This is a genomic window from Bradyrhizobium ottawaense, assembly GCF_002278135.3.
GTDB classification, from domain to species: domain Bacteria; phylum Pseudomonadota; class Alphaproteobacteria; order Rhizobiales; family Xanthobacteraceae; genus Bradyrhizobium; species Bradyrhizobium ottawaense.
Genome location: NZ_CP029425.2, coordinates 3539039 through 3594778 on the forward strand (window position 1 = coordinate 3539039; position 55740 = coordinate 3594778).

Annotated in this window: 59 protein-coding genes (1 of these 59 running past the window's edge); 53 read left to right on the forward strand and 6 right to left on the reverse strand. The window is 63.9% G+C overall.

Annotation, left to right across the window (positions count from 1 at the left end; all coding sequences use genetic code 11):
- The 12 genes from CIT37_RS16785 to CIT37_RS16840 form a co-directional block, all read left to right on the forward strand.
- Nucleotides 1-219: the 3' end of a class I SAM-dependent methyltransferase gene (locus tag CIT37_RS16785; protein WP_028141015.1), read on the forward strand. 1050 nt of this gene lie to the left of the window's left edge; only the last 219 of its 1269 coding nucleotides appear in the window; its start codon lies beyond the left edge, outside the window; it ends in the stop codon at nt 217-219.
- A gap of 365 nt (nt 220-584) precedes the next feature.
- Complete coding sequence (gene secE, locus CIT37_RS16790; protein ID WP_026202711.1) at nt 585-776, forward strand: preprotein translocase subunit SecE; 192 nt, start codon at nt 585-587, stop codon at nt 774-776.
- Entirely contained in the window at nt 776-1330 is a 555-nt protein-coding gene (nusG, locus tag CIT37_RS16795; protein WP_008136441.1) for a transcription termination/antitermination protein NusG, read from the forward strand. The genes secE and nusG overlap by 1 nt, the downstream gene beginning before the upstream one ends.
- Before the next feature lie 133 nt (nt 1331-1463).
- Nucleotides 1464-1892, forward strand: a complete 429-nt coding sequence (gene rplK, locus CIT37_RS16800) for a 50S ribosomal protein L11 (RefSeq protein WP_006611824.1) — start codon at nt 1464-1466, stop codon at nt 1890-1892.
- A 6-nt stretch (nt 1893-1898) separates the two neighbouring features.
- Entirely contained in the window at nt 1899-2591 is a 693-nt protein-coding gene (gene rplA, locus CIT37_RS16805; protein ID WP_014494487.1) for a 50S ribosomal protein L1, read from the forward strand.
- An 89-nt stretch (nt 2592-2680) separates the two neighbouring features.
- Nucleotides 2681-3634, forward strand: coding sequence for a 2-hydroxyacid dehydrogenase (locus tag CIT37_RS16810; RefSeq protein WP_095426224.1), 954 nt, complete (start codon nt 2681-2683; stop codon nt 3632-3634).
- Nucleotides 3635-4212: 578 nt separating this feature from the next.
- Nucleotides 4213-4731, forward strand: a complete 519-nt coding sequence (gene rplJ / locus CIT37_RS16815) for a 50S ribosomal protein L10 (protein ID WP_038950205.1) — start codon at nt 4213-4215, stop codon at nt 4729-4731.
- A 54-nt stretch (nt 4732-4785) separates the two neighbouring features.
- Nucleotides 4786-5163 carry a 50S ribosomal protein L7/L12 gene (gene rplL, locus CIT37_RS16820; RefSeq protein WP_018322255.1) on the forward strand — a complete coding sequence of 126 codons (378 nt, stop codon included), beginning with the start codon at nt 4786-4788 and terminating at the stop codon, nt 5161-5163.
- A 482-nt stretch (nt 5164-5645) separates the two neighbouring features.
- Entirely contained in the window at nt 5646-9764 is a 4119-nt protein-coding gene (gene rpoB, locus CIT37_RS16825; RefSeq protein WP_028141012.1) for a DNA-directed RNA polymerase subunit beta, read from the forward strand.
- Nucleotides 9765-9893: 129 nt separating this feature from the next.
- Nucleotides 9894-14090 carry a DNA-directed RNA polymerase subunit beta' gene (rpoC, locus tag CIT37_RS16830; RefSeq protein ID WP_028141011.1) on the forward strand — a complete coding sequence of 1399 codons (4197 nt, stop codon included), beginning with the start codon at nt 9894-9896 and terminating at the stop codon, nt 14088-14090.
- A gap of 191 nt (nt 14091-14281) precedes the next feature.
- Complete coding sequence (locus tag CIT37_RS16835) at nt 14282-16342, forward strand: FAD-dependent oxidoreductase (protein ID WP_092260223.1); 2061 nt, start codon at nt 14282-14284, stop codon at nt 16340-16342.
- 134 nt (nt 16343-16476) lie between these two features.
- Nucleotides 16477-18504, forward strand: a complete 2028-nt coding sequence (locus CIT37_RS16840) for an ABC transporter ATP-binding protein (RefSeq protein WP_095426225.1) — start codon at nt 16477-16479, stop codon at nt 18502-18504.
- On the opposite strand, the gene CIT37_RS16845 is transcribed toward CIT37_RS16840, so the two are convergent.
- Complete coding sequence (locus CIT37_RS16845) at nt 18426-19670, reverse strand: FAD-dependent oxidoreductase (protein ID WP_038950206.1); 1245 nt, start codon at nt 19668-19670, stop codon at nt 18426-18428. The genes CIT37_RS16840 and CIT37_RS16845 overlap by 79 nt on opposite strands.
- Before the next feature lie 688 nt (nt 19671-20358).
- Here CIT37_RS16845 and rpsL point away from each other — a divergent pair.
- The 33 genes from rpsL to CIT37_RS17010 all read left to right on the forward strand — a co-directional run bounded on the left by rpsL (nt 20359) and on the right by CIT37_RS17010 (nt 41507).
- The gene (rpsL, locus tag CIT37_RS16850) at nt 20359-20730 is read left to right on the forward strand and encodes a 30S ribosomal protein S12 (protein WP_007603006.1); all 372 of its coding nucleotides are present in this window, start codon (nt 20359-20361) and stop codon (nt 20728-20730) included.
- Nucleotides 20731-20745: 15 nt separating this feature from the next.
- On the forward strand, nt 20746-21216 hold the full coding sequence (rpsG, locus tag CIT37_RS16855) for a 30S ribosomal protein S7 (protein ID WP_018322260.1): 471 nt from the start codon (nt 20746-20748) through the stop codon (nt 21214-21216).
- A gap of 30 nt (nt 21217-21246) precedes the next feature.
- Complete coding sequence (fusA, locus tag CIT37_RS16860; protein ID WP_038950207.1) at nt 21247-23319, forward strand: elongation factor G; 2073 nt, start codon at nt 21247-21249, stop codon at nt 23317-23319.
- A 40-nt stretch (nt 23320-23359) separates the two neighbouring features.
- Nucleotides 23360-24550, forward strand: coding sequence for an elongation factor Tu (gene tuf / locus CIT37_RS16865; protein WP_008136415.1), 1191 nt, complete (start codon nt 23360-23362; stop codon nt 24548-24550).
- Between the two features lie 83 nt (nt 24551-24633).
- Entirely contained in the window at nt 24634-24942 is a 309-nt protein-coding gene (rpsJ, locus tag CIT37_RS16870) for a 30S ribosomal protein S10 (RefSeq protein ID WP_002712302.1), read from the forward strand.
- Nucleotides 24943-24994: 52 nt separating this feature from the next.
- Nucleotides 24995-25711, forward strand: a complete 717-nt coding sequence (gene rplC / locus CIT37_RS16875) for a 50S ribosomal protein L3 (protein WP_028141005.1) — start codon at nt 24995-24997, stop codon at nt 25709-25711.
- A gap of 1 nt (nt 25712) precedes the next feature.
- A complete protein-coding gene (gene rplD / locus CIT37_RS16880) occupies nt 25713-26333 on the forward strand; it encodes a 50S ribosomal protein L4 (protein WP_020508797.1) in 621 nt (206 codons plus the stop codon).
- On the forward strand, nt 26330-26632 hold the full coding sequence (locus CIT37_RS16885) for a 50S ribosomal protein L23 (RefSeq protein ID WP_018322264.1): 303 nt from the start codon (nt 26330-26332) through the stop codon (nt 26630-26632). The genes rplD and CIT37_RS16885 overlap by 4 nt, the downstream gene beginning before the upstream one ends.
- Nucleotides 26633-26644: 12 nt before the next feature.
- Nucleotides 26645-27478 (forward strand): 50S ribosomal protein L2, encoded by an 834-nt coding sequence (rplB, locus tag CIT37_RS16890; protein ID WP_018322265.1) that lies wholly within the window; start codon nt 26645-26647, stop codon nt 27476-27478.
- A gap of 12 nt (nt 27479-27490) precedes the next feature.
- Complete coding sequence (gene rpsS / locus CIT37_RS16895; protein WP_008136357.1) at nt 27491-27769, forward strand: 30S ribosomal protein S19; 279 nt, start codon at nt 27491-27493, stop codon at nt 27767-27769.
- A gap of 10 nt (nt 27770-27779) precedes the next feature.
- Nucleotides 27780-28166, forward strand: a complete 387-nt coding sequence (gene rplV / locus CIT37_RS16900) for a 50S ribosomal protein L22 (protein WP_008136353.1) — start codon at nt 27780-27782, stop codon at nt 28164-28166.
- 17 nt (nt 28167-28183) lie between these two features.
- Entirely contained in the window at nt 28184-28909 is a 726-nt protein-coding gene (rpsC, locus tag CIT37_RS16905; protein WP_014494500.1) for a 30S ribosomal protein S3, read from the forward strand.
- A 30-nt stretch (nt 28910-28939) separates the two neighbouring features.
- The gene (gene rplP, locus CIT37_RS16910; protein WP_008136349.1) at nt 28940-29353 is read left to right on the forward strand and encodes a 50S ribosomal protein L16; all 414 of its coding nucleotides are present in this window, start codon (nt 28940-28942) and stop codon (nt 29351-29353) included.
- A 5-nt stretch (nt 29354-29358) separates the two neighbouring features.
- Nucleotides 29359-29565, forward strand: coding sequence for a 50S ribosomal protein L29 (rpmC, locus tag CIT37_RS16915; RefSeq protein WP_026202715.1), 207 nt, complete (start codon nt 29359-29361; stop codon nt 29563-29565).
- A 13-nt stretch (nt 29566-29578) separates the two neighbouring features.
- Complete coding sequence (gene rpsQ, locus CIT37_RS16920; protein ID WP_007603028.1) at nt 29579-29827, forward strand: 30S ribosomal protein S17; 249 nt, start codon at nt 29579-29581, stop codon at nt 29825-29827.
- Between the two features lie 83 nt (nt 29828-29910).
- Nucleotides 29911-30279 carry a 50S ribosomal protein L14 gene (gene rplN / locus CIT37_RS16925; protein ID WP_007603030.1) on the forward strand — a complete coding sequence of 123 codons (369 nt, stop codon included), beginning with the start codon at nt 29911-29913 and terminating at the stop codon, nt 30277-30279.
- The gene (gene rplX / locus CIT37_RS16930) at nt 30279-30593 is read left to right on the forward strand and encodes a 50S ribosomal protein L24 (protein WP_007603031.1); all 315 of its coding nucleotides are present in this window, start codon (nt 30279-30281) and stop codon (nt 30591-30593) included. The genes rplN and rplX overlap by 1 nt, the downstream gene beginning before the upstream one ends.
- Nucleotides 30586-31143: a 50S ribosomal protein L5 gene (gene rplE, locus CIT37_RS16935; RefSeq protein WP_018322267.1), complete on the forward strand. Its 558-nt coding sequence runs from the start codon at nt 30586-30588 to the stop codon at nt 31141-31143. The genes rplX and rplE overlap by 8 nt, the downstream gene beginning before the upstream one ends.
- Before the next feature lie 46 nt (nt 31144-31189).
- Nucleotides 31190-31495 carry a 30S ribosomal protein S14 gene (gene rpsN / locus CIT37_RS16940; protein ID WP_018322268.1) on the forward strand — a complete coding sequence of 102 codons (306 nt, stop codon included), beginning with the start codon at nt 31190-31192 and terminating at the stop codon, nt 31493-31495.
- Nucleotides 31496-31509: 14 nt separating this feature from the next.
- A complete protein-coding gene (gene rpsH, locus CIT37_RS16945) occupies nt 31510-31908 on the forward strand; it encodes a 30S ribosomal protein S8 (RefSeq protein WP_018322269.1) in 399 nt (132 codons plus the stop codon).
- 16 nt (nt 31909-31924) lie between these two features.
- On the forward strand, nt 31925-32458 hold the full coding sequence (rplF, locus tag CIT37_RS16950; protein ID WP_028141004.1) for a 50S ribosomal protein L6: 534 nt from the start codon (nt 31925-31927) through the stop codon (nt 32456-32458).
- A gap of 11 nt (nt 32459-32469) precedes the next feature.
- On the forward strand, nt 32470-32832 hold the full coding sequence (gene rplR / locus CIT37_RS16955; RefSeq protein WP_007603036.1) for a 50S ribosomal protein L18: 363 nt from the start codon (nt 32470-32472) through the stop codon (nt 32830-32832).
- Nucleotides 32833-32876: 44 nt separating this feature from the next.
- The gene (rpsE, locus tag CIT37_RS16960) at nt 32877-33473 is read left to right on the forward strand and encodes a 30S ribosomal protein S5 (protein ID WP_018322271.1); all 597 of its coding nucleotides are present in this window, start codon (nt 32877-32879) and stop codon (nt 33471-33473) included.
- 23 nt (nt 33474-33496) lie between these two features.
- Complete coding sequence (gene rpmD, locus CIT37_RS16965; RefSeq protein ID WP_018322272.1) at nt 33497-33691, forward strand: 50S ribosomal protein L30; 195 nt, start codon at nt 33497-33499, stop codon at nt 33689-33691.
- A gap of 15 nt (nt 33692-33706) precedes the next feature.
- Nucleotides 33707-34192: a 50S ribosomal protein L15 gene (rplO, locus tag CIT37_RS16970; RefSeq protein ID WP_028141003.1), complete on the forward strand. Its 486-nt coding sequence runs from the start codon at nt 33707-33709 to the stop codon at nt 34190-34192.
- Between the two features lie 150 nt (nt 34193-34342).
- A complete protein-coding gene (gene secY / locus CIT37_RS16975; protein ID WP_028141002.1) occupies nt 34343-35674 on the forward strand; it encodes a preprotein translocase subunit SecY in 1332 nt (443 codons plus the stop codon).
- Entirely contained in the window at nt 35671-36882 is a 1212-nt protein-coding gene (locus CIT37_RS16980) for a preprotein translocase subunit SecY (RefSeq protein WP_095426226.1), read from the forward strand. Before secY ends, CIT37_RS16980 begins: the two co-directional genes overlap by 4 nt.
- The gene (locus tag CIT37_RS16985) at nt 36879-37769 is read left to right on the forward strand and encodes an adenylate kinase (RefSeq protein ID WP_028141000.1); all 891 of its coding nucleotides are present in this window, start codon (nt 36879-36881) and stop codon (nt 37767-37769) included. The genes CIT37_RS16980 and CIT37_RS16985 overlap by 4 nt, the downstream gene beginning before the upstream one ends.
- A 187-nt stretch (nt 37770-37956) precedes the next feature.
- On the forward strand, nt 37957-38325 hold the full coding sequence (gene rpsM, locus CIT37_RS16990) for a 30S ribosomal protein S13 (RefSeq protein ID WP_008549231.1): 369 nt from the start codon (nt 37957-37959) through the stop codon (nt 38323-38325).
- A 122-nt stretch (nt 38326-38447) separates the two neighbouring features.
- Entirely contained in the window at nt 38448-38837 is a 390-nt protein-coding gene (gene rpsK, locus CIT37_RS16995; RefSeq protein ID WP_007603045.1) for a 30S ribosomal protein S11, read from the forward strand.
- A gap of 112 nt (nt 38838-38949) precedes the next feature.
- The gene (locus CIT37_RS17000) at nt 38950-39981 is read left to right on the forward strand and encodes a DNA-directed RNA polymerase subunit alpha (protein ID WP_095426227.1); all 1032 of its coding nucleotides are present in this window, start codon (nt 38950-38952) and stop codon (nt 39979-39981) included.
- 120 nt (nt 39982-40101) lie between these two features.
- Entirely contained in the window at nt 40102-40518 is a 417-nt protein-coding gene (gene rplQ, locus CIT37_RS17005) for a 50S ribosomal protein L17 (protein WP_018322277.1), read from the forward strand.
- Nucleotides 40519-40718: 200 nt separating this feature from the next.
- Nucleotides 40719-41507 carry an SDR family NAD(P)-dependent oxidoreductase gene (locus CIT37_RS17010; protein ID WP_028140999.1) on the forward strand — a complete coding sequence of 263 codons (789 nt, stop codon included), beginning with the start codon at nt 40719-40721 and terminating at the stop codon, nt 41505-41507.
- 132 nt (nt 41508-41639) lie between these two features.
- On the opposite strand, the gene CIT37_RS17015 is transcribed toward CIT37_RS17010, so the two are convergent.
- Nucleotides 41640-42653 carry a zinc-binding alcohol dehydrogenase family protein gene (locus CIT37_RS17015; RefSeq protein WP_028140998.1) on the reverse strand — a complete coding sequence of 338 codons (1014 nt, stop codon included), beginning with the start codon at nt 42651-42653 and terminating at the stop codon, nt 41640-41642.
- A 134-nt stretch (nt 42654-42787) separates the two neighbouring features.
- Here CIT37_RS17015 and CIT37_RS17020 point away from each other — a divergent pair, with 134 nt between their 5' ends.
- Nucleotides 42788-43165: a winged helix-turn-helix transcriptional regulator gene (locus CIT37_RS17020; RefSeq protein WP_028140997.1), complete on the forward strand. Its 378-nt coding sequence runs from the start codon at nt 42788-42790 to the stop codon at nt 43163-43165.
- A 174-nt stretch (nt 43166-43339) separates the two neighbouring features.
- On the opposite strand, the gene CIT37_RS17025 is transcribed toward CIT37_RS17020, so the two are convergent.
- Nucleotides 43340-44953 (reverse strand): OprO/OprP family phosphate-selective porin, encoded by a 1614-nt coding sequence (locus tag CIT37_RS17025; protein ID WP_095426228.1) that lies wholly within the window; start codon nt 44951-44953, stop codon nt 43340-43342.
- Between the two features lie 312 nt (nt 44954-45265).
- On the opposite strand from CIT37_RS17025, the gene CIT37_RS17030 reads away from it, so the two are divergent.
- The 3 genes from CIT37_RS17030 to CIT37_RS17040 are packed head-to-tail and all read left to right on the forward strand — an operon-like array spanning nt 45266 to nt 49288.
- Nucleotides 45266-46672, forward strand: a complete 1407-nt coding sequence (locus CIT37_RS17030; RefSeq protein ID WP_028140995.1) for a DegQ family serine endoprotease — start codon at nt 45266-45268, stop codon at nt 46670-46672.
- Nucleotides 46669-48003: a replication-associated recombination protein A gene (locus tag CIT37_RS17035; protein WP_038950214.1), complete on the forward strand. Its 1335-nt coding sequence runs from the start codon at nt 46669-46671 to the stop codon at nt 48001-48003. Before CIT37_RS17030 ends, CIT37_RS17035 begins: the two co-directional genes overlap by 4 nt.
- Nucleotides 48004-48055: 52 nt before the next feature.
- Nucleotides 48056-49288: an RluA family pseudouridine synthase gene (locus CIT37_RS17040; protein WP_028140993.1), complete on the forward strand. Its 1233-nt coding sequence runs from the start codon at nt 48056-48058 to the stop codon at nt 49286-49288.
- A gap of 193 nt (nt 49289-49481) precedes the next feature.
- Here CIT37_RS17040 and CIT37_RS17045 read toward each other — a convergent pair whose 3' ends face one another.
- Nucleotides 49482-49928, reverse strand: a complete 447-nt coding sequence (locus tag CIT37_RS17045) for a hypothetical protein (RefSeq protein ID WP_095426229.1) — start codon at nt 49926-49928, stop codon at nt 49482-49484.
- A 74-nt stretch (nt 49929-50002) separates the two neighbouring features.
- On the opposite strand from CIT37_RS17045, the gene CIT37_RS17050 reads away from it, so the two are divergent.
- The 4 genes from CIT37_RS17050 to blaOXA all read left to right on the forward strand — a co-directional run bounded on the left by CIT37_RS17050 (nt 50003) and on the right by blaOXA (nt 53660).
- Nucleotides 50003-50797 (forward strand): ATP12 family chaperone protein, encoded by a 795-nt coding sequence (locus CIT37_RS17050; protein ID WP_038950216.1) that lies wholly within the window; start codon nt 50003-50005, stop codon nt 50795-50797.
- A gap of 57 nt (nt 50798-50854) precedes the next feature.
- Nucleotides 50855-52456, forward strand: coding sequence for a flagellar hook-length control protein FliK (gene fliK / locus CIT37_RS17055; RefSeq protein WP_161966420.1), 1602 nt, complete (start codon nt 50855-50857; stop codon nt 52454-52456).
- Nucleotides 52453-52716, forward strand: a complete 264-nt coding sequence (locus tag CIT37_RS17060; RefSeq protein ID WP_028140989.1) for an EscU/YscU/HrcU family type III secretion system export apparatus switch protein — start codon at nt 52453-52455, stop codon at nt 52714-52716. Before fliK ends, CIT37_RS17060 begins: the two co-directional genes overlap by 4 nt.
- Before the next feature lie 104 nt (nt 52717-52820).
- Nucleotides 52821-53660 (forward strand): class D beta-lactamase, encoded by an 840-nt coding sequence (blaOXA, locus tag CIT37_RS17065; RefSeq protein WP_028140988.1) that lies wholly within the window; start codon nt 52821-52823, stop codon nt 53658-53660.
- 154 nt (nt 53661-53814) lie between these two features.
- On the opposite strand, the gene CIT37_RS17070 is transcribed toward blaOXA, so the two are convergent.
- Together CIT37_RS17070 and CIT37_RS17075 are read right to left on the reverse strand one after the other, a co-directional pair.
- Nucleotides 53815-54819 carry a dienelactone hydrolase family protein gene (locus CIT37_RS17070; RefSeq protein ID WP_095426230.1) on the reverse strand — a complete coding sequence of 335 codons (1005 nt, stop codon included), beginning with the start codon at nt 54817-54819 and terminating at the stop codon, nt 53815-53817.
- Nucleotides 54820-55051: 232 nt separating this feature from the next.
- On the reverse strand, nt 55052-55645 hold the full coding sequence (locus CIT37_RS17075; RefSeq protein ID WP_161966421.1) for a hypothetical protein: 594 nt from the start codon (nt 55643-55645) through the stop codon (nt 55052-55054).
- Between the last annotated feature and the right edge of the window lie 95 nt (nt 55646-55740).

Consider the following 55740-nt stretch of genomic DNA (forward strand, 5'->3'; position numbering starts at 1 on the left):
GACGACGATCCCAAGAAGGGGAACGTGATGGCCGGCCCGGGTTACGACATCCCGATCCTGCCGCCTGCCGCCCTTTACGAGCGCAAGCCGGCGTTCGTCGTCGTCTTCGCCTGGCGTTATGTCGACCCGATCCGGGCCAAGCACGCCCGCTATTTCGCCGAAGGCGGAAAGTTCGTGGTGCCGCTGCCGGGCATTTCCATGGTCGAGCGGGCCGACTGACCGCGCAACGGCGCCGAGGCGGGCGCTCCGGGGGAGCGTCCGGAAGGAACCGGTCGGGCGCTGCGATTGCGCCCTGAAGGGTGGGTGGATAAGCCTTTGATCCGGCTGGGCTCTGCTCTAGCGCCCGGCAAGGTCGGCTGGTCCAGCGGGGCCCTCTATATCTTGACCTTTGGTCCTATCCGCAGTAGATACCCCGCACTCGCAGCCGGCCCGTTAGACGCGGATCTCCGGCGCGGCTTTGAAATCCCCGAACAATCGAGCCCGGTTTCCGGCTCATCCTTCGAGACAGAGGGCTGGGCCAACGGCGGCTGTTCGGATCCCTGAAATTCATTCGCGTCTGTCGACGGACGTTGGACATCAAAACGATGGCAGTCAGCCCTTTCAAGTTCTTGCAGGAAGTGCGCTCGGAGACCGCCAAGGTCACTTGGCCGACCCGCCGCGAGACCACGATCACCACCATCATGGTGTTCGTCATGGTCGCCGTGGCCTCGATCTTCTTCTTCGCCGCCGACCAGATCATCCGTGTCCTCATCACCTACCTTCTGGGCATTCACTGATGGCAACCGCAACCGCTCAACTGTCCGACAAGCGCTGGTACATCGTCCACGCCTACTCGAACTTCGAGAAGAAGGTCGCCGAATCGATCCGCGAGCAGGCCAAGCAGCGCGGGCTCGAGGAGCTGTTTGAGCTGGTGCTGGTTCCGACCGAGAAGGTCACGGAAGTGCGCCGCGGCCGCAAGATCGACGCCGAGCGCAAGTTCTTCCCCGGCTATGTGCTGGTGAAGATGAAGCTGACCGACGAAGCATTTCACCTCATCAAGAACACGCCGAAGGTCACGGGCTTCCTCGGCGCTGAAAACAAGCCGATGCCGATCTCGGAATCCGAGGCCATGCGCATCCTGCACCAGGTGCAGGAAGGCGTGGAACGGCCGAAGGCGTCGGTGTCGTTCGAGATCGGCGAGAACGTGCGCGTGGCCGATGGCCCGTTCGCCTCGTTCTCGGGTGTCGTCGAGGAAATCGACGAGGCGCGCTCGCGCGTGAAGGTCGCGGTGTCGATCTTCGGCCGTGCCACGCCGGTCGAATTGGAATTCGGTCAGGTCGAGAAGGTCTGACCGGGGAGCGCGTGAGACTTCGGTCTCGCGTTAGCAAGAGGCCGTGGGAGGGAGAGGGCGGTTGCCAGCCGCATCCGACCCAGACCACGAACCTGAAACCGCTGGCAGCCTGCCGGCACAACAGGAGTGATACATGGCAAAGAAAGTGACCGGATACCTGAAGCTTCAGGTCCCGGCCGGTGCGGCGAATCCTTCGCCCCCGATCGGTCCCGCGCTCGGTCAGCGCGGTCTCAACATCATGGAGTTCTGCAAGGCGTTCAACGCGCAGACCCAGAAGGAAGAGAAGAACACCCCGATTCCCGTCGTGATCACGATCTACGCCGATCGTTCGTTCACGTTCGAGATGAAGACGCCCCCGATGTCGTTCTTCCTCAAGCAGGCCGCCAAGATCCAGTCCGGCTCGAAGGCGCCGGGCCGCGACAAGGCCGGCAAGGTGACCAAGGCGCAGGTGCGCGAGATCGCCGAGAAGAAGATGAAGGATCTCAATTGCGATTCCATCGAATCGGCCATGAAGATGGTCGAGGGCTCTGCCCGTTCGATGGGCCTGGAAGTGGCGGGGTAAGCGGTCATGGCAATCGGAAAACGTTTGAACAAAGCCCGCGAAGGTGTTGACCGCGAAAAGCTTTATCCGCTCGCGGACGCCATCAAGATGGTCAAGGAACGCGCGAAAGCGAAGTTCGACGAGACCATCGAGGTCGCGATCAATCTCGGCGTCGATCCGCGTCACGCCGACCAGATGGTCCGCGGCGTCGTGACCCTGCCGAACGGCACTGGCCGTACGCTCCGCGTCGGCGTGTTCGCCCGCGGTGCCAAGGCCGATGAGGCCAAGGCTGCGGGTGCCGACGTCGTCGGCGCCGAGGACCTGGTCGAGAAGGTGCAGAACGGCTCGATCGATTTCGACCGCTGCATCGCCACCCCCGACATGATGCCGCTGGTCGGCCGTCTCGGTAAGGTGCTCGGCCCGCGCGGCCTGATGCCGAACCCGAAGATCGGCACCGTGACCATGGACGTCACCGGTGCGGTGAAGGGTGCCAAGGGCGGCTCGGTCGAGTTCCGCGTCGAGAAGGCCGGCATCCTGCAGGCCGGCGTCGGCAAGGCCTCGTTCTCCGAGGAGAAGCTGGTCGAGAACATCAAGGCTCTCGCCGATGCTGTCTCGAAGGCGAAGCCGGCCGGTTCCAAGGGCACCTACATCCAGCGCGTTGCGGTGTCCTCGACCATGGGCCCCGGCGTGAAGGTCGAGCCGGGCACCATTCTCGGCTAAGTCTGAAAATTGCATGAGGCGAGGGGCGGAATTGGGCAACCGATTCCGCCCCTCGTCGTTTGTGGCAGGGCTCACCGGAAACAAGAACAATGGCTGACAAGGTCCTGATCTATTCGCGCTTTCCCAAGACGATGATGGCGCGTTTCGCCGAGCGGTTCGAATTGCTCGACACCGGTGGCAAGCCCGCCGGGGAGGTGTTTTCGGCGGAGGAACTCAGCGGCATCCGCGCACTGCTCACCGCGGGCGGCTCGCCGCTCAGTGCGGAGGCGATGGACCTGTTTCCAAAGCTCGGCGTCATCGTCTGCTACGGCACCGGCTATGACGGTGTCGACCTGAAGGCGGCAGCCAGCCGCAACATCGCAGTCGGCCACAGCCCGGGCGCCAATGCGGCTTCGGTCGCCGACATCGCGATGACCCTGATGCTGGCGACGACCCGGCGGATCCTGGTCGCCGACCAATATGTCCGCAGCGGTGACTGGGCGGCGTCGAAGCAATCGCCGATGATGCGCCCGCAGGCGGGCATGCCCGGCCGCCGTATCGGCGTCTACGGCATGGGCGAGATCGGCCGCAAGATCGCGGCGCGCTGCGCCGCCTTCGAGAGCGAGGTCGGCTATTTCAGCCGGACCAGATACGATCTGCCCTATCAATATTTTCCGACGCTCGAGGCGCTCGCCGACTGGTGCAGCGTGCTGATGATCGCAGTGCGGGCAGGGGCCGAGACCCAGCATGCCGTCAACGCCGACATCCTGAAGCGGCTCGGGGCGGAGGGCTATGTCGTCAACATCTCCCGTGGCTCGGTGATCGACGAGAAGGCCATGGTCTCAGCGCTCACCGACAAGACCATCGCGGGTGCCGGCCTCGACGTCTTCGAGAAGGAACCGCACGCGCCCGACGCCCTGACCGCGCTCCCCAACGTCGTGTTCGCCCCCCATATCGGCGGCCACACCCTCGACTCGCACGTCGCCATGCAAGGCTGCGTCTTGGCCAATCTGACCGCGTTCTTCGAGGGCAGGCCGCTGCCTCATGAGGTCAAATCGGCCTGAGTCGGTCCTTATCGGCCCGGATCAAGCGCCCAGGGCAACGGATTGGAACTGGTGTGAATTTTGCTCTTGGCAAGCAGGCCCGGAGCGGTTAAAGAACCGCTTCCGGACGTGCCGGCCTCGGCTGGCGCGTTCGTGCACGCATTCCGAAAACCGAAGACAGGAGAAATTCCTTTTCAGGACGTCCGTGAGGATTTGCCCGAAAAGGAAGAAAAACCCGTCGGTTGGTGGAGTGCGGGCAGGGGTCGGGCGGTTCGCCGGCTGACCTTGTCCTGTCCAAGACTGCAGGCGCTCGCGGGAAGTTTCGACTTCTCAACGGCTTAATCGCATGGCCTGCATAGACGGGTGAAGACCGGATTTCACTTCGCCTTCCACCTTAAGGGTGGTTGCGAAACGGGTCTGGTTCGGACCTCGACACGCCGTGGGCTCTCAAGAGCTCCCGGAGGGCAGGCTTTGAATCGTCGTCTCGCCCGGCGCGTGTCCGATGGGTTTTGACCCGGAGGTTCAGGTTTTGGGTGGGGCGATGGGTGCAACCCGGCGGTCCCGCTTTCGCGATGACCGCCAACCGGAAAGAGCTTGCTGTGGAACGAGCGGCAAAAAAGGAAGCGGTCGAACAGCTCAACGGGGTCTTCAAGACCACGAGCGTCGCGGTCGTTGCTCAATATTCCGGCCTCACCGTCGCCCAGATGCAGAAGCTGCGCCAGCAGATGAAGCAGGCGGGCGCTGCGGTGAAGGTCTCGAAGAACCGTCTCGCCAAAATTGCTCTTGAAGGCACTGACGTCGTTGCCATCGGCCCCATGCTGAAGGGACCGACCGTGATCGCCACTTCGAACGATCCGGTAGCGGCGCCAAAGGTCGCCATCGAATTCGCCAAGGCGAACGAAAAGTTCGTCATCGTCGGCGGCTCGATGGGGAAGACCGTCCTGAATGTCGACGGCGTGAAGGCGCTTGCCTCGCTGCCGTCGCTTGATGAACTGCGCGCCAAGATCGTCGGCCTGCTTGTGGCCCCGGCGACCAAGATCGCTCAGCTCGCCAATGCGCCCGCGGGCAAGCTCGCGCGCGTCATCCAGGCTCATGCCTCAAAGGGCGAAGCGGCCTGACGCCCTTCGCAAAACTCAAACCCGAACCAGACTTACACGTAAGGAAACTGAACAATGGCTGACTTGCAGAAGATCGTTGACGACCTCTCGAGCCTCACCGTGCTCGAAGCCGCTGAACTGGCGAAGCTCCTCGAAGAAAAGTGGGGCGTTTCGGCTGCCGCGGCTGTCGCCGTGGCCGGCCCGGCTGGTGGTGGCGCTGCCGCCGCTCCGGCGGAAGAGAAGACCGAGTTCACGGTCGTTCTCGCCAGCGCCGGCGACAAGAAGATCGAGGTCATCAAGGAAGTCCGCGCCATCACCGGCCTGGGCCTGAAGGAAGCAAAGGATCTCGTCGAGGGCGCGCCGAAGCCTGTCAAGGAAGGCGTGAACAAGGACGAAGCCGACAAGATCAAGGTCCAGCTCGAGAAGGCTGGCGCGAAGGTCGAGCTCAAGTAAGCACCGCTTACTGGCGAGGTCTCGGGCGAGCGTAAGCTTGGTCCGAGATCCTGCTTGCCCCTCAAAAAGGAGCGAGCCTGATGCAAAAGGCGTGCGACGGAACGTCCCGACGTAGGCCGAACACGAAAAAGTGTGGGGATTTGAGGGTTCGCCCCTCGAATCTCCACTATTGTCGCCCCATATCGGTTCGGCAGCACGAAAGCGCGGTGGGCAGGGATAGCGGATTCCCTGTAAGCCGTTGGGAGAGCAAGCTATTTCGGGCTTTTGCAGTCCGTGAAACGATCGTTGTGACGGGCGGGCGCGCACCAGCGCCCCGCGCGTCGTTTTGCGTTTTGAAGGTCTGAAGAACAGATTCAGGACATTCCGGCCTGAAGCTGAGTCTCCGGCCCCCAAAGCGGGTTCGAAAAATTCAACCCGAGGAGCGGTGGCAGCCGCGTCTCGGACGGTTCGCCCAGAGCGGGCGACGAAAATGAGAGGCCACGATGGCGCAGCAGACATTCACCGGTCGCAAACGCGTTCGCAAGTTCTTCGGACACATCAAGGAAGTCGCCGAGATGCCGAACCTCATCGAGGTTCAGAAGGCGTCCTATGACCAGTTCCTGATGGTCGATGAACCCCAGGGTGGCCGTCTCGACGAGGGTCTGCAGGCGGTGTTCCGCTCGGTGTTTCCGATCTCCGATTTCTCGGGCACCTCGATGCTGGAATTCGTCCGCTACGAGTTCGAGCAGCCGAAATACGACGTCGACGAGTGCCGCCAGCGCGGCATGACCTTCGCGGCTCCCCTCAAGGTGACGCTGCGCCTCATCGTGTTCGATATCGACGAGGAAACCGGCGCGAAGTCGGTGAAGGACATCAAGGAGCAGGACGTCTACATGGGCGATATCCCGCTCATGACGATGAACGGCACCTTCATCGTCAACGGCACCGAGCGCGTCATCGTCTCGCAGATGCACCGCTCGCCCGGCGTGTTCTTCGATCACGACAAGGGCAAGACCCATTCCTCGGGCAAGCTGCTGTTCGCCGCCCGCGTCATCCCGTATCGCGGCTCCTGGCTCGACATCGAGTTCGACGCCAAGGACATCGTCTATGCGCGTATCGACCGCCGCCGCAAGATTCCGGTGACGTCGCTGATGTTCGCCCTCGGCCTCGACGGCGAGGCGATCCTGTCGACGTTCTACAAGAAGATCCTCTACAAGCGGACCAAGGAAGGCTGGCGCGTTCCGTTCGACGCCAATCGTTTCCGTGGCTACTCGACCATCAACGACCTGATCGATGCCGACACCGGCAAGGTCGTGCTCGAGGCCGGCAAGAAGCTCACCGTCCGTGCCGCCCGCCAGCTCCAGGAGAAGGGGCTGAAGGCGCTGCGCATGGCCGATGAGGAGCTGGTCGGCAACTACATCGCCGAGGACCTCGTCAACCCGAAGACCGGTGAGATCCACGCCGAAGCCGGTGAGGAAATCACCGACAAGTCGATGAAGGTGCTCAACGAGCACGGCTACAAGGAATTGCCGCTGCTCGACATCGACCACGTCAATGTCGGCGCCTACATCCGCAACACGCTCTCGGCCGACAAGAACATGACGCGTGAAGACGCGCTGTTCGACATCTACCGCGTGATGCGTCCGGGAGAGCCGCCGACGCTGGATTCGGCGCAGGCCATGTTCCAGTCGCTGTTCTTCGATGCCGAGCGCTACGACCTCTCCGCGGTCGGCCGCGTCAAGATGAACATGCGCCTCGACCTCGATGCGCCCGACACCCAGCGTACGCTGCGCAAGGAAGACATCCTCTCCGTCATCAAGACGCTGGTGGATCTGCGCGACGGCAAGGGCGAGATCGACGACATCGACCATCTCGGCAACCGCCGTGTGCGTTCGGTCGGCGAGCTCATGGAGAACCAGTACCGCATCGGCCTGCTGCGCATGGAGCGCGCGATCAAGGAGCGCATGTCCTCGGTCGACATCGACACGGTCATGCCGCAGGACCTGATCAACGCGAAGCCGGCGGCTGCCGCCGTGCGCGAGTTCTTCGGCTCCTCGCAGCTCTCGCAGTTCATGGACCAGACCAACCCGCTCAGCGAGATCACCCACAAGCGTCGTCTCTCGGCGCTTGGACCGGGTGGTCTGACCCGCGAGCGCGCCGGCTTCGAGGTGCGCGACGTGCATCCGACGCATTACGGCCGCATCTGCCCGATCGAGACGCCGGAAGGTCCGAACATCGGCCTGATCAACTCGCTCGCGACCTTCGCGCGCGTGAACAAGTACGGCTTCGTCGAGACGCCTTATCGCAAGGTCAAGGATGGCCGCGTCACCGACGAGGTCGTGTATCTCTCGGCGATGGAAGAGGGCCGCTACACGGTCGCGCAGGCCAACGTGCCGCTCGACCCGAAGGGCCGCTTCACCGAAGACCTCGTGGTCTGCCGTCATGCCGGCGAAGTCTTGCCGGTGACGCCCGACAAGGTCGACTACATGGACGTGTCGCCGAAGCAGCTCGTTTCGGTGGCCGCGGCGCTGATCCCGTTCCTCGAGAACGACGACGCCAACCGCGCGCTGATGGGCTCGAACATGCAGCGCCAGGCGGTGCCGCTGGTTCGCGCCGAGGCGCCGTTCGTCGGCACCGGCATGGAAGGCGTGGTTGCGCGTGACTCGGGCGCCGCGATCGCGGCGCGCCGTTCGGGCGTGATCGACCAGATCGACGCCACCCGCGTCGTCATCCGCGCCACGGAAGATCTCGATCCGACCAAGTCGGGCGTCGATATCTACCGTCTGATGAAGTACCAGCGCTCGAACCAGTCGACCTGCATCAACCAGCGTCCGCTGGTGAAGGTCGGCGACATCGTCAAGAAGGGCGACATCATCGCCGACGGTCCGTCGACCGATCTCGGTGAGCTCGCGCTCGGCCGCAACGTGCTCGTCGCGTTCATGCCGTGGAACGGCTACAACTTCGAAGACTCGATCCTGCTCTCCGAGCGGATCGTGAAGGAAGACGTCTTCACCTCGATCCACATCGAGGAATTCGAGGTGATGGCCCGCGACACCAAGCTCGGGCCCGAGGAAATCACCCGCGACATTCCGAACGTCTCGGAAGAAGCGCTGAAGAACCTCGACGAAGCCGGTATCGTCTACATCGGTGCGGAAGTCCGCGCCGGCGACATCCTGGTCGGCAAGATCACGCCGAAGGGCGAGAGCCCGATGACGCCGGAAGAGAAGCTCCTGCGCGCCATCTTCGGCGAGAAGGCTTCCGACGTTCGCGATACCTCGCTGCGCGTTCCTCCGGGCGTGCAGGGCACGATCGTGGAAGTGCGCGTGTTCAACCGTCACGGCGTCGACAAGGACGAGCGTGCGCTGGCGATCGAGCGGGAAGAGATCGAGCGTCTGGCCAAGGACCGCGACGACGAGCAGGCGATCCTGGACCGCAACGTCTACAACCGTCTTGCCGAGCTGCTCGAAGGGCGGCAGGGCATTGCCGGCCCGAAGGGCTTCAAGAAGGACACCAAGATCACCCGTGCGGTGCTCGAGGAGTACCCGAAGTCGCAGTGGTGGCTGTTCGCCTCGCCGAACGACAAGCTGATGGCCGAGATCGAGGCCATGCGGAAGCAGTACGACGAGTCGAAGAAGGGGCTGGAACAGCGCTTCCTCGACAAGGTCGAGAAGCTTCAGCGCGGTGACGAATTGCCGCCCGGCGTGATGAAGATGGTCAAGGTCTTCGTCGCGGTGAAGCGCAAGATCCAGCCCGGCGACAAGATGGCCGGCCGCCACGGCAACAAGGGCGTGGTGTCGAAGATCGTGCCGATCGAGGACATGCCGTTCCTCGAAGACGGTACGCACGCCGACATCGTGCTCAACCCGCTCGGCGTGCCTTCGCGCATGAACGTCGGACAGATCCTCGAGACCCATCTCGGCTGGGCCTGCGCCGGCCTCGGCAAGCGTATCGGCCAGACCGTCGATGCGTACCTGTCGAAGCAGGACATCAAGCCGCTGAAGGAGACCTTGAAGAAGGTCTACGGCGAGGACGAGACGATCAAGACGCTCAACGACAACGAGTTGATCGAGCTCGGCCATAACCTCAGCCGCGGTGTGCCGATCGCGACGCCGGTGTTCGACGGCGCCAAGGAAGCCGACATCGAGGAGATGCTGAAGCTTGCCGGTCTCGACGCTTCGGGTCAGTCGACCGTCTATGACGGCCGTACCGGCGATGCGTTCGATCGCAAGGTGACAGTGGGCTACATCTACATGCTCAAGCTGCACCATCTCGTGGACGACAAGATCCACGCGCGTTCGATCGGTCCGTACTCGCTCGTCACCCAGCAGCCGCTGGGCGGCAAGGCGCAGTTCGGTGGCCAGCGCTTCGGCGAAATGGAGGTGTGGGCGCTCGAGGCTTACGGCGCGGCGTACACGCTCCAGGAAATGCTGACGGTGAAGTCGGACGACGTCGCCGGCCGTACCAAGGTGTACGAGGCGATCGTGCGCGGCGACGACACGTTCGAGGCCGGTATTCCGGAATCGTTCAACGTGCTGGTCAAGGAAATGCGCTCGCTCGGCCTCAACGTCGACCTGCACAACTCCAAGGTTGGACCGGCGCCGACGTCGGAAGCGGCCGAGTAACACGACCTTTCATGCCCGGCCTTCACGGCCGGGCATTGGCGCCCCTCCCGATGCCTTGAGGGCAGGGCGCCCTGCTTGAGTGATTTTCGAATTTGCGGCCGGAGGCGACCGGCACGCGAGGAGAAGACGATGAACCAAGAAATTATGAATCTCTTCAACCCGACGACGCCGGCTCAGGTCTTCGACCAGATCCGGATCTCGATCGCGTCTCCAGAGAAGATTCTGTCCTGGTCCTACGGCGAGATCAAGAAGCCGGAGACCATCAACTACCGCACCTTCAAGCCCGAGCGCGACGGCCTGTTCTGCGCCCGCATCTTCGGGCCGATCAAGGATTACGAGTGCTTGTGCGGCAAGTACAAGCGCATGAAGTACAAGGGCATCATCTGCGAGAAGTGCTCGGTTGAGGTCACGCTGTCGCGCGTCCGGCGCGAGCGCATGGGCCATATCGAGCTCGCAGCCCCCGTCGCCCACATCTGGTTCCTGAAGTCGCTGCCCTCGCGCATCGGCCTGCTGCTCGACATGACGCTGAAGGATCTCGAGCGGATCCTCTACTTCGAATACTACGTCGTGCTCGAGCCGGGCCTCACCGCGCTGAAGGACCGCCAGCTGCTGTCGGAAGACGAGTATCTGAAGGCGCAGGACGAGTACGGCCAGGACAGCTTCACCGCCATGATCGGCGCGGAAGCGATCCGCGAGCTGCTCAAGGGCATGGACCTCGAGAAGCTCGAGGCGACCTTGCGCCTGGAGATGCAGGAGACCGACTCCGACATCAAGCACAAGAAGCTCGCCAAGCGCCTGAAGATCGTGGAAGCGTTCCGCCACTCCGGCAACAAGCCGGAATGGATGATCATGACCGTGGTCCCGGTGATTCCGCCGGATTTGCGTCCGCTGGTGCCGCTGGACGGCGGCCGCTTCGCGACGTCGGATCTGAACGACCTCTACCGCCGCGTCATCAACCGCAACAACCGCTTGAAGCGGCTGATGGAGCTCCGCGCGCCCGACATCATCATCCGCAACGAGAAGCGCATGCTTCAGGAAGCGGTCGATGCGCTGTTCGACAACGGCCGCCGCGGCCGCGTCATCACGGGCGCCAACAAGCGCCCGCTGAAGTCGCTCGCCGACATGCTCAAGGGCAAGCAGGGCCGCTTCCGTCAGAACCTTCTGGGCAAGCGTGTCGACTATTCGGGCCGTTCGGTGATCGTGGTCGGTCCCGAGCTGCGCCTGCATCAGTGCGGCCTGCCGAAGAAGATGGCGCTCGAGCTGTTCAAGCCGTTCATCTATTCGCGGCTCGACGCCAAGGGCCTGTCCACCACGGTGAAGCAGGCCAAGAAGCTGGTCGAGAAGGAGCGGCCCGAGGTCTGGGACATCCTGGATGAGGTCATCCGCGAGCATCCGGTGCTGCTCAACCGCGCACCGACGCTGCATCGTCTCGGCATCCAGGCGTTCGAGCCCGTGCTGATCGAGGGCAAGGCGATCCAGCTTCACCCGCTGGTCTGCTCCGCGTTCAATGCCGACTTCGACGGCGACCAGATGGCCGTGCACGTCCCGCTGTCGCTCGAAGCGCAGCTGGAAGCGCGCGTCCTGATGATGTCGACCAACAACATCCTGCACCCGGCGAACGGACAGCCGATCATCGTGCCGTCGCAGGACATCGTGCTCGGTCTCTACTACGTCTCGATCATGCGCGAAGGCCTGCCCGGCGAGGGCAAGGTGTTCGGCGAGATGGCCGAACTCGAGCACGCGCTGCACGCGAAGGTCATCCACCTCCACACCAAGATCAAGTACCGGTGGGAAGGCATCGACGAGACCGGCAAGATCTCGAAGCGCTGGATCGAGACCACCGCTGGCCGCGTCATGCTCGGCAATCTGCTGCCGAAGAACCCGCGCGTCCCGTACGAGATCATCAACAAGCTGATGACCAAGCGCGAGATCTCGGGCGTCATCGACCAGGTCTACCGCCACTGCGGCCAGAAGGAGACGGTGATCTTCTGCGACCGCATCATGGCGCTCGGCTTCTACAACGCGTTCAAGGCCGGCATCTCGTTCGGCAAGGACGACATGGTCGTGCCGCACTCCAAGTGGAAGATCGTCGACACCACCCGTACGCTGGCGAAGGATTTCGAGCAGCAGTACAACGACGGCCTGATCACCCATGGCGAGAAGTACAACAAGGTCGTCGACGCCTGGTCGAAGGCCACGGAAGAAATCGCCAAGGCGATGATGAAGGAGATCTCCTCCACCAAGAAGACGGCGAGTGGAGCGGATGCCGACATCAACTCGATCTACATGATGGCTCACTCCGGCGCCCGCGGTTCGCCGGCCCAGATGCGCCAGCTCGCCGGCATGCGCGGCCTGATGGCCAAGCCGTCGGGCGAGATCATCGAGACGCCGATCATCTCGAACTTCAAGGAAGGCCTTTCGGTTCTCGAGTACTTCAACTCGACCCACGGCGCCCGCAAGGGCCTCGCGGACACCGCGTTGAAGACCGCGAACTCGGGCTACCTGACCCGTCGTCTCGTCGACGTCGCGCAGGACTGCATCATCACGCAGAGCGACTGCGGCACCAAGCTCGGCATCAAGATGCGCGCCATCGTCGATGCCGGCACCGTGGTGGCTTCGCTCGGCTCGCGCATCCTCGGACGCACGGCCTGCGAAGATATCCGTGACAGCTCCGGCAAGGTGATCATCAAGCGCGATACGCTGATGGAAGAAAGCCATCTGGACGCCATCCAGCAGGGTGGTGTGCAGGAGGTGAAGATCCGCTCGGCGCTGACCTGCGAACTCGTCAACGGCATCTGCGGCAAGTGCTATGGCCGCGACCTCGCCCGCGGCACGCCGGTCAACCACGGCGAAGCGGTCGGCGTCATCGCGGCGCAGTCGATCGGCGAGCCGGGCACCCAGCTCACCATGCGCACCTTCCATATCGGTGGTGCGGCGCAGCTCAACGAGCAGTCGTTCGTCGAAGCCAACTTCGACGGCAAGATCGTGATCCGGAACAAGGCCATCGCCCGCAACAGCGAAGGCCACCTGGTCGCGATGGTGCGCAACATGGTGGTGGCGATCGTCGATGCCGACGGCACCGAGCGTGCGACGCACCGCGTTCAGTACGGTTCGCGCCTGCACGTCGACGAAGGCGACATGGTCAAGCGTGGCCAGCGCATCGTCGAGTGGGATCCCTACACCCGTCCGCTCCTCACCGAGGTCGAAGGTACCATCGGCTTCGAGGATCTGGTCGAGGGGCAGTCGATCTCGGAAACGCTCGACGAAGCCACCGGTATCGCCAAGCGCGTGGTCATCGACTGGCGCTCGACCCGCGGCGGCGCGGACCTGCGTCCGGCCATCGTGGTCAAGGGCAAGGACGGCAAGGTGCTCAAGCTCGCCCGTGGCGGCGATGCCCGCTACATGCTGTCGGTCGACGCCATTCTCTCGGTCGACGTCGGCGCCAAGGTCAATCCGGGCGATATCCTCGCCCGTGTCTCGACCGAAAGCGCCAAGACGCGTGACATCACCGGCGGTCTGCCGCGGGTGGCGGAACTGTTCGAGGCACGGCGTCCGAAGGATGCGGCGATCATTGCCGAAATCTCGGGCACCATCCGGTTCGGACGCGACTACAAGAACAAGCGTCGCATCTCGATCGAGCCGATGGACAAGACCGACGAGCCGCGCGAGTACCTGATCCCGAAGGGCAAGCACATCCACCTTCAGGACGGCGACGTCGTCGAAAAGGGCGACTTCATCGTGGAAGGCAACCCGGCGCCGCACGACATCCTGGCGGTCAAGGGCATCGAGGAACTCGCGGCCTACCTGGTCAACGAGATCCAGGAGGTCTACCGGCTCCAGGGCGTGCTCATCAACGACAAGCACATCGAGGTGATTGTCCGTCAGATGCTCCAGAAGGTGGAAGTCACCGACCAGGGCGACACGGACATGATCTCCGGCGAGCAGGTCGACAAGATCGAGTTCGACGCGCTGAACGAGAAGGCGAAGGAAGAGGGCAAGAAGATCGCTACGGGGACGCCGGTTCTGCTCGGCATCACCAAGGCGAGCCTCCAGACCCGCTCCTTCTTCTCGGCGGCCTCGTTCCAGGAGACCACCCGCGTCCTCACGGAAGCGGCGGTCAACGGCAAGGTCGATCCGCTCGAAGGCCTCAAGGAGAACGTCATCGTCGGCCGGCTAATTCCGGCAGGCACCGGCGCCTCCATGGCCAAGATTCGCGAAGTCGCCATGAAGCGCGACAAGCTGATCCTGGACGAGCGCGAGAAGCAGGCGGCGGTCGTGTCGCCCGCGCCGGAAGCGGAGCTTCCTGCGCTGCCGCCCGCGGAATGATCGTTCATCCGTAGGACTACCGAGGACAATGAAAAGGCCGGCGAAAGCCGGCCTTTTTGTTGCTTTGCTTGTCTGTTGCGATGCGAGATCAACCTTTGTTCATCTTTCCTTCAGCCGCAAAAGCGCTTCTGCTAGGAGAGTTTAGACCGGTGGTCCCGTGAAGGGGGCGGGCCGGAGACCACGGAACTCACATGCTTGATCTTGCAATCGTAGGCGGCGGCCCCGGCGGGCTGATGAGCGCTTGGTATCTGAAGCGCAAGCTCGGCGACCTCTGTCGCGTCACCATCTACGAGGCCTCCGATCGGCTCGGCGGCAAGATCGTCACCCGCAAATTCGATTCCGCGCCCGCGATGTACGAGGCCGGCGTTGCCGAGATCTACGACTACTCGATGACCGGGCCGGATCCGCTGCGCGAGCTGATCCAGCATTTCGGGCTGCAGACGATTCCGATGGATGCCGAGCAGGTGCAGTTCGGCGGCGAGCTTCTCGACGACGTGCCGGGCATGCGCCGCAAGTATGGCGCCAAGACCGCCGCGGCGATCGAGGCGTTCCGCAAGCGTTGTGCTGAGGCGATGTCACCGATCGAATATTACGAGGGCGTCGGCGCGCACGACAATGAGAATCCCTGGGCCTACAAGACCGCCGAGCAGGTGCTCGACGAGGAGGTCGAGGACGAAACCGCAAAGCGGTTCTTCAAGGTGATGGCACGCTCCGACATCGCCACCGAGAGCCACAACACCAACGGCCTCAACGCGCTCAAGAACTATCTGATGGATGTCGACGGCTATATCGGCCTCTATTCCATCCAGAACGGCAACGAGCAGTTGATCGAATGCCTGCAGTCGGAGGTCAACGCCGACATCCAGCTCAATCACCGCGTGCTAACCGTCGGCAAGGCGCCGACCGGCCGCTACCAGCTCAAGATGATGAACGGCAAGGGACCGGAGACGCGCGACTTCGATCTCGTGCTGGTCTGCCTGCCGCATTCCTGGCTCGCCACCATGGGGTGGGAAGGCGAACAGCTCCGCAAGTCGATGGTCAAGCACGTTTCTTACTTCGACCGTCCCGCGCACTATTTGCGCGTCTCGATCCTGTTCGACACGCCGTTCTGGGGCGAGAAGATTCCAGGCGCCTGGTTCATGTCGGAAGCCTTCGGCGGCTGCTGCGTCTACAACGAGGGTGCGCGCCACGACGTCGGCAAGCACGGCGTGTTGAACTGGCTGATTCCCGGCTCCGACGCGCTGGCCTTCGCCAATCTGTCCGACCAGGAGCTGATCGATGCCGCGCTGAAATCGCTGCCGGCCTCGCTCGGCGATGCGCGCCTGCATTTCATGGAAGGCAAGATCCATCGCTGGTTGTCGTCGGTGAACGCGATTCCGGGCGGCCTGCCGGTGCGCGATGTCATGACCAATCACCGGCCCGAGCCGAAGGAGCATCCCGGCATCGTGGTGGTCGGCGACTATCTGTTCGACTCGACGCTGAACGGCCTGCTCGACTCCTCGGATGCGGCAACCGACATCATCCTGACCGAGATGATGCGCCTGCGCCGCGAGCGCGCGCAGGACGACAAGCCGCTCTCCGACAAGATCGATCGGGACTATTTCGAGAACTATCGCGGCCTCGGCCCCTATCACGAGGCATGGCGCCACTTCACCGATCCCGATTACCTCACCCGGCTGCTCGGCATCGTCTGGGGCAAGACCAAGGGTGCCAAGCTGCTCGTCGCGGGCTCGGCCAGCGGCGAATTGGTCGGCGCGCTGCGCGAGCGCGGCATCGATGCCTTCGGCATCGAGAGCAACCGCGCCATCCACGCCAGGACGCCGAAGGCGCTGAAGAAGTACAACAAGCTCGGCTCGATCACCGACATGCCGTTCAAGGACGGCGCGTTCGACTTCGTGTTCGAGACCAGCCTTTGCCACGTTTCCCCGAAGCAGGTGGTCCGCGCAATCAAGGAACTGAACCGCGTGGTCAAGACCGGCCTCGTGTTCGGCTCGATTACCTCGGACATGGCGCCCGCGCTGATCGACCGCTACGACCTCCTGCGCGGGGTCAAGAAACTCGGCACGTGGTGGGAATGGTCCGAACTGTTCTTCGGCAACGGTTTCGACCTCTCGATGCACCGCAAGGATTGCACCGATGCGCTCTGGGAGGCGACGCTCGCCGCCAACAAGGGGCCGGGGCAGTGGTACGCCGACGCCGACAGCCTGCGCTATTCCTTCTTCGACAAGGTCGAGGACGAGGACGAGGATTAGCCGCGGGGCGCGTGTCGAATTCGCCAATTGTTTTGCCGAATTCATCCTGATCGCATAGAATCGGTGCAATAGCGGCTTTCCGCTATGTCCTGCTTTCTCTGCGGTCATGCCGGCCGTCAGCATCGGTTGGTTTCATGGCATCCAAGCCTTTCTCGCCCGACAAACAGAAGCTCGCCGCCGAAGAGGCGGCCGAGCTCGACGACAAGCTCGCGTCGACTGCCAAGCCGGACCTCGAAGACGACGAGGATGCCGAAGACGAGGCGGATGACGAGCTGGAGCTCGACGACGATGATGAGGACGAGGACCTCGTCGTCTTTACCGCGCGCGAGGCCGCGGGCGCGCTCGCGACCATCGTCGGGTTCGTCAAGCCGTTCCTGGCGAACTACAAGCGGATGCTGTCCTTCGTGGCGTTTGGCGTCTGCGTCGAGACGCTGTTCAACGTCATCATGCCGCTCAGCCTCAAGTTCCTGATCGACGACGCGCTCGGGGAGGAGGACTTCCAGGCGCTGTACAAGATCCTCGGCGTGCTCGCCGTCGCCGGCATCTTCACCTCGATCGTCGCGGTCTGGTACGAGCGCTGGGACGCGCGGCTGGCCGCCTGCATCATCTCCGACGTCCGCAAGCGCCTGTTCGAGCACGTTCAGGACCTGCCGGCGGCCTATTTCGGCCGCACCAAGCGCGGTGAGATCCTGTCGCGCTTCTCCGTCGACCTGTCGGCCTTCGAAGGCTCGGTCAAGACGTTTGCCAACAGTGCCGCGCTGCCGTTTCTGGAGCTGATCGCCGGCATCATCCTGATGGTGTTCCTGAACTGGCAGCTCGCGGCGGTCGCGCTGCTCGTGTTCCCGATCACACTGATCGGCCCGCGGATCCTGACGCCCAAGGCGGTGCAGGCCAATTACGAGCAGAAGCTCAACGAGAGCGCGCTGCTCGGCATGGTGCAGGAGAACGTGGCGGCGCAGGCCGTGATCAAGGCGTTCAGCCTGCAGCGCAAGATGTTCGGCTTCTTCACCTTCCGCAACCACGAGGCGCGCGACAAGATCGCCTCAGCCGCGTTCCTGTCGACCATGGTGGAGCGGACGGTCACCATCTCGGTGCTGATGCTGCACCTCGTGGTGCTCGCGATCGGCGCTTATCTTGCCACCAAGGGCCAGATCACCATCGGCACCTTCGTCACCTTCGAGAGCGCCTTCTGGGAGGTCTCCTACAACATCGCCCATGTGATGCATTTCATCCCGGTGTCGATCTCCTCGGCGGCGGCGATCCGGCACATGCAGGAGCTGCTGGACGAGCCGACCCGCGCTGCCGACCGCCCCGGCGCGCCCGATTTGCCGCGCATCACCAACGACATCACGTTCGATCACGTCACCTTCCAGTACGAGGGCAGTCAGACCCCGGTGCTGGACAATCTCAGTCTCAAGCTCAACGCGGGCAAGCGCATCGCGATCGTGGGCCCCAGCGGCTCCGGCAAGAGCACGTTGCTCAATTTGATCCTGCGGCTCTACGTGCCCGACGAGGGGCGGGTCACCATCGACGGCGTCGACGTCCGCAAGGTGACGCTGGATTCGCTGCGCCGGAGCATGGCGGTGGTGTTCCAGGAGAACATGCTGTTCAACATGTCGATCCGCGAGAACATCCGGCTCGGCAAGGAGGGCGCGACCGACGAGGAGGTGGAGGAGGCCGCCAAGAAGGCCGAGATCCACCGCTATATCATGAGCCTGCCGCAGCGATACGACACGCCGGTCGGCGAGCGCGGCGACACCCTGTCGGGCGGTCAGCGCCAGCGCATCGCGATCGCGCGCGCGGTCATCCGCAACCCCTCGGTGCTGCTGCTGGACGAAGCCACCTCGGCGCTGGACCAGACCACGGAAGCCGCAATCAACCGCACGCTGCTCAAGGTCGCCAAGGGCCGCACCATGATCTGGTCGACCCACCGCCTGACCTCGGTGGTGGAGATGGACGAGATCATCGTGATCTCAGGGGGCAGGGCGATCGAGCGCGGCTCGCATGCCCAGCTGCTCGCCAAGAACGGGACCTATCGCAAGCTGTGGAACGACCAGATCCATCAGCCGCACGGCGCGGCGGCTCACGCCGACGACGGCAGGGACGATGAGGACGAAGACGACCTCGAGGATGCCGAGGACGAGGACGACGAGGAGGAATGACCGAGCAAGTTCGGCTCCAGCTCGAAGGCGCCTCCAAGCGGCCGCAGCAGGCCTTGAGCCGACCAGGCGATGAAGCGGGCCCAGCGCTGCGCCGTCCAGTAGGGGCTCGTACCGATCGAGACTGAGCGGAAGTCGAACGCCTTCGCCGCCGACCATTCGTCACAGGCCCGCTTGACCGGATCTGCGTAGAAGGCAGCGATCTTGGCCGCACTCATCCCGTCGCAGGCGAGCCAGGCCGGGATGTGGACGTTGCAGAGCCGCTCGACGTCGGTGAAGACCTTGTCGCAGCCGGTGCCGGCGACCGGGCAGGAGGTCGCGAAGGCATCGCCCACCAGCACGAGGCCGGGCTGGCCGCGGCAATCGTTCACGTAGAGATCGACCGGGCGGATCTTGATCTCGCCCGGGATCTCGAACGGGCCGGTGACGGCCTCGAGCCGGGGCAGGGCCGCATCCAGCGTCTCGGTCGGGGCGCGGCGCAGCTCGCGCAGCCAGGGGTCGTCGCAGGCGCGATAGACGAACAGATTGGCGCGCATCCGCGTGCCGACCGGAAACAGCGTGATGTACGGGATGCGGTCGCTCGGACGTTCGGAGAAGTAGGTCAGAGCCGGGAAGGCGAATGCTGAGCGCCCGACCGGGACGATGTCGAACCCGATCGAGATCGAATGGCAGGCGCTGATGACTTTTCGGGCGATGCCGAGCTGGTGGCGCAGGCCGACATTCAGGCCATTGGCGAGCACCACCAGGCGGGCCGAGATCGTCTCGTCATTGGAGAGCACGACCCGCTGCCGCTCCTCGCTCGTCTCGACGGCGATGGCCTTGGCGCAGATGCGCTCGACGGAAGCGGGGATTTCGTCGCGGACCGCGTTGACCAGGGAATCGTAGAGGATGTTGAACTGCCGGCTCGGTGCCTTGTCGAGCAGGCGGCCGAAGCGGGCGATCCAGTTCTCGCCGGTAAAGGTCGCGCGGCGCAGCACTGATTCTGCGATTCCGGTCTTCAGGAATCGCCCAACCTGCTCCTGACCACTGAGTTTCTCGACGCGAAAGTCCGTCGGATAGCTCTCATGCGGATCGATCAGGACGGTCGAAATGCCGGCCCGGCCGAGCATCGCGGCGGCGGTCGAGCCCGCCAATCCGCCGCCGATAATGGCAATGTCGGTGTACCGCATGGCGCCCATTTCCTGCCGAAGGGCCCAGATTGACGCATCAACAGGAAAAAAAGCCTTAGCCCTGGTTATAAAAGTACTTTTCGCCCGGGTATAATAATTCTCAAGCTGGCGGAACCGAGAGTCCGTTCCCATATCGGAGTGGTGCGGCGAGGGCGGCAAACCGCGATTTTGACAGGCTCCTGAAGCGCTTCGTGGCTGTCGTTTCGCCTTGACTTGATCGATTCTCACGCATAGAAAGCGCCTCACTTAACGACAGGCGGTGAGCATCGCCAGCGTCGGAACGGGCCACCCGTTAGATCCCCAAGGACTAAAGCCACCAGGGATCGCTAAAAGGCGGGCACCAACCTCGACGAATGCCGCTCAAACGCTGTCGATCATAGCTAGGCAATGCCAGTGCGATTCTAGTTCTCTTGAGCTTATTCTCTTGAGATCGAATTCGGATGCATGACCTCAGTGCGCGGGCCGCGGCTTTATGCTGATCGGCCTCAATACTGCGGTCCTCTGTGGCGTCGAAGCGCTTTCCGCCCGTTGATGGGGCGGTTGGCGCGATTTCGCTTTGTGCGGATTGTTCCGCGGAAGGCGACCTCGTCGGGCGGGTAGCTCGAAAGAATTTGCAGTCCCGGCGACGGGCTGCGGCAAGACAGCGGATCCGAAAAGGGTCTGCGACAGAACAAAGGGTAAGGCCAGGATGCCGACGATCAACCAGCTGATCGCTCAACCGCGTGAAGTGCAGAAGTCGCGCAAGAAGGTGCCGGCGCTGCAGCAGTCGCCGCAGAAGCGTGGTGTTTGCACCCGCGTCTACACCACGACCCCGAAGAAGCCGAACTCGGCGCTTCGTAAGGTCGCCAAGGTGCGCCTGACCAACGGCTTCGAGGTGATCGGCTACATCCCCGGTGAAGGCCATAACCTCCAGGAGCACTCGGTGGTCATGATCCGCGGCGGTCGCGTCAAGGACTTGCCCGGCGTGCGCTACCACATCCTCCGCGGCGTTCTGGATACCCAGGGCGTCAAGAACCGTAAGCAGCGTCGTTCGAAGTACGGCGCGAAGCGTCCGAAGTAAGCGGGAACCAGCTCCATGTCTCGTCGCCACTCAGCGGAAAAGCGCGAAGTCCTTCCCGATCCGAAGTTCGGGAACATCATCGTCACGAAGTTCATGAACTCGGTGATGTACGCCGGCAAGAAGTCGGTCGCCGAAGGCATCGTCTACGGTGCGTTCGGTATCATCGAAACCAAGACCAAGCAGAACCCGCTCGGCGTGTTCGAGCAGGCACTCGAGAACGTCATGCCGACGATCGAAGTGCGCTCCCGCCGCGTCGGCGGCGCGACCTACCAGGTTCCGGTCGAAGTTCGTTCGACCCGCCGTCAGGCGCTGGGCATCCGCTGGCTGATCTCCGCTGCGCGTGATCGCAACGAGAAGACCATGACCGAGCGGCTCTCGGCCGAGCTCCTGGACGCGTCGAACAACCGCGGGAATGCCGTCAAGAAGCGTGAAGACGTGCACCGGATGGCGGAAGCCAATCGCGCCTTCTCGCACTATCGCTGGTAACGGCGACACACGGAATCTAAGGAACACCCTATGCCCCGCGTTCATGCCATAGAGAATTACCGCAACTTCGGTATCATGGCGCATATCGATGCCGGTAAGACGACGACCACCGAGCGCATCCTCTATTACACCGGCAAGAGCCACAAGATCGGCGAAGTGCACGAAGGTGCCGCGACGATGGACTGGATGGAGCAGGAGCAGGAGCGTGGCATCACGATCACCTCGGCTGCGACCACTGCATTCTGGGCCGGCAAGCGCCTGAACATCATCGACACCCCCGGCCACGTCGACTTCACCATCGAAGTCGAGCGTTCGCTGCGCGTGCTCGACGGCGCCGTCTGCGTGCTCGACTCGAACCAGGGCGTCGAGCCCCAGACCGAGACCGTCTGGCGCCAGGGCGACAAGTACAAGGTTCCGCGCATCGTCTTCGCCAACAAGATGGACAAGACCGGCGCCGACTTCTTCAAGTGCCTGGCCGACATCGTCGACCGCCTCGGCGCCAAGCCGATCGCGATCCAGCTTCCGATCGGTGCCGAGAACAACTTCAAGGGTCTCGTCGACCTCGTGAAGATGCAGGGCATCATCTGGAACGATGAATCGCTCGGCGCGAAGTTCGACTATGTCGACATCCCGGAAGATCTGGTCGAGCAGGCCAAGGAATACCGCGAGAAGATGGTGGAAGCCGCCGTCGAGCTCGACGACGACGCCATGGCCGCCTATCTCGACGGCAAGGAACCGGACGAAGAGACGCTGAAGCGGCTGATCCGCAAGGCGGTCCTGACCGGCGCGTTCTATCCCGTGCTGTGCGGCTCGGCCTTCAAGAACAAGGGCGTTCAGCCGCTGCTCGACGCCGTCGTCGACTATCTGCCGTCGCCGATCGACGTGCCCGCGATCAAGGGCACCGACGATCGCGGCAACGAAGTCGTGCGCAAGGCGGACGACAAGGAGCCGCTCGCGCTGCTCGCGTTCAAGATCATGGACGACCCGTTCGTCGGTACCATCACCTTCTGCCGCATCTACTCCGGCGTTCTGCAGAGCGGCACCGGCGTCGTGAACTCGACCCGTGAGAAGAAGGAGCGCATCGGGCGCATGCTCTTGATGCATGCGAACAATCGCGAAGACATCAAGGAAGCCTATGCCGGCGACATCGTCGCACTGGCCGGCCTGAAGGAAGCGCGCACCGGTGACACGCTGTGCGATCCCGACAAGCAGGTGATCCTCGAGAAGATGGAATTCCCCGAGCCGGTCATCGAGATCGCGATCGAGCCGAAGTCCAAGGCCGACCAGGAAAAGCTGGGCGTGGCTCTGGCCAAGCTCGCTGCGGAGGATCCGTCCTTCCGCGTGTCGACCGACCAGGAGTCCGGCCAGACCATTCTCAAGGGCATGGGCGAACTCCACCTCGACATCAAGGTCGACATTCTCCGCCGCACCTACAAGGTCGACGCCAACATCGGCGCGCCCCAGGTTGCGTTCCGTGAGCGCGTCACCAAGAAGGCCGAGGTCAAGTACACTCACAAGAAGCAGACCGGCGGTACCGGTCAGTTCGCGGAAGTGTCGATCGTGGTCGAGCCGAACGAGCCCGGCAAGGGCTACGAGTTCGAATCCAAGATCGTCGGTGGTGCGGTTCCGAAGGAATACATCCCCGGCGTTGAAAAGGGCCTCAACAGCGTGATGAGCTCTGGTGTCGTCGCGGGCTTCCCCGTGGTCGACGTCAAGGTTCAGCTCGTCGACGGCAAGTATCACGACGTCGACTCGTCGGCGCTCGCCTTCGAAATCGCATCGCGCGCGGCATTCCGCGAAGCCTTGCAGAAGGGCAAGTCCGTCCTGCTCGAGCCGATCATGAAGGTCGAAGTGGTGACCCCGGAAGACTACACCGGCTCGGTCATCGGCGACCTGAATTCGCGGCGCGGTCAGATCCAGGGTCAGGACATGCGCGGCAACGCCAACGTCATCAATGCGATGGTGCCGCTCATGAACATGTTCGGTTACGTGAATAACCTGCGCTCGATGAGCCAGGGGCGCGCAACCTTCACCATGCAGTTCGACCACTACGCAGAAGCGCCGGCCAACGTGTCGGCAGAAGTCCAGAAGAAGTTTGCCTGATTGTCGTCGGTCACGAACTGACGATTGAACGGAGAGTCAAATGGCCAAAGCAAAGTTTGAACGTAACAAGCCGCACTGCAACATCGGCACCATCGGTCACGTCGACCATGGCAAGACGTCGCTGACCGCGGCGATCACCAAGGTTCTCGCCGAAGCCGGCGGTGCAACGTTCACCGCGTACGATCAGATCGACAAGGCGCCGGAAGAGAAGGCGCGTGGCATCACCATCTCGACCGCGCACGTCGAGTACGAGACGCCGAACCGCCACTACGCCCACGTCGACTGCCCCGGCCACGCCGACTATGTCAAGAACATGATCACCGGCGCCGCCCAGATGGACGGTGCGATCCTGGTCGTGTCGGCCGCTGACGGCCCGATGCCGCAGACCCGCGAGCACATCCTGCTCGCCCGCCAGGTCGGCGTGCCCGCACTCGTCGTGTTCCTCAACAAGTGCGACATGGTCGACGATCCGGAACTGCTCGAGCTCGTCGAGCTCGAAGTCCGCGAGCTGCTCTCGAAGTACGACTTCCCGGGCGACAAGATCCCGATCATCAAGGGTTCGGCGCTCGCCGCTCTCGAAGATTCCGACAAGAAGCTCGGCCACGACGCCATCCTCGAGTTGATGAAGAACGTCGACGAGTACATCCCGCAGCCGGAGCGTCCGATCGACCAGCCGTTCCTGATGCCGGTTGAAGACGTGTTCTCGATCTCGGGCCGCGGCACCGTCGTGACCGGCCGTGTCGAGCGCGGCATCGTCAAGGTCGGCGAGGAAATCGAGATCGTCGGTCTCCGTGCGACCCAGAAGACCACCGTCACCGGCGTCGAAATGTTCCGCAAGCTGCTCGATCAGGGCCAGGCCGGCGACAACATCGGTGCGCTGCTCCGCGGTACCAAGCGCGAAGACGTCGAGCGCGGCCAGGTGCTGTGCAAGCCGGGTTCGGTCAAGCCGCACACCAAGTTCAAGGCTGAGGCTTACATCCTCACCAAGGAAGAGGGCGGTCGCCACACCCCGTTCTTCACCAACTACCGTCCGCAGTTCTACTTCCGCACCACCGACGTGACCGGTGTCGTGCACCTGCCGGAAGGCACCGAGATGGTGATGCCGGGCGACAACATCGCGATGGAAGTGCATCTGATCGTGCCGATCGCGATGGAAGAGAAGCTCCGCTTCGCGATCCGCGAAGGCGGCCGCACCGTCGGCGCCGGCGTCGTCGCCTCGATCATCGAGTAATTACGAGAACAGGGATCGGCGAGTAGCGAATGGTGACATTCGCTATTCGCTATTCGCCACCCCACTGAAGAGAGACCACGGCAATGAACGGCCAAAACATTCGTATCCGTCTCAAGGCGTTCGACCATCGTATCCTCGATACGTCGACCCGCGAGATCGTGAACACGGCGAAGCGCACCGGCGCGCAGGTCCGCGGACCCATTCCGCTGCCCACCCGCATCGAGAAGTTCACCGTCAACCGTTCGCCCCACGTCGACAAGAAGAGCCGCGAGCAGTTCGAGATGCGCACTCACAAGCGCTTGCTCGATATCGTCGATCCGACCCCGCAGACCGTCGATGCTTTGATGAAGCTCGACCTGGCCGCCGGTGTCGACGTCGAGATCAAGCTCTAAGATTTTTGGATCCCGTTCGCGCAAGCGGACAGAAAGAACAGGAAGCAAGCCGATGCGCTCCGGAGTGATCGCACAAAAGGTCGGGATGACGCGGGTCTTTACTGAGGCCGGCGAACATATCCCCGTGACCGTGCTGAAGCTCGGCAATTGCCAGGTCGTGGGCCACCGTACCGAAGAGAAGAACGGTTACGTCGCGCTCCAGCTTGGTTCTGGCAGCCGCAAGACCGTTTACATGCCCAAGGCGGAGCGCGGCCAGTTCGCGGTCGCCAAAGTCGAGCCGAAGCGGCAGGTCGAGGAATTCCGCGTCACCGCGGATGCCATGATCCCGGTCGGCGCCGAGATCCTGGCCGACCACTTCGTCGTCGGCCAGTTCGTCGACGTCACCGGCACCTCGGTCGGTAAGGGCTTCGCCGGCGGCATGAAGCGCTGGAACTTCGGCGGTCTGCGGGCCACCCACGGCGTCTCGGTCTCGCACCGCTCGATCGGTTCGACCGGTGGCCGTCAGGACCCCGGCAAGACCTGGAAGAACAAGAAGATGCCCGGCCACATGGGTGTCGACCGCATCACCACGCTCAACCTTCGCGTCGTTCAGCTCGATGTCGAGCGCGGCCTGATCCTCGTCGAAGGCGCCGTTCCCGGCTCCAAGGGCGGCTGGATCCGCGTGCGCGACGCCGTCAAGAAGCCGCTGCCGAAGGAAGCTCCGAAGCCCGGCAAGTTCAAGGTTGCCGGTGGCGAAGCCGAGGCTGCGGCCCAGCAGGAGGGTGCGTGAGATGGAATTGAAGGTCACCACCCTCGAAGGTAAGGAAGCCGGCTCGGTCCAGCTGTCCGACACCATTTTCGGCCTCGAGCCGCGCCAGGACATCATTGCGCGTTGCGTGCAGTGGCAGCTCAACAAGCGTCAGGCCGGCACGCACAAGGCCAAGGGCCGCGCCGAGATCTGGCGCACCGGCAAGAAGATGTACAAGCAGAAGGGCACCGGCGGTGCTCGTCACGGCTCGGCCCGCGTGCCGCAGTTCCGCGGCGGCGGCCGTGCCTTCGGTCCGGTGGTGCGTTCGCACGCCACCGACCTGCCGAAGAAGGTCCGCGCGCTGGCGCTGAAGCATGCGCTCTCGGCCAAGGCCAAGGACGGCGATCTCGTCGTGATCGAGAAGGCCGCGCTGGAAGCCGCCAAGACCAAGGCGCTGCTCGGTCACTTCTCGGGTCTGGGTCTGACCAACGCGCTGATCATCGACGGCGCCGAGCTCAACAACGGCTTCGCCGCTGCGGCCCGCAACATCCCGAACATGGACGTGCTGCCGATCCAGGGCATCAACGTCTACGACATCCTGCGCCGTCAGAAGCTCGTTCTGACCAAGGCCGCCATCGATGCGCTGGAGGCGCGCTTCAAATGACGAAGAACATCGAGGCTCGCCACTACGACGTGATCCTGTCGCCGGTCGTGACCGAAAAGGCCACGATCGCCTCGGAGCACAACAAGGTGCTATTCAAGGTGGCCGCCAAGGCGACCAAGCCGCAGATCAAGGAAGCGATCGAGAAGCTGTTCGACGTCAAGGTCAAGAGCGTCAACACGCTGGTCCGCAAGGGCAAGACCAAGATCTTCCGCGGCAATCTCGGCTCGCAGTCGAACACCAAGCGCGCGATCGTGACCCTCGAAGAGGGCCACCGGATCGACGTCACCACCGGTCTGTAAGGTCGTACGACGATGGCACTGAAGACATTCAATCCTACGACGCCGGGTCAGCGCCAGCTGGTCATGGTCGATCGTTCGGCCCTCTACAAGGGCAAGCCGGTCAAGGCGCTCACCGAGGGCAAGCACTCCTCGGGCGGCCGCAACAACACCGGTCGCATCACCGTGCGCTTCCGTGGCGGTGGCCACAAGAAGACGCTGCGCACCGTGGATTTCAAGCGCGAGAAGATCGACGTCCCCGCGACCGTCGAGCGTCTCGAGTATGATCCGAACCGCACCGGCTTCATCGCGCTGATCAAGTATCAGGACGGCGAGCAGGCCTACATCCTGGCGCCGCAGCGCCTGGCCGTGGGTGACACCATCATCGCCGGCAACTACGTCGACGTGAAGCCGGGCAACGTCATGCCGCTCGGCAACATGCCGGTCGGCACGATCATCCACAACATCGAGGTCAAGATCGGGAAGGGTGGCCAGCTCGCCCGTTCCGCGGGCACCTATGCCCAGCTCGTCGGCCGCGACCAGGACTACGTGATCATCCGCCTGAACTCGGGCGAGCAGCGCCTGGTGCACGGCCGTTGCCGCGGCACGATCGGCGCGGTGTCGAACCCGGATCACATGAACACCTCGATCGGCAAGGCCGGCCGCAACCGTTGGCTGGGCCGCAAGCCGCATAACCGCGGTGTTTCGATGAACCCGATCGACCATCCGCACGGCGGTGGTGAAGGTCGTACCTCGGGCGGCCGCCACCCGGTCACCCCGTGGGGCAAGCCGACCAAGGGCAAGAAGACCCGCACCAACAAGTCGACCAACAAATTCATTCTCCTAAGCCGCCACAAGCGGAAGAAGTAAGGAACGCCGGACATGGTTCGTTCAGTCTGGAAAGGCCCGTTCGTCGAGGGTTCTCTGCTCAAGAAGGCAGATGCCGCCCGCGCGTCCGGCCGTCACGACGTCATCAAGATCTGGAGCCGTCGCTCGACGATCCTGCCGCAGTTCGTCGGCCTGACCTTCGGCGTCTACAACGGTCAGAAGCACGTGCCGGTGGCCGTCAACGAGGAAATGGTTGGTCACAAGTTCGGCGAGTTCTCGCCGACCCGGACCTTCCATGGCCACTCCGGCGACAAGAAAGCCAAGAAGGCTTGAGGATTAAACGATGAGCAAACCTAAGCGCGAACGGAGCCTCGCCGAGAACGAGGCCAAGGCGGTCGCCCGGATGCTGCGGGTGAGCCCGCAGAAGCTCAACCTGGTCGCCCAGCTCATTCGCGGCCGGAAGGCAGCTGCTGCGCTCGCCGATCTGCAGTTTTCGCGCAAGCGGATCGCGGTCGACGTGAAGAAGTGCCTGGAATCGGCTATCGCCAATGCCGAGAACAACCACGATCTCGACGTCGACGATCTCGTCGTGGCTCAGGCCTTCGTCGGCAACGGCCTCGTGATGAAGCGCTTCGCCGCTCGCGGCCGTGGCCGTTCGGGCCGTGTCTACAAACCATTTTCGCAGCTGACGATCATCGTTCGTCAGGTCGAAGCCGAAGCAGCCGCTTAAGGGCGCAGGAGAACACGATGGGTCAAAAGATCAATCCGATCGGTCTGCGTCTCGGCATCAACCGCACCTGGGATTCCCGCTGGTTCGCCGGCAAGCAGGAATACGGCAAGCTGCTGCACGAGGACGTCAAGATCCGTGAGATCCTGCACAAGGAGCTCAAGCAGGCGGCCGTCGCCCGCATCGTGATCGAGCGTCCGCACAAGAAGTGCCGCGTCACCATCCACTCGGCTCGTCCGGGCGTGGTGATCGGCAAGAAGGGCGCCGACATCGACAAGCTGCGCAAGAAAGTCGCGGACATCACCTCGTCCGACGTCGTCATCAACATCGTCGAGATCCGCAAGCCGGAGCTCGATGCGACGCTGGTGGCCGAGTCGATCGCGCAGCAGCTCGAGCGCCGCGTGGCGTTCCGCCGTGCCATGAAGCGCGCGGTTCAGTCGGCGATGCGTCTCGGCGCGGAAGGCATCCGCATCAACTGCTCGGGACGTCTGGGCGGTGCGGAAATCGCGCGCATGGAGTGGTACCGCGAAGGTCGCGTGCCGTTGCACACGCTGCGCGCCGACATCGACTACGGCGTTGCGACCGCGTTCACGACCTTCGGCACCTGCGGCGTCAAGGTCTGGATCTTCAAGGGCGAGATCCTCGAGCACGATCCGATGGCCCAGGACAAGAGAATGGCCGAAGGCGAGACGGGTGGCAGTGGTGATCGTGGTGGCCGTCAGCGCCGCGATACGGCTGCAGCCTAAAGCCGCACAGGAATTTGAGGGCTTAAAGCCATGATGCAACCTAAGAAAACGAAGTTCCGGAAGGCGCATAAGGGCCGCATCCACGGCGTTGCGTCTTCGGGCGCGACGTTGGCGTTCGGCCAGTTCGGCCTGAAGGCGACCGAGCCTGAGCGCGTCACCGCGCGCCAGATCGAAGCCGCTCGCCGCGCGCTGACCCGCCACATGAAGCGCGCCGGCCGCGTCTGGATCCGCGTGTTCCCCGACGTTCCGGTGTCGAAGAAGCCGGCCGAAGTCCGCATGGGCTCCGGCAAGGGTTCGCCGGAATTGTGGGTCGCCCGCGTCAAGCCGGGCCGGGTGCTGTTCGAGATCGACGGCGTCAACACCCAGACGGCGCGTGAGGCGCTGACCCTGGCGGCCGCCAAGCTGCCGATCAAGACGCGCTTCGTCGAGCGCATTGCGGAGTAATGGCCATGGCCCAGATGAAGATCGAAGACATCCGCGCGATGAGCCCCGACCAGCAGGACGACGCCGTCCTGAACCTGAAGAAGGAGCGCTTCAACCTGCGCTTCCAGCGCGCCACCGGGCAGCTCGAGAACACCTCGCGCCTGCGCGAGGCCCGCCGTGACATCGCCCGGATCAAGACCGTCGCCGCGCAGACGCGCGCGAAGAAGAAGTAAGAGGCTTACGAAGATGCCGAAACGTACTTTGCAGGGCGTGGTCGTCAGCGACAAGCAAGCCAAGACCATCGTGGTGCGCGTCGATCGCCGCTTCACGCACCCGATCTACAAGAAGACGATCCGCCGTTCGAAGAACTACCACGCGCACGACGAGAGCAACGAGTTCAAGCCGGGCGACATGGTGTGGATCGAGGAATCGAAGCCGATTTCGAAGTTGAAGCGCTGGGTCGTGATCCGGGGCGAGCACAAGAAAAGCGCCTGATCTGTTGGCTTTAGCCGACTGACTTCAGGGAAATGTTGAGCGCCGGCTGGGCTGGCGCAAAGAGAAGAGGACGAGGTGCATCAATGATTCAGATGCAGACCAACCTCGACGTGGCCGACAATTCTGGCGCACGCCGTGTCATGTGTATCAAGGTGCTCGGGGGCTCCAAGCGCCGCTACGCCACGATCGGCGACATCATCGTCGTTTCGATCAAGGAAGCAATTCCGCGTGGCAAGGTGAAGAAGGGCGACGTGATGAAGGCCGTCGTGGTGCGCGTCCGCAAGGACATCCGCCGCGCCGACGGTTCGGTCATCCGCTTCGACCGCAACGCCGCCGTTCTGATCAACAACCAGTCCGAGCCGGTCGGCACCCGTATCTTCGGGCCCGTGCCGCGCGAGCTGCGCGCGAAGAACCACATGAAGATCATCTCGCTCGCGCCGGAGGTGCTGTGATGGCTGCCAAGATCCGCAAGGGCGACAAGGTCGTCGTGCTGACCGGCCGCGACAAGGGCCGCACCGGCGAAGTGTTCGAAGTGCGTCCCGACGCCGGCACGGCGCTCGTGCGCGGCATCAACATGGTCAAGCGTCATCAGAAGCAGACGCAGGCCCAGGAGGGCGGCATCATCTCGAAGGAGTCGCCGATCCAACTGTCCAACATCGCGTATGTCGGCAAGGACGGAAAGCCGACCCGCGTCGGATTCAAGATTCTGGCGGACGGCAAGAAGGTCCGCATCGCCAAGAGCTCGGGAGCTGAGATCGATGGCTGAGGCCGCTTACACGCCGCGCCTGCGCGCGGAATACGATGCGAAGATCCGCACGGCCATGACCGAGAAGTTCGGTTATGAGAACGTCATGCAGGTTCCGCGTCTGGACAAGGTCGTGCTGAACATGGGCGTTGGCGATTCCGTCAACGATCGCAAGAAGGCCGAGACCGCCGCTGCCGAGCTGACCCAGATCGCCGGCCAGAAGGCGATCGTGACCTATTCGCGTATCGCGATCGCGACCTTCAAGCTGCGTGAGAACCAGCCGATCGGCTGCAAGGTCACGCTGCGCAAGGCCCACATGTACGAGTTCATCGATCGCCTGGTGACGGTCGCGCTGCCGCGCGTCCGCGACTTCCGCGGCCTGAACCCGAAGAGCTTCGACGGCCGCGGCAACTACTCGCTCGGCATCAAGGAGCACATCATTTTCCCCGAGATCGACTTCGACAAGGTCACGGAAGCCCGCGGCATGGACATCACCGTCTGCACCACGGCCAAGACCGACGAAGAGGCGAGGGCCTTGTTGACCGCTTTCAATTTCCCGTTCCGGCAGTGAGACGCTGACCTAAAGCCTCTCAAACGCGGATACCCAGGAGCCAAGCATGGCAAAGAAGAGTTCAGTCGAGAAGAACAACCGGCGCAAGCGGATGGTGAAGAACGCCGCCGCCAAGCGCGAGCGGTTGAAGGCGATCATCGCCGACAAGAAGCTGCCGATGGAGGAGCGTTTCGCTGCGACGTTGAAGCTGGCGGAAATGCCGCGCAACTCGTCGGCAACCCGCATCCGCCTGCGCTGCGAGCTGTCGGGCCGCCCGCGCTCGAACTACCGCAAGAACAAGCTGTCCCGTATCGCGCTGCGCGAACTTGGCTCCAAGGGCATGGTCCCGGGCCTCGTGAAGTCCAGCTGGTAAGGAGGGTCGTTTAGATGTCTACGCACGATCCAATCAGCGATCTGATCACCCGTATCCGCAACGCGCAGATGCGCTCCAAGACCAAGGTCTCCACGCCTGGCTCGAAGATGCGCGAGAACGTGCTCGAGGTCCTCAAGTCCGAGGGCTACATCCGCGGTTACGCCACGCTCGAGCACTCCTCGGGCCGCAGCGAGATCGAGATCGAGCTGAAGTATTTCGACGGCGAGCCCGTCATCCGCGAGATCGAACGTGTTTCCAAGCCCGGGCGTCGCGTCTACGCCTCGGTGAAGAACCTGCCGCGGGTCAACAACGGGCTCGGCATTTCGGTGTTGTCGACGCCGAAGGGGATCATGGCCGACCACAGCGCGCGCGACGCGAATGTGGGCGGTGAAGTCCTCTTCACGGTGTTCTGAGAAGGATTTTTGATCCATGTCACGTGTTGGCAAAAGGCCTGTGGCGGTTCCGTCGGGTGTGACCGCGACCGTCGATGGGCAGACCGTCAAGATGAAGGGGCCGAAGGGCCAGCTTCAGTTCGTCGTTCATGACGACGTCGAGGTGAAGCTCGAGAGCGGCCAGATCATGGTCAAGCCGCGGCTCGAGACCAATCGCGCCCGCGCGCTCTACGGTACCGCTCGCGCCCAGGTCGCGAATCTGGTCGAAGGCGTCACCAAGGGCTTCGAGAAGAAGCTCGAGATCACCGGCGTCGGTTACCGCGCCGCGATGCAGGGCAAGAACCTGCAGCTCGCGCTCGGCTACAGCCACGACGTGATCTACACGATCCCCGAGGGGATCACGATCACCGTGCCGAAGCCGACCGAGATCACGGTGACGGGCAGCGACATCCAGCGCGTCGGCCAGGTTGCGGCCGAGATCCGCGGTTATCGCCCGCCGGAGCCCTACAAGGGCAAGGGCGTGAAGTATGTTGGCGAATTCATCTTCCGCAAGGAAGGCAAGAAGAAGTAACGGAGCCGGTCATGTCCAAAGCCAAGGTTACCAATGCCCGGCGCAAGCGGAGTGTGCGGCTGAAGCTGCGCCGCTCCGGTGGTGGTCGTCCGCGTCTGTCGGTGTTCCGCTCGTCCAAGCACATCTACGCCCAGGTCATCGACGACCTGAAGGGCGAGACGCTGGCCTCTGCCTCTTCGCTCGAGAAGTCGATGCGCGACGGCGGCAAGACCGGCGCCGACATCGATGCGGCGAAGGCGGTCGGCAAGCTGCTGGCCGAGCGCGCCGCCGAGAAGGGCGTCAAGGAAGTCGTGTTCGATCGCGGCAGCTACCTCTACCACGGGCGCGTCAAGGCTCTTGCCGACGCAGCGCGTGAGAGCGGGCTGAGCTTCTAACAGAATTTGAGGATTGAGGCGCAAGCCTCTGAAGGATTGGAAAAATGGCAGAACGCGAACAACGTGGTGGACGCGATCAACGCGGCGGCGGCGGACGTGAACGCAGGGAGCGCGAGGAGCGCGACAGCGAGTTCGTCGACAAGCTCGTCCACATCAACCGCGTGGCCAAGGTCGTCAAGGGCGGCAAGCGCTTCGGTTTCGCAGCGCTGGTCGTGATCGGCGACCAGAAGGGCCGCGCCGGCTTCGGTCACGGCAAGGCACGCGAAGTGCCGGAGGCGATCCGCAAGGCCACCGAGTCCGCCAAGCGCAACCTGACCCGCGTCTCGCTGCGTGAGGGCCGCACGCTCCATCACGACATCGCCGGCCGTCATGGCGCGGGCCGTGTCTACCTGCGTGCAGCTCCCGCCGGTACCGGCATCATCGCCGGCGGCCCGATGCGCGCCGTGTTCGAGACGCTCGGCGTCCAGGACGTGGTCGCCAAGTCGATCGGCTCGTCGAACCCCTACAACATGGTTCGCGCGACCTTCGACGCGCTGAAGCATCAGGATTCGCCGCGTTCGGTCGCAGCCCGCCGCAACATCAAGGTATCCACTCTGCAGTCCCGCCGTATCGGTGGTGATGCCGAGGCGGCTGCCGACTAACGGAAGCTCTGGAGTAGACTCCCATGGCCAAGGCCAGCAAGACGATCAAGCTCGAGCAGACCGGCAGCGCGATCCGGCGCCATCACTCGCAGCGCTCGACGCTGATCGGGCTCAAGCTCAACAAGATCGGTCGCACCAGCGAACTGCAGGACACCCCGGCAGTCCGTGGCATGATCGAGAAGGTTCACCATCTCGTCCGCATCGTCGACGAGAAGTAAATAAGGAGAAGGGCGATGAAGCTCAGCGATATCGCCGACAACGCCGGCTCGCGCAAGAAGCGCATGCGCGTCGGCCGTGGCATCGGTTCGGGCAAGGGCAAGCAGTCCGGCCGCGGCGGCAAGGGTCAGACCGCGCGTTCGGGCGTGCGCATCAAGGGTTTCGAAGGCGGCCAGATGCCGATGCATCGCCGTCTGCCCAAGCGCGGCTTCAACAACATCTTCCGTGTCGAGTTCGCCGAGATCAATCTCGACCGGCTCCAGGAAGCGGTCGATGCCAAGAAGATCGACGCCGGCAGCGTCGTGAACGTCGAGGCCCTGGTGAAGGGCGGCGTGCTGCGCCGGCCGAAGGGTGGTCTGCGGCTGCTCGGCCGCGGCGAGCTCAAGTCCAAGCTCAACATCGAAGTCCACGGCGCCACCAAGACCGCGATCGCCGCGGTCGAGAAGGCCGGCGGCTCGGTGAAGATCCTCGCCCCTGCCAAGGAAGAAGGCGAGGCGGCGTAACAACTGCGTCATTGGCCCGCGGCTCGCGGGCCTTTACGCGTGCGGGACGTGGACTTATCGAAGCCGAGCCCCAGATAATGTCCGGTGTCCGGTATAATGTAGCCCGGCCGCGGGCATGACGGCGCAATAGGCGGCGGGAGAAAGTCCAAGATGGCCTCTGCAGCGGAACAACTGGCAGCCAATCTCAATTTCGGTGCGTTTGCCAAGGCTGACGAACTGAAGAAGCGCATCTGGTTCACCCTGGGTGCGCTGCTCGTTTATCGGCTCGGGACCTACATCCCGCTCCCCGGCATCGATCCCAATATCTGGGAGCAGGTGTTCCGCTCCCAGGCGGGCGGCATCCTCGGCATGTTCAACATGTTCGCCGGCGGCGGCATCCACCGCATGGCGATCTTCGCCTTGAACATCATGCCGTATATCTCGGCCTCGATCATCATCCAGCTCCTCACCACCGTCTCGCCGCAACTCGAGGCGCTGAAGAAGGAAGGCGAGTCCGGCCGCAAGCTGCTGAACCAGTACACCCGCTATCTCACGGTGATCCTGGCCGCGTTCCAGTCCTACGGCATCGCGGTGGGCCTCGAGGGCGCCGGCAACGTCGTCAGCGACCCCGGCCTGTTCTTCCGCCTGTCCACCGCGATCACGCTGACCGGCGGCACCATGTTCCTGATGTGGCTGGGCGAGCAGATCACCTCGCGCGGCATCGGCAACGGCATCTCGCTGATCATTCTCGCCGGCATCGTCGCCGAGCTGCCCGCCGCGCTCGCCAACATGCTCGAGCTCGGCCGTCAGGGCGCGATGTCGACCGGCCTGATCCTGGTCGTCATCATCATGGCGGTCGCCGTGATCGCCTTCATCGTGTTCATGGAGCGCGCGCAGCGCCGCCTCCTGATCCAGTATCCGAAGCGCCAGGTCGGCAACAAGATGTTCGAGGGCCAGTCCTCGCATCTGCCGCTCAAGCTCAACACCTCCGGCGTGATCCCGCCGATCTTCGCGTCCTCGCTGCTGCTGCTGCCGACTACGGTTGCGAACTTCAACGCGGGCAGCGGGCCGGAATGGTTCCAGTGGATCACGACCCAGCTCGGCCATGGCCGTCCGCTGTTCCTGATCATGTATCTGGCGCTGATCGTGTTCTTCGCCTTCTTCTACACCGCGATCGTATTCAACCCGACCGAGACCGCGGACAATCTGAAGAAGCACGGCGGCTTCATTCCGGGCATCCGTCCCGGCGAGCGTACCGCGGAATATATCGACTACGTGCTGTCGCGCATCACCGTGCTCGGCGCGGTCTATCTGGCGATCGTCTGCTTGATCCCGGAGATCCTGATCTCCTACGCGTCGGTGCCGTTCTACTTCGGCGGCACCTCGCTGCTGATCGTGGTCAGCGTCACCATGGACACGGTGGCACAGGTGCAGGGTTATCTGCTGGCGCATCAGTACGAAGGCCTGATCCGCAAGTCGAAGCTGCGCGGCCGCCGTAGATGAGAAGGGAGCTCGCGCGCCGGATCGCTTTCACGATTGGCGCGCTGCTCCTCTTCAGGCTCGGCACCCAGGTTCCGTTCGTCGGGATGGGGGCGCCGGGCCCGTCGTTCTCAGGCGAACATGTGGTTCGCTTTTCGATCTTCGCGCTCGGTATCCTTCCCTATCTGACGGCCGCGATCGTCGTCCGGCTTGTTTCGCTGGTATCGCGGCGCTTGAGCTCGCTCGAGAGATCGGGCGAGCGCGGCCGGCGCAGGATCTCCGGCTACACGCTGATCGTGACTCTGGTCTTCACCACCTTCCAGGCCTACGGCTACGCCTCGACCATCCGGACAATTCCGGCGCTGGTCCCCGATCCCGACGAATGGCCCGTGCTCGCGGCCACGGCCTCGATCGTGGGTGGCGTGTTCGTCCTGGTCTGGCTCAGCGAACAGATCACCCGCCACGGCATCGGCAATGGCCTGGCGCTGCTGCTCAGCGTCAATATTCTCGTTCATGTCCCGGTCGACATCGCCGGCATCGCACGCCTTCTGCAGGACGGCCAGGTATCCGGCATTGTCGTGCTGGTCCACGCGCTCGTCTGGATCGGGGTCGTCGCCCTGATCGTCTTCGTCGAAGGTGCGCGACGCAATGTCGGCGTCGAGTTCGCCGAGCGCAGACTCGGAGATCGCCTGCTGCCCGCGCGAGCAGCGATTCTCCCGATCAAGATCAACAGTGCAGGTTTTCTGGTGCCGGCCACGGTGGCGCCCTGGATCCTGTTTCTGCCGGTGGCCGGTTTGGCCTACGTCTTTGGTGCCGATACGCCGTGGGTCGCCGCCGCCTACCGGCACCTTGGTTTTGGCATGCTGGCCCATCTGGTGCTTGGATCGGTTGCGATCTTTGTGCTGGCCTTCATCTACACGGCCTACGTCGTCGATCCCGAGCACGCGGCCAAATCCCTGGCCGCGCGCGACGGCACGATTCCCGGTGTCGCGCCGGGCGAGGCGACCGCCGACTATCTCGACCGCGTCGTGTCATTGACGACAGTCGTCGGAGCCGTCTACCTGACTGTGTTGCAGTTGATTCCGGAGGTCTTCGAGCTTTACGGGATCGGGCTGCCTTATAGTATGATGATCAATGGCGGTGGGGCGCTGGTTGTGGTTTGCACCGCTCTTGATATCAAAACACAGGTGCGCGACGTATCGCTCACCAATCCGGGGGGCGTACGCCGATGAGAATTATACTTCTGGGACCGCCGGGGTCGGGCAAGGGGACCCAGGCGCAGTTGCTGGTGCAACGCTATGGCATCGTCCAGCTCTCGACCGGCGAGATGCTGCGTGCTGCGGTTGCGGCCGGTACGCCGGTCGGGCTGAAGGCCAAGGAGATCATGGCCAGCGGTGGTCTCGTACCCGACGAGGTCGTGGTCGGAATCATCTCCGATCGGATCGACCAGCCGGACGCCAAGAACGGTTTCATCCTCGACGGTTTCCCGCGCACCGTGCCGCAGGCCGAGGCGCTGGACGAACTGCTCAAGCACAAGCACCTCAAGCTCGACGCCGTGATCGAGCTCCGCGTCAACGAGAGCGCGCTGCTGAACCGTGTCGAGACCCGCGTTGCCCAGATGCGTGAGCGCGGGGAGGAGGTCCGACTCGACGACACGCCGGAGGTCCTGACCAAGCGCTTAGCCAGCTACCGCAACCAGACGGAACCGCTGATTCACTACTATTCCGAGCGGCGCAAGCTCTCGACCATCGACGGTATGATGGCCATCGACGAGGTCACCCGCGCCATTCATCGCCAGCTCCTGGCGTTAGGGGCAGTCGAGCCCAAGACCCACGCCAAAAGCGCAGCCAAGGCGGGCCCGGCCAAGAAGGCCAAGGCCAGCAAGAAGGCGAGCAAGAAAGCCAGGAAAACAGCCAAACAGCCCTCCAAAACGACCAAAAAACCCGCCAAATCGGCCAAAAAGGCCGCCAAGACGGCGGTGAGGGGCCCCAAGAAGACGGCCAAGAAAGCCGGCAAGAAAGCGGCGAAAAAGGCAGCCCAAAAGACCGCCAAGAAGGCTGTCAAAAAGGGTGCCAAAAAGGCCGCAAAAAAGGTCACGAAAAAGCGAGCTAAGCGCTAGCAGCGGTTGACGAAAGCCCCTGGAATCCCCTAATAAGCCCCGCATCCAAGTCGGATAGTTTCAAACGATGCCGGGCCCCAGGAAGACCAGGGGTGGGCGTCGTGTTCGCGTTTGTGAACACCTGCCCGAGAAACCAAGCACTTAAAGACCGGTTCCTGACGAGGGATCGGCAACAGGAGAGAAGGCCGTGGCCCGTATTGCCGGCGTGAACATCCCGACCAACAAGCGCGTGCTGATCGCGCTCCAGTATATCCATGGCATCGGTCAGAAGATCGCCGGTGAGATCCTGGAGAAGGTGAAGATCCCCGTGGATCGTCGCGTCAATCAGCTGAGCGACGCCGAAGTGCTCCAGATCCGCGAAGTGATCGACCGCGACTATCTCGTCGAGGGCGACCTGCGTCGTGAGGTCGGCATCAACATCAAGCGTCTGATGGACCTCGGCTGCTATCGCGGCCTGCGTCATCGTCGCGGCCTGCCGGTACGCGGCCAGCGCACCCACACCAATGCGCGCACGCGCAAGGGTCCGGCCAAGGCCATCGCCGGCAAGAAGAAGTAAGTTTTCGAATCCAATCGCGGCGTGTGGCGAACAGGGATGACCCGTTCGCCACGCGCCTTTCGTTCCACAGGTGTAGCCGCTGGCATTACGGCGGCGTTTGAGATCTTCAGGAAAGGTACTCTATGGGCAAGGAAGCCACCCGCGTTCGTCGTCGTGAGCGCAAGAACATCGCCTCCGGCGTCGCGCACGTGAACTCGTCGTTCAACAACACGACCATCACCATCACCGACGCGCAGGGCAACACGATTGCCTGGTCTTCCGCCGGCACGATGGGCTTCAAGGGCTCGCGCAAGTCGACCCCGTACGCCGCGCAGGTTGCCGCCGAGGACGTGTCCAAGAAGGCGCAGGAGCACGGCATGCGCACGCTGGAAGTCGAAGTCGCAGGTCCCGGTTCGGGCCGCGAGTCGGCGCTCCGCGCGCTTCAGGCCGCGGGCTTCACCGTCACCTCGATCCGTGACGTGACCACGATCCCGCACAACGGTTGCCGTCCCCGCAAGCGTCGGCGCGTTTGATTTCGAGTTGCGGGCGCATTGGCGCCCGCAATGACTTTTCTAAGAAGCCGCGGGAATGATCCGCGGCCTTTCTCCAACGCCAGTATTTGAGCTTTCAAATTGACTGGCCTGTATGGGTGAAACAGTGACGATCCAGAAAAATTGGCAAGAACTGATTCGACCGAACAAGCTCCAGGTCACGTCCGGCAGCGATTCGAACCGTTTCGCGACCATCGTCGCCGAGCCGCTCGAGCGCGGCTTCGGCCAGACGCTCGGCAACGCGCTGCGCCGCATCCTGCTCTCCTCGCTCCAGGGCGCGGCAGTGCAGTCGGTGCACATCGACGGCGTGCTGCACGAGTTCTCCTCGATCGCTGGCGTTCGTGAGGACGTCACCGACATCGTGCTCAACATCAAGGACATCTCGATCAAGATGCAGGGCGAAGGCCCCAAGCGCATGGTCGTGAAGAAGCAGGGCCCGGGCGTCGTCACCGCCGGCGACATCCAGACCGTCGGCGACGTCGTGGTGCTGAACCCCGATCTGCAGATCTGCACCCTCGACGAGGGCGCGGAGATCCGCATGGAGTTCACGGTCGCCACCGGCAAGGGCTACGTGCCCGCCGAGCGCAACCGCCCCGAGGACGCGCCGATCGGCCTGATCCCTGTCGACAGCCTGTACTCGCCGGTCCGCAAGGTCTCCTACAAGGTCGAGAACACCCGCGAGGGCCAGATCCTCGACTACGACAAGCTGACCATGACGATCGAGACCAACGGCGCGATCTCGCCGGATGACTCCGTGGCTTACGCCGCGCGCATCCTGCAGGATCAGCTCAACGTGTTCGTCAACTTCGAAGAGCCGCGCAAGGAAGTTGCCCAGGAGATCATCCCGGACCTCGCCTTCAACCCGGCCTTCCTCAAGAAGGTGGACGAGCTCGAGCTGTCGGTGCGTTCGGCCAACTGCTTGAAGAACGACAACATCGTCTACATCGGCGACCTCGTGCAGAAGAGCGAGGCGGAAATGCTCCGCACTCCGAACTTCGGCCGCAAGTCGCTGAACGAGATCAAGGAAGTGCTGGCCCAGATGGGTCTGCATCTCGGCATGGAAGTGCCGGGCTGGCCGCCGGAGAACATCGACGAGCTCGCCAAGCGCTTCGAGGATCACTACTGATCCGAGCTACGACAGGCTAAAGCGCGAGTTCATCGCGCTTTAGCGGGCGAACGCAGGCAGCCCACCTGAGCAACATGTCCGACGAACCGTCGCGGCAGTTTTTACGTAAGGAATAGTCACATGCGTCACGGCAAGGTTCATCGGAAGCTCAATCGCACTGCCGAGCATCGCCGCGCGATGTTCGCCAATATGTGCGCCGCGCTGATCAAGCACGAGCAGATCGTCACCACGCTGCCGAAGGCGAAGGAATTGCGTCCGATCGTCGAGAAGCTCGTCACCCTCGGCAAGAAGGGTGGGCTGGCCATGCGCCGCCAGGCCATCTCCGAGATGCGCGACAAGGACCAGGTCAAGAAGCTGTTCGACGTGCTGGCGCCTCGCTACAAGGACCGTCAGGGCGGCTACACCCGCATCATCAAGGCCGGCTTCCGCTACGGCGACAATGCCGCGATGGCCGTGATAGAGTTCGTCGATCGCGACGTCGATGCCAAGGGCCAGGATTCCGGTCCGGTGCAGGAGAAGGAAGCCGAGGCGGCGTAAGCCGATCGGCATTGAATTCGAGAGCGGCGCCTTCGGGCGCCGCTTTTTTTTGGCCGGCGCCGTACCTTATCGGTGCTTGCGGTATCGTCCCGGCTTTCGCCGTGACGACGAGTCCATGCCTTCCTCACGCCTGAGTGAGCGCCAATTGCGGTCTCATGTCGAGCGCCCGATATCTCCACCGACATTGATGGAGATGAGACATGAACATCGACCTTTCCGGAAAGACCGCCCTCGTAACCGGCTCGACGGCCGGCATCGGCCACGCCATCGCCAAAGGCCTCGCGGCCTCCGGCGCGAGTGTCGTGATCAACGGGCGCGGCCAGGACAAGGTCGATGCCGCCGTGCGCAAGCTGGAAGGGACGGGCGCGAAGGTGCGCGGTATCGCTGCCGACGTCTCGACCGCGGCGGGCTGCAAGGCGCTCGTTGCGGCGCTGCCAGAGGTCGACATCCTCATCAACAACGCCGGCATCTTCGAGCCCAAGGATTTCTTCGAGATTCCGGACGAGGACTGGAGCCGCTTCTTCGAAGTCAACGTCATGAGCGGCGTGCGGCTGTCGCGCGCTTATCTGAAGGGCATGCTCAAGCGCAACTGGGGCCGCATCGTCTTCATCTCATCGGAGTCCGGGCTCAACATTCCCGTCGAGATGATCCACTACGGCATGAGCAAGACGGCCCAGCTCTCGGTCGCGCGCGGTCTTGCGCAGCTTACCCGCGGCACCGGCGTCACCGTCAATTCCGTGCTGCCGGGCCCGACCATGTCGGAGGGCGTCGAGACTTTTGTGAAAGATCTCGCGAAGCAGAACGGTCAGTCCGTGGACGAGGCCGCCGCCAATTTCGTCAAGCAGCATCGCCCGAGCTCGCTGTTGCAACGCTTCGCCAGTGTCGACGAGATCGCCAACATGGTGGTCTATGTTGCGTCGAAGCAAGCGTCCGCGACCAACGGTGCGGCGCTGCGGGCCGAGGGCGGCATCGTCAATACCATCGCCTAGGTGAGGCGGTAGGGTGGGTTAGCCGAGCAGATGCGCGAAGCGCATCTGCTCGGCGTAACCCACCACTGGTACTATCCGCGGACGCAGAAGAGGTGGGTTACGCTGCGCTAACCCACCCTACGAGGCCTTCGCCTACCACCCCTCCAGCACGATCTTGCCGCGCGACTTGCCGCTCTCGAGCAGCGCATGCGCGCGCTTGAGGTTGGCAGCGTTGATCGTGCCGAAAGTCTGGTCGAGCGTGGTACGCAGCACGCCCTTGTCGATGAGGTCGGCGACGTCGTTCAGCAGATGATGCTGCGCGATCATGTCTGATGTCTGGAACGAGGAGCGCGTGAACATCGATTCCCAGTGCACCGAGATCGCCTTGCCCTTGAACGTGCCCATGGTGAATTCCGGGGGATCGTCGATCAGGCCGAACCGGCCCTGCGGCGCCATGAACTCGGCGATCGCCTTGTAGTGCTGATCGGTGAAGGTGAGGCTCGCCACCAGCGCGACCGGCGGCAGCTTGAGCTTCTCGATCTGCTCCTTCATCGGTTTTCCGTGGTCGATCACCGCATGCGCGCCGAGATCGAGGCACCATTTCTGCGAGTCCGGCCGCGTCGCGGTCGCAACCACCGTCAATCCGGTGAGGCGGCGGGCGAGCTGGATCAGTATCGAGCCGACGCCGCCGGCGCCGCCCGTGATCAATAGCGTACGCGGATCGACGCTCTTGCCGGGCACCGCGCCGAGCCGATCGAACAGCAATTCCCAGGCGGTGATGGAGGTGAGGGGAAGGGCAGCGGCTTGCGCGAACGAGAGGCTCTTCGGCTTGTTGCCGACGATGCGCTCGTCGACCAGATGGAATTCGGAATTGGTCCCCTGGCGCAGGATCGAGCCTGCGTAGAACACCTCGTCGCCCGGCTTGAACAGCGTGACCTCGGGCCCGACGGCATCGACCACGCCGGCCGCGTCATAACCCAGGATCTTGGTCTCGCCCTCGGGCGGCGCTGCGCGCTTGCGCACCTTGTAATCGACCGGATTGGCCGAGATCGCCTTCACGGCGACGCGGATGTCGCGCCCTCCGGGCTCGGGCTTTGCGGTTTCGAAATCGATCAGCGCATCCTGATCCTCGATCGGAAGCGATTTCTTGTAGCCGACGGCTTTCATGGCTTGTCTCCATCAGATGCGCGCAGCTTGGCATGGGCGCGCCTGGCCTGCTAACTGTCCCGCTAGCTCCAATTTGGCAAGTACTGTAAATTCGGGGATATAGTCCCTGTTTGGATACTATTGGGAAAACACGCATGAAACGGCGCAATTTTGCCCGGCGCCCGGGCTGCTCGGTCGAAGCGACGCTGGATCTGATCGACGGCAAGTGGAAGGGCGTGATCCTCTACCATCTGCAGAGCGGCACCCAGCGCTTCGGCGAATTGCGCCGCCGGATGCCCGGCATCACCCAGCGCATGCTGACAAAGCAGCTGCGTGCGCTGGAGGAGGACAAGCTCGTCATCCGCAAGGTCTATGCCGAGGTGCCACCGCGCGTCGAATATTGCCTCTCCGACCTCGGCGAGAGCCTCAAGCCCGTGATCGATATCCTGAAGGCCTGGGGCGAGAGCCATCAGCAGCGCCTGTCCTGCGCGCCGGCGCCGGCCGTGGTGAAGAAGCCGAAGCGCGCGGCGTGAGTTTGTCCAAGGTGGCGCCGCACTCTCGGTGTCATCCCCGCGAACGCGGGGATCCATAACCCCAGGAAGAAGTTTCAGCACGAGCTGCCAACTCCGAGCCTTCGCCAAACTACTCCCTGTGGTTATGGGTCCCGGGTTCCCGCTGTCGCGCGCCCCGCGACGACGTCCATGGCCTCAGAACGCGAATTGCGTGCGCATCGCGACCGCGTCGAACTTCGAGCCGACGTCTGCGGTCGAGATCGGCGAGGCTTGCCTCGACACCGTGCCATGCAGATAGTCGAGCATGAAGCGGACGTTGCCGTTGACGTACCAGTTGAGCGCCAGCGTGTAGACGGTCTGCCGGCCGCCGGCGATGCCGGTCGCTGTGCCCAACTGATTGTTGAGGTCGACGGTCGAGAAGCGCCCCGCGATCTCCCACGCACCCCAGCCGCCGCCTTCGAGCGAGAACGGATGCGCCGGCTTGACGCCGCTATAGGCCGCGTTCGCCGCGTTGTAGCTGCGGCCTTCGCCCGTCAGCACGTAGCCGGCCTGCGCGTAGCCGCCCTGGAATTTCAGGCTGGATGCGCCGACCAGCGGCACGCCGGTGTTGGCGGTCCGGTCGACATTGTACCAGAAATATTCGCCCTGAACGATGAGCGGACCGTAGGTTGCGGCCGCTTCGACACTATAGACTTGCGCGCCCGAGACATTGGCGATCGCGCCGGTCGAGATCAGCGTGGTCGGGTCGAGACGCAATTCCGGACGATCGCTGAGCGTGACGGTTTGCGTGTTGGCGATGAGATTGCGCGGCGGCTGGATCAGCCATTGGGCGTCGGCACCGATATGCACCGAATAGTCCTTGCCGCTGATCGGGTTGCCGGCAATGCGCGCCACAGCGCCGTATTGCTCGCTCGTGCCTGCCGGCGCCGCGCTTGAAGCCGAGTGGATCGCGCCGGTCGACGGCCCCGTGACATAGCCGCCGATCCAGAGCTGGTCGTTGTACCAGCGCGTACCGGCCGCGGAGCGGAAGTCGCCGGCAGCGATATTGGTGGCGATGATGCCGGCCGAGGCGCGCTCCATGAACATGATGTCATTGGAGCTCGTGGCCTCATCGAGCGTGTAGGGCAGGTCCATGATGCCGGCTTCGATCGCCATCTTGCCGCCGAACGGCTTCAAGCCGGTGTAGCTGAGATAGGCATTTTCGACGCCGGAGACGCCGCCGCCCGGCAGTGATCCAGGAGCCGTGCCGCCAAAACCGTCGGACGAGCCGCCAAAATCGTAGACCAGCGCGAAGTTCCAGTCGTTGAAGAATTTGCCGGTGACGCCGATGCGCGCGCGGCGGACGTTCTGGCCGCTGTCGAGCTTCTGCGGCACGGTCGCCGCCGTGTTGGGACGATAGTCATAGCCGCCGACATCCCAGTGCAGGCGGCTGGTGATGGCGACGCAATTGGCCTGGTCCGCGGTGCAGATGGTCGGCCGGTTGTTCGGCATGGTCACGACCACGCCGGACGCAGGCGCCGGTCCCTTGACGGGGATCGCCGCGTTCGCGTTGGCCACCGCCGCCTTCGCCTCCGAGCGCGCTTCGGCTTTGGCCTCGGCCTTTGCTTCGGCTTTGGCTTTTGCCGTGGCCGCCGTGTTCGCGGCGGTCTGGCTCTGGAGCTTGTCGAGCTTCTGCTCCAGCATCTTCAACTGTTGTTTGAGCAGTGCGATCTCCTGCTCGCTGCTGCTTGCTGATTGGGCCTGGGCCTGCGAGGCCGCCAACGCGCCGGCGAGGCCGATCGCCGTGGCTGCAATCCTTGTCCTGCTCACGTCATGACTCCATCGTTTGACGAAAATTCTAAGCCGCCGGCGGAAGAGCCTAGGTATGATAGATGACTGCCCCGCGACGCTGCGCCCCGTTAAGCGGGTTCCTGCTGATGCAAATTCGCCGCAACCGAATCCCCTCGGCTCCACAATGCGGGATGATGCACATCATGCCAATCGAGCCCTCAGGCAAATTGCCGATTCGCACGCCGAGCTTGCATTCCGGACACAGCGGAAAGGGGGGCGAATTGCCGCCCGGCACCCTTCTATTGGGGGGCGAACGCGCCTATATTCCGGCGTCTTTTCCAAGAGGTAGGAATGTTTCGATCGATCCGGACCGCCGTCGTCACGGCACTGTGCATAGGCTTTTCCGCCCACTTCAACCCGGCCGCGGCGCAGGACCGTCGGGTCCCGTCGTCGCCGGCCGAGCTGCGGCTGTCCTATGCGCCGATCGTGCAGCGGGTGCAGCCGGCCGTGGTCAACGTCTATGCCGCCAAGGTGGTGCAGAACCGCAATCCGCTGCTGGACGATCCGATCTTCCGCCGCTTCTTCGGCGTGCCGGGCCAGCAGCCCGAGCAGATGCAGCGCTCGCTCGGCTCCGGCGTCATCGTCGATGCGTCCGGCCTCGTCGTCACCAACGTCCATGTCATCGAGGGCGCGGACCAGGTGAAGGTGTCGCTGTCGGACAAGCGCGAGTTCGAGGCGGAGATCCTGCTGAAGGATACGCGCACCGATCTTGCCGTGCTGCGCCTGAAGGACACCAAGGAGAAATTCCCGACCCTCGATTTCACCAATTCCGACGAATTGCTGGTCGGCGACGTCGTGCTCGCGATCGGCAATCCCTTCGGCGTCGGCCAGACCGTGACTCACGGCATCATCTCGGCGCTGGCGCGCACGCAGGTCGGCATCACCGATTATCAGTTTTTCATCCAGACCGATGCGGCGATCAATCCCGGCAATTCCGGCGGCGCGCTGGTCGACATGGCCGGCAAGCTGGCGGGCATCAACACCGCGATCTATTCGCGCTCCGGCGGCTCGCAAGGCATCGGATTTGCGATCCCTGCGAACATGGTGCGTGTCGTCGTCGCCTCCGCCAAGAGCGGTGGCAAGGCGGTGAAGCGGCCGTGGCTCGGGGCAAGATTGCAGGCGGTGACGCCCGAGATCGCCGAGAGCCTCGGCCTGCGATCGCCGACCGGCGCGCTGGTCGCGAGCGTGGTGTCGAACGGCCCCGCCGCGAAGGCCGGCCTGAAGTCCTCCGATCTCATCACCGGGATCGATGGCCAGACCGTGGATGATCCCAATGCCTTCGACTATCGCTTCGCTACCCGTCCGCTCGGCGGCAGCGCGCAGATCGACGTGCAGCGCAGCGGCAAGCCGCTCAAGCTGACGGTGGCGCTGGAGACCGCGCCCGATACGGGACGTAACGAGCTCGTCGTCACCGCGCGATCGCCGTTCCAGGGCGCGAAGGTTTCGACCATCACGCCGGCGGTGGCCGACGAGCTGCATCTGGATGCAGATACCGAGGGTGTCGTGATCACCGATCTCGGCGGCGACAGTGCGGCCGCAAATGTCGGCTTCCAGAAGGGCGATATCATTCTGGCGGTCAACAACCAGAAGATCAGCAGGACCGGTGACCTCGAAAAGGCGGCCGGAGAGCGCCCGCGCATCTGGCGTATCACGCTGGTGCGCGGCGGCCAGCAGATCAACGTCACGCTGGGCGGATGAGTCCGAAGCGACCACAAACGCCAACGCTCTTTGCCGCGGCGGGGCTCGACCACGAGGCTCCGCATCCGCTGCCGGACCGGCTGCGCCCGCGCGCGCTGTCGGAGGTCGTCGGCCAGGATCACATCCTCGGCCCTGACGGCGCGCTGACGCGCATGCTGGAGACGCGCACGCTCGGCTCCCTGGTGTTCTGGGGCCCGCCCGGCACCGGCAAGACCACGGTGGCGCGGCTGCTCGCGGATGCGACGGATTTGCATTTCGAGCAGATCTCCGCGGTGTTCTCCGGCGTCGCCGATCTGAAAAAGGCGTTCGACGCCGCGCGCGCCCGCCGCGAGATGGGCAAGGGCACGCTCTTGTTCGTCGACGAGGTGCACAGATTCAACCGTGCCCAGCAGGATTCGTTTCTGCCCGTGATGGAGGACGGCACGGTGGTGATGGTCGGTGCCACCACCGAGAATCCGTCCTTCGAGCTCAACGCGGCGTTGCTCTCGCGCGCGCGCGTCTTGGTGTTTCGCTCGCTCGATGCCGCCGCGATCGAAAAACTGTTCGCGCATGCCGAGGAGGTCGAAGGCAAGAAGCTGCCGCTCGATGCCGAGGCGCGCGCGGTGCTGGTGCGCATGGCCGATGGCGATGGCCGCGCTTCGCTGACGCTCGCCGAAGAGGTCTGGCGCTCGGCGCGGGCGGACGAGATTTTCAATGCTGCGCAGTTGCAGGAGATTTTGCAGCGTCGCGCGCCGATCTACGACAAATCGGCCGATGGCCATTACAATTTGATCTCGGCGCTGCATAAGTCCGTGCGCGGCTCCGATCCCGATGCTGCGCTGTATTATCTCGCGCGCATGTTGGATGCCGGCGAGGACCCGCTGTTCCTGGCACGCCGCGTCGTGCGCATGGCGGTGGAGGACATCGGCCTTGCCGATCCGCAGGCGCTCGTCATCGCCAATGCGGCCAAGGACGCGTTCGACTTCCTCGGCCATCCCGAAGGCGAACTCGCCATCGCGCAGGCCGTCGTCTATCTCGCCACCGCGCCGAAATCGAACGCAGTCTACACCGCCTTCGGCACCGCGATGCAGGTCGCAAAGCAAGCCGGCTCGCTGCTGCCGCCCAAGCACATCCTCAATTCGCCGACCAAGCTGATGAAGTCGGAAGGATACGGCGCGTCTTACGAATACGACCACGACGCCCCCGATGCCTTTTCCGGCCAGGACTACTTTCCGGAAGCCCTGGGCCGCCAGACCTTCTACGACCCACCCGAGCGCGGCTTCGAGCGCGAGATCCGGAAGCGGCTGGATTACTGGGCCAAGCTGCGGAAGGAGCGGGGCGGCTCGCGCTAAAAACGGCCATTTCGCCGTGACGGGACCCGGCTTTTAGGGTACGCAGGCAACCATGAGCCGCCGCATCAAAAGAACCGATCCAAAGCCCCGCTCGCGCGACGAGCGCAAGGAATCCCGCCCGTTCAAGGCGCGTAGCGCGAAGACCGCGGGACCGCGGCCGGGTGGCAAGCCCGGCGGCAGCAAGCCGCCGCGCTTTGCCGGCGAGCGTGCCGAGCGGCGCGCGCCCAAGGCCAGGCTGGAGAAGGCTGAGCTGGAAAGGGCCGCGCCCGAGAAGCCCGTGGAGGCGCTGCTGCCGACCAAGGTGCAGACCGTCAAGGTGACCGCCGACGAGAACAACATGCGCGTCGATCGTTTCCTCGAGGCGCGCTTTCCCGGCCTGTCGTTCTCCCACATCCAGCGTGTCGTCCGCAAAGGCGAGTTGCGCGTCGACGGCAAGCGTGTCGACAGCAAGGACCGCCTGGAGGAGGGCCAGAGCGTCCGCATTCCGCCGCTCAAGCTCGACACGCCGAAGGCCGTCGGCGAGCTCTCGGAAGCTGCCCAGAAGACGCTCAAGGCGCTGAAGGAGATGACGATCTTTGAGGACGACGACGTCCTCGTGCTGAACAAGCCGGCCGGCCTTGCGGTGCAGGGCGGCTCGGGCATGACGCGGCACATCGACCAGATGCTGGAGGTGATGCGCGATTCCAAGGGCCAGAAGCCACGCCTGGTGCATCGTATCGACCGGGAGACGTCAGGCTGTCTGCTGGTCGCCAAGACGCGCTTCGCCGCTTCGCATCTGACCGGCGCGTTCCGCTCGCGCTCGGCGCGAAAAGTCTATTGGGCGCTGGTGCCGGGCCTGCCGAAGCCGAAGCAGGGCCGCATCTCGACCTTCCTCGCCAAGGAAGAGAGCGAGGACGACACCATCATGCGCATCGCCCAGCATGGCGACGAGGGCGCCAGCCACGCGGTGACATATTACGCGGTGGTCGAGACCGCCGGCAACAAGCTGACCTGGGTGTCGCTGAAGCCGGTGACGGGGCGCACCCATCAGCTGCGCGCCCACATGGAGCATATCGGCCATCCCATCGTCGGCGATCCCAAATATTTCAACATCGAGAACTGGCAGCTGCCGGGGGGCCTGCAAAACCGGCTGCATCTGCTGGCACGCCGCATCGTCATTCCGCATCCGCGCGGCGGCGTGATCGACGCCACGGCGCCGTTGCCGCCGCACATGCAGCAGTCGTGGAATCTGCTCGGGCTCGATGCAAGCCGGTTTGATCCAATCGAGAACGCGCCGGAGGAGTAGGGGGCGGAGGGCGCGAGTTTCCCCGGTGTCGTCCCGGCGAAAGCCGGGACCCATACCGCGGAATCTATCTGTGACGCGCAGTCTTCGTACCGACGAAGAAGTTCAACTGCGGTCTTCGCCAAACTTCTCCCTGTGATTATGGGTCCCGGCTTTCGCCGGGACGACACCGAGGATTTGGCTGGCTAACGTTTGCTCACTTCCGAAACTGCTCCAGAAACATCCGCAAGCTGTCATGCGCGCTCTCGATGTCCGTGATCAGCCAGCCATCGGGGCCGTTGACCAGGACGAAGTTCAGCGCGACCTTCCGACCGCGATTGTCGAAATTCGCCGCGACATAGGTCTTGTCGTATTGCCTGCGCACGACCGCGATCGTAACAGGGCCGAGCTGCCAGCTCGGGCTCTGCACCAGGAAGTCGTAGGGCGCGACCCGCGGCGCGCTCCAGGCCCTGCGCAGGGGCGCATCGAAAAATTGCCGGGCGGTCACCGCATCCCGCGGCAGGCCTTTGGACAGCTCCGGCGCGCCGTCGCCGTAATGGGCGTAGACGTTGCGGACCAGCGATTCCGGGGTGCGAAAGCCCGCCTCCGCCGCAGCTGGCCATAGCCCGGCGAACAGGGCCGCAATGCCCGCAAGTTCCCTCATGCCCGCGCTCGCTTTATCGGCCGCCGCTTTTATCTTAAAAGCCTAGCATCCAGCGACCGGGACCGAAAACTCACATGCGCGAATTGTTCGAAGAAGCAGCAGGGCAGCCCCCGCCGGATCCGCGGGAATCTGCGCGCGCGTCCGCGCGCACGCCGCAGCGCAAGCGCTTCTACAAGGAGGCGAGCGCGACCGAAGCCGAGGGTGGTTTCGCCATCACGCTCGACGGCAAGCCGATCCGCACGCCCTCCGGCCGCCAGGTGGTGATTCCGTCGCGCGCGCTCGCCGATGCGGTGGCCGCGGAATGGGCGGCTCAGGGCGAGAGCATCGACCCCGTGACCATGCCGTTGACGCGGATCGCCAACAGCGTGGTCGAGGGCGTGGTCGATAAGGTCGAGCTGGTCAGCGACGACCTCGCGAAATATCTCGAGTCCGATTTGCTGTTCTATCGTGCCGGCCATCCCGAAGGGCTGGTCGCCCGCGAGGCCGCGCATTGGGATCCCGTGCTGTTCTGGGCCGCGGACGCGCTGGGCGCGCATTTCATCCTGTCCGAGGGCGTCATGCATGTGAAGCAGCCCGACGAGGCGGTCGAGGCCGCGCGCGCGGCGCTGCCGGGGGACGCCTGGTCGGTCGCCGCACTCCACGTGGTGACGACCCTGACCGGCTCGGCGCTGCTGGCGCTGGCGCTCGCTCATGGCGTGCGCGATGCCGGCCAGGTCTGGGCCGCCGCCCATGTCGATGAGGACTGGAACATCGACCAATGGGGCGTGGACGAGGAGGCCGCCAGCCGCCGGGCCACCCGTCTCAGGGATTTCGAGGCCGCCGTGGCGGTTCTGGCGGCGGCAAAGGCGTCCGCAGTCGAAGGTCCTTAACGAGAGGTTTACGACGGCGGCCTTAGGGTGTGGCCAGCGCTCCATGGGCCCCCTGAGATGCCGACGCCGGTCACTTCCATCCTCCCCGTCAGTGCCGCCAGCCCCGTGGCTGATGCGACGACGCCGGACCTCGTGCTGCAGGCCGGCAGCGTCGTCGATGCCAGGGTCGTCAGTGTGATGGCCGACAATCTGGTGCGGATCGCGATCGCCAACCTTTCGATGGACGTGATGTCGGAGGTGGCGCTGACGCCGGGGCAGAATCTCCAGCTGGCGGTCTCGCAGAACGACGGCACCATCAGGCTCGCCGTGATGAACGGGGCAGGGGGGGCAGCTCCCGATCAGATCACGCTGACGCCGCGTGCGGCTTCGCTGGTGGAAAGCCCGCCGCTGGCGCCATCCGCGACCACGACGCGCAACACGCTGACGCCATTGGAGCAGGTCGCCGTCACCGCGGCCTCGGCCGAGGCCGCCACAAAACAGGGCAGCCAGGCGCCGCTGTTCGCCAATCTGGCATCCGTCGTCACCGCCAGCGATTTGCCTGCGGGCTTGAAGCAGGCGGTGCTAGACGTGCTGGCGCAGCAGACGCCGCTCAGTCCCGGGCTCGATGGCGCCGATGTCGAAACCGCGTTCCAGAAATCCGGCTTGTTCTTCGAGGCTTCGCTGGCCGCCGGCGCGAGGCCGCCCGCCGGCACGACGCCCGACCTGAAGGCGGCGCTGCTGGTGCTGCGCCAGACGCTGACCACGCTCGAAACCGCCGCGCCACAGGGCGCGGCAATTGCGGCTGCGACGACGGGGACACCGCAGGTCGCCACCGCGCCTGCTCAGGCAGCAGGTGAGGCGGCGCAATCCGCGTCGGCTTCCGACCCCGAATTCGCGCAGACGCCGCGCAACGCCAATCTCGCGGCCGCCGTGCTGGCGGACGTTGCCGGCAACGCTCAGCAAGCCGCGATGCCGCGCACCATGTCCGCAGGGCTTGCCGCGAGCCTCCTGCAGGAGGTCACGGAAAACCTGCCGCGCCTGACCGGCAACGTGCCCGGCTCGAACAAGGCCGTGCCCGACGGCCATATCTTCGAAGCAGCCGCACGTGCGACGCCACCGCCGTTCCGCGGCGCATTGCCCTCGCCGCAGGCGATCGCCTCGCCCTCGCTCGCGCCGGACACGCCGCTCTCTGCAACCGTGCATCGCCTGATCGACGACACTGATGCGGCGATTGCGCGGCAGACATTGCTGCAAATCGCTTCGCTCCCGGATCGCACCGACGCCAGTGGCCACCGCATCGACCCGGCCGTGCCGCAGTGGAATTTCGAGATTCCCTTCGCAACGCCGCAGGGCACCGCGATGGCGCAGTTCGAGATCTCGCGCGATGGCGCTGGCGAATCCGCCGATGCCGCCAAGCGCGCCTGGCGCGCGCGCTTCTCGCTCAACGTCGAGCCGGCCGGCCCCGTGCACGCGCTGATCACGCTGAACGGCGACAAGACTTTCGTGCGGATGTGGGCGGAGCGGCCGGCGACGGTCCAGCAGCTCCGCGCCGGCATCGGTGAGCTCAATCAGGCGCTGACACGAGCCGAGCTCAATCCCGGTGACATTCTGGTCCGCGAGGGCACCCCGCCGCAGCCGGCACCAGCCCGGGCCGGCCACTTTCTGGATCGGGCGACATGAGCGATCCGTCCAAGCTCGCCATCGCGCTGCATTACGAAAAGGGTACCAACGCGCCCGTCGTCGTCGCCAAGGGCAAGGGCACGATCGGCGAAAAGATCGTGGAGATCGCCAAGGCCCACGACATCCCGATCGAGGAAAACGAGGTTCTGGCCGGCGCGCTGTCCAAGGTCGAGCTCGGCGAGGAGATTCCGCCGGACCTCTACAAGGCCGTCGCCGAAGTGCTGGTGTTCGTGCTGCGGCTGTCGGGCCGGGGGCGGTAGAGCATGATCCGGAAAAGTGTGCAGCGGTTTTCCGAATAGATCATGCTCAAGAAGTGACCTGTCATCGTTTGACCATGGAGCGGCTGCATGGTCGCGCCGCTTTCATGACTCAATGGACATCGCTCTTGCTCACCCGCCGTTCCACCCTCGGCCTTCTCGCCGCATCTGCCATCCTGCCGCAGCGCGCGCTCGCCCATGTCGCGCCGCCGCGCAATGAGATCCGTGATAGCCTCGCAAAGCGCTTCACCGACCTCGGCACATCAGGCACCTTTGTCGGCTACAAGGTCGAGGACTATCTGATCGTCGCCAGTGACAAGGAGCGTTCGGGCGAGGGCAAGCTGCCGGCCTCGACCTTCAAGATCCCGAACTCGCTGATCGCGCTGGAGACTGGCGTCGTCACTGACCCCGACAAGGACGTGTTCCCCTGGGACGGTGTCAAGCGTCCGATCGAAGCCTGGAACAAGGATCACACGCTGCGCAGTGCGATCGCCGTGAGCGCGGTGCCGGTCTATCAGGAGATCGCGCGACGGATCGGGCAGGAGCGGATGCAGAAATATGTCGACGAGTTCGACTATGGCAACCGCGACATCGGCGGCGGCATCGACCAGTTCTGGCTCACCGGGAATTTACGCATCGATCCGGTCGAGCAGGTCGATTTCGTCGACCGGCTGCGGCGCCGCACGTTGCCGGTCAGCAAGCGCAGCCAGGATCTCGTCGCCGATATTCTGCCGGTGACCAAGGTCGGCGACAGCGTCATTCGCGCCAAGTCCGGACTGCTGGGGGCCGAACGCGGCGAGCCGTCGCTCGGCTGGATGGTGGGCTGGGCCGAGAAGGGCGAGGCGCACACGGTGTTCGCGCTCAACATGGATTGCAAGGAGCCGCGACTCGTCGGCGAGCGCATGACGCTGACGCAAGCCTGCCTTGCCGAGATCGGCGCGATCTAGCCTGTGAGTCGTGCAATCGTTCTCGTCGAGCGCAGCCGCCGTAGGGTGGGCAAAGGCGCGTAGCGCCGTGCCCACCATCTCTCTAATTATCGGCAAATGGTGGGCACGCTACGCTTTGCCCACCCTACGGCACCGGTGCAAGCCGAGGGCCTTCTCAACCCAATTTGAACAACACCTGCAAAAACTCCTCCACCGCCTTGCGCGACTCGGCGGCCGTCTTCGGATTGCCGCCGACATGCGGGTTCAGCTCGACGCAGGCATCCTTGTAGGTGAAGGGCGCATTGGTATCGCCGTTCATCAGCACGCCGCCGTCGCTTTCCTTGATCCGGCAATTGCGCACGGTCTGCGAATTGGCTGATACGGCTACCGTGTTGGCACCGAGCAGACCGCTGTCGAACCCGTGCGCGCTATCAGGATATTCCGTCAGCACCACGTCGCGCCCCGCGACTTTGAGCCGCTCGACCAAAGCCTTGCAGCTCTTGACGGGATTGTAGTCATCCGGCGTGCCGTGGAAGATGCGGATCGGACGCGGGGCGATCTCGTCGTCGCTCCGATACGTCGTCGAGCAATCCGGATAGAACGGGATATAGGCGGCGAACTGGATGCCGGACTTGTTCCAGAGCTTGTTGAAGCGGTCGAGGCTCGCATAGAGCGTCGCCTGTCCGCCGCGCGAAAAGCCCATCAGCACGATGCGGTCAGGATCGACGCGCGGGTGCTTTGCCAGAATTTCCAGCGAGCGGTAGATGTCGACGATCAAATTGAGCCGGCCGAGCAGCGCCTGATTTGGTCCCACCACCGTCAGCCCGCGGCCGGTGAATCCGTCGATCACGAAGGTCGAGATGCCCATGGCGTTGAACGCGTGCACCCAGGCCTCCGTGGTGGCGCCGACGCCGCTGGAGCCGTGCATCAGCACCACGACGGGGAGCTTTCCGCTGCCTTGCGCGACGCGGAATTCGGCCGCCACCGTCACTGGCTTGCCGGCCGCCGCATCACCGCTGAGAAATTGCTGGTCGGAGAGAGTGAGCGAGGGGATCGGATAGATCTCGGCCCGGGTGGCGACTTCCTTGGGCAGGGATTGCGCGACGGCTTCGCAGGCCGCTAACGAACTCGAAATGCACAGCGCCATGAGCACTGCTGTAGCGCGCCAGTTGGTGGCCATCGCGATCCCTCCCTGATATTTTCGGGCAGTAGATCAACCGTCCTGCGCGCTGTCAATTTGACGCAGGCAGATTCAGCGCAACCGCATATGAGGTGAGAGTTCGAGACCTCGACGCTTCCACAGCGTCATGGCCGGGCTTGTCCCGGCCATCCACGATCTTGTCTATCGACTGCTGCTAAGAACGTGGATGCCCGGGACAAGCCCGGGCATGACGACCTCCTTGGGCACCGCCTCACGCGGTGTCCGCCTTCTTCGCCGTCAGCGCCTGGTCGATCGCAAAGCCGCCGATCTCGCTCATCGCCTGCGAGATCACGTCGCCGTTGCGGGCAAAGCCGGCGGAGAGGAAATCGAACTGCGTCCGCGCCAGCCGCAGCACCTCGATCGGCACCGAGACCGCGGTCGCGTTGAAGCTGTCGACGGAGGCGCGCAAGCTGTCCAGCTCGGTCGTGAGCTTGCCGATATGGCTCTCGGCATTCTGCATCACGCCGATCAGCTTGCCGCGCTCGGCATCGAAGGCGGCGCGCTCGGCGGCGGCGGCCGCGGTGACCTCGGCGAGTTGTACGCGCAGCACCTCGATCTGGCCGACCATGGCATCGGAGGCGAGATCGGCGGCCTTGCGCAGCTCGGCGTTACGCGTGCTCGCATCCAGCTGCTCATGATAGAGCCGCTCGGCCGACATTGCCCGCTGTGCCAGTGACTCGATGAGGCTTGCGGCACGCAGCAGCATCTCGCCGTTCCGCCCCGACACCATGCTGGCCATCCGCCGCAGGAAGTCGATGGTTTGGGATGACGAGTTCGGCGGCAGGGGGACGACCGTCGCGGACATCTCAGTGATGCTTGCGTGATGCTCGAGCCAAGGCGTAACGACCGCCGCCGTACCAACTGGGCTCACGCAACATTCGGCGCCTGATCGCGAGGTCG

Bases quoted from the DNA above. Each gene is read 5' to 3' on its own strand.
- secE (WP_026202711.1), top strand. From the start codon at position 585: ATGGCAGTCAGCCCTTTCAAGTTCTTGCAGGAAGTGCGCTCGGAGACC.
- nusG (WP_008136441.1), top strand. From the start codon at position 776: ATGGCAACCGCAACCGCTCAACTGTCCGACAAGCGCTGGTACATCGTC.
- rplK (WP_006611824.1), top strand. From the start codon at position 1,464: ATGGCAAAGAAAGTGACCGGATACCTGAAGCTTCAGGTCCCGGCCGGT.
- rplA (WP_014494487.1), top strand. From the start codon at position 1,899: ATGGCAATCGGAAAACGTTTGAACAAAGCCCGCGAAGGTGTTGACCGC.
- CIT37_RS16810 (WP_095426224.1), top strand. From the start codon at position 2,681: ATGGCTGACAAGGTCCTGATCTATTCGCGCTTTCCCAAGACGATGATG.
- rplL (WP_018322255.1), top strand. From the start codon at position 4,786: ATGGCTGACTTGCAGAAGATCGTTGACGACCTCTCGAGCCTCACCGTG.
- rpoB (WP_028141012.1), top strand. From the start codon at position 5,646: ATGGCGCAGCAGACATTCACCGGTCGCAAACGCGTTCGCAAGTTCTTC.
- rpoC (WP_028141011.1), top strand. From the start codon at position 9,894: ATGAACCAAGAAATTATGAATCTCTTCAACCCGACGACGCCGGCTCAG.
- CIT37_RS16835 (WP_092260223.1), top strand. From the start codon at position 14,282: ATGCTTGATCTTGCAATCGTAGGCGGCGGCCCCGGCGGGCTGATGAGC.
- CIT37_RS16840 (WP_095426225.1), top strand. From the start codon at position 16,477: ATGGCATCCAAGCCTTTCTCGCCCGACAAACAGAAGCTCGCCGCCGAA.
- CIT37_RS16845 (WP_038950206.1), bottom strand. From the start codon at position 19,670: ATGCGGTACACCGACATTGCCATTATCGGCGGCGGATTGGCGGGCTCG.
- rpsL (WP_007603006.1), top strand. From the start codon at position 20,359: ATGCCGACGATCAACCAGCTGATCGCTCAACCGCGTGAAGTGCAGAAG.
- rpsG (WP_018322260.1), top strand. From the start codon at position 20,746: ATGTCTCGTCGCCACTCAGCGGAAAAGCGCGAAGTCCTTCCCGATCCG.
- fusA (WP_038950207.1), top strand. From the start codon at position 21,247: ATGCCCCGCGTTCATGCCATAGAGAATTACCGCAACTTCGGTATCATG.
- tuf (WP_008136415.1), top strand. From the start codon at position 23,360: ATGGCCAAAGCAAAGTTTGAACGTAACAAGCCGCACTGCAACATCGGC.
- rpsJ (WP_002712302.1), top strand. From the start codon at position 24,634: ATGAACGGCCAAAACATTCGTATCCGTCTCAAGGCGTTCGACCATCGT.
- rplC (WP_028141005.1), top strand. From the start codon at position 24,995: ATGCGCTCCGGAGTGATCGCACAAAAGGTCGGGATGACGCGGGTCTTT.
- rplD (WP_020508797.1), top strand. From the start codon at position 25,713: ATGGAATTGAAGGTCACCACCCTCGAAGGTAAGGAAGCCGGCTCGGTC.
- CIT37_RS16885 (WP_018322264.1), top strand. From the start codon at position 26,330: ATGACGAAGAACATCGAGGCTCGCCACTACGACGTGATCCTGTCGCCG.
- rplB (WP_018322265.1), top strand. From the start codon at position 26,645: ATGGCACTGAAGACATTCAATCCTACGACGCCGGGTCAGCGCCAGCTG.
- rpsS (WP_008136357.1), top strand. From the start codon at position 27,491: ATGGTTCGTTCAGTCTGGAAAGGCCCGTTCGTCGAGGGTTCTCTGCTC.
- rplV (WP_008136353.1), top strand. From the start codon at position 27,780: ATGAGCAAACCTAAGCGCGAACGGAGCCTCGCCGAGAACGAGGCCAAG.
- rpsC (WP_014494500.1), top strand. From the start codon at position 28,184: ATGGGTCAAAAGATCAATCCGATCGGTCTGCGTCTCGGCATCAACCGC.
- rplP (WP_008136349.1), top strand. From the start codon at position 28,940: ATGATGCAACCTAAGAAAACGAAGTTCCGGAAGGCGCATAAGGGCCGC.
- rpmC (WP_026202715.1), top strand. From the start codon at position 29,359: ATGGCCCAGATGAAGATCGAAGACATCCGCGCGATGAGCCCCGACCAG.
- rpsQ (WP_007603028.1), top strand. From the start codon at position 29,579: ATGCCGAAACGTACTTTGCAGGGCGTGGTCGTCAGCGACAAGCAAGCC.
- rplN (WP_007603030.1), top strand. From the start codon at position 29,911: ATGATTCAGATGCAGACCAACCTCGACGTGGCCGACAATTCTGGCGCA.
- rplX (WP_007603031.1), top strand. From the start codon at position 30,279: ATGGCTGCCAAGATCCGCAAGGGCGACAAGGTCGTCGTGCTGACCGGC.
- rplE (WP_018322267.1), top strand. From the start codon at position 30,586: ATGGCTGAGGCCGCTTACACGCCGCGCCTGCGCGCGGAATACGATGCG.
- rpsN (WP_018322268.1), top strand. From the start codon at position 31,190: ATGGCAAAGAAGAGTTCAGTCGAGAAGAACAACCGGCGCAAGCGGATG.
- rpsH (WP_018322269.1), top strand. From the start codon at position 31,510: ATGTCTACGCACGATCCAATCAGCGATCTGATCACCCGTATCCGCAAC.
- rplF (WP_028141004.1), top strand. From the start codon at position 31,925: ATGTCACGTGTTGGCAAAAGGCCTGTGGCGGTTCCGTCGGGTGTGACC.
- rplR (WP_007603036.1), top strand. From the start codon at position 32,470: ATGTCCAAAGCCAAGGTTACCAATGCCCGGCGCAAGCGGAGTGTGCGG.
- rpsE (WP_018322271.1), top strand. From the start codon at position 32,877: ATGGCAGAACGCGAACAACGTGGTGGACGCGATCAACGCGGCGGCGGC.
- rpmD (WP_018322272.1), top strand. From the start codon at position 33,497: ATGGCCAAGGCCAGCAAGACGATCAAGCTCGAGCAGACCGGCAGCGCG.
- rplO (WP_028141003.1), top strand. From the start codon at position 33,707: ATGAAGCTCAGCGATATCGCCGACAACGCCGGCTCGCGCAAGAAGCGC.
- secY (WP_028141002.1), top strand. From the start codon at position 34,343: ATGGCCTCTGCAGCGGAACAACTGGCAGCCAATCTCAATTTCGGTGCG.
- CIT37_RS16980 (WP_095426226.1), top strand. From the start codon at position 35,671: ATGAGAAGGGAGCTCGCGCGCCGGATCGCTTTCACGATTGGCGCGCTG.
- CIT37_RS16985 (WP_028141000.1), top strand. From the start codon at position 36,879: ATGAGAATTATACTTCTGGGACCGCCGGGGTCGGGCAAGGGGACCCAG.
- rpsK (WP_007603045.1), top strand. From the start codon at position 38,448: ATGGGCAAGGAAGCCACCCGCGTTCGTCGTCGTGAGCGCAAGAACATC.
- CIT37_RS17000 (WP_095426227.1), top strand. From the start codon at position 38,950: ATGGGTGAAACAGTGACGATCCAGAAAAATTGGCAAGAACTGATTCGA.
- rplQ (WP_018322277.1), top strand. From the start codon at position 40,102: ATGCGTCACGGCAAGGTTCATCGGAAGCTCAATCGCACTGCCGAGCAT.
- CIT37_RS17010 (WP_028140999.1), top strand. From the start codon at position 40,719: ATGAACATCGACCTTTCCGGAAAGACCGCCCTCGTAACCGGCTCGACG.
- CIT37_RS17015 (WP_028140998.1), bottom strand. From the start codon at position 42,653: ATGAAAGCCGTCGGCTACAAGAAATCGCTTCCGATCGAGGATCAGGAT.
- CIT37_RS17020 (WP_028140997.1), top strand. From the start codon at position 42,788: ATGAAACGGCGCAATTTTGCCCGGCGCCCGGGCTGCTCGGTCGAAGCG.
- CIT37_RS17030 (WP_028140995.1), top strand. From the start codon at position 45,266: ATGTTTCGATCGATCCGGACCGCCGTCGTCACGGCACTGTGCATAGGC.
- CIT37_RS17035 (WP_038950214.1), top strand. From the start codon at position 46,669: ATGAGTCCGAAGCGACCACAAACGCCAACGCTCTTTGCCGCGGCGGGG.
- CIT37_RS17040 (WP_028140993.1), top strand. From the start codon at position 48,056: ATGAGCCGCCGCATCAAAAGAACCGATCCAAAGCCCCGCTCGCGCGAC.
- CIT37_RS17045 (WP_095426229.1), bottom strand. From the start codon at position 49,928: ATGAGGGAACTTGCGGGCATTGCGGCCCTGTTCGCCGGGCTATGGCCA.
- CIT37_RS17050 (WP_038950216.1), top strand. From the start codon at position 50,003: ATGCGCGAATTGTTCGAAGAAGCAGCAGGGCAGCCCCCGCCGGATCCG.
- fliK (WP_161966420.1), top strand. From the start codon at position 50,855: ATGCCGACGCCGGTCACTTCCATCCTCCCCGTCAGTGCCGCCAGCCCC.
- CIT37_RS17060 (WP_028140989.1), top strand. From the start codon at position 52,453: ATGAGCGATCCGTCCAAGCTCGCCATCGCGCTGCATTACGAAAAGGGT.
- blaOXA (WP_028140988.1), top strand. From the start codon at position 52,821: ATGACTCAATGGACATCGCTCTTGCTCACCCGCCGTTCCACCCTCGGC.
- CIT37_RS17070 (WP_095426230.1), bottom strand. From the start codon at position 54,819: ATGGCCACCAACTGGCGCGCTACAGCAGTGCTCATGGCGCTGTGCATT.
- CIT37_RS17075 (WP_161966421.1), bottom strand. From the start codon at position 55,645: ATGTCCGCGACGGTCGTCCCCCTGCCGCCGAACTCGTCATCCCAAACC.